This window comes from Agathobacter rectalis ATCC 33656 (assembly GCF_000020605.1).
Lineage (GTDB): Bacteria > Bacillota > Clostridia > Lachnospirales > Lachnospiraceae > Roseburia > Roseburia rectalis.
This window is the reverse complement of sequence record NC_012781.1, coordinates 2,059,829-2,117,499: the sequence shown is the minus strand read 5'-3', so window position 1 is coordinate 2,117,499 and position 57,671 is coordinate 2,059,829. Positions and strand designations below refer to the sequence as shown.

Below are 57,671 nucleotides of genomic sequence, written 5' to 3'. Positions count from 1 at the left end.
TGTATGGGTAATGAGGAGAAAAAAGTAGATTACAGGCAAAAAAGCGTATAGGAAATAGGAGAAATAATGAATGAATAAGCAAAAACGCACTTTTGTGATACTTGCGATAGTTCTGGCAGCCTGCCTGGCGGGCTACCTGGGGCTTCTAAATTACAATAAATATAAAAGTGATGATGATTCAGAGAGCGAAAGCGACAGTGTTGAGGCACTTTCGCTTGACTCATCGGATGTCAAATCGCTCTCATTTCTGATTGACGGTCAGGAGTATAGCTTCAGCCGTATAAAGTCAGAGGATACCTCCGATGAGACTGAGTCAACGGAGTCTGAGAAAACAGATACCAATTCCGAAAGCAGTACAGACGATGATGACCAGTGGGTCTGCGATAATGACACCTCTCTTAAAATCAATACAAGCAAGGTTACATCACTGCTTGGAAACGCTACAAGCATCACAGCTTCAAAGAAATTTGATTCAGATGCGGATACATCTGATTTTGGACTGGATGAGCCACAGAATGTCGTAAAGCTAAGCACTGCCGACAAGACATATACCATAACAATCGGTGAGAAAAACGCTATGCTTGGTGAGTACTATATCAAGGTAAATGATGATGTATATCTTTCAAGCACCACAATCCTTGGAACAATTCCGGATTCTATAGATGATATGATTGCAACGGAAGACAGTGAGAGTACTGAGACTGAAAGTGAGTAGCAACGGATTGATAAGTTACAATTTGAAAAGAAATTAAGAAATAGTTCATCCTTTTTTAATGAAATAGGTATTGAAATCATGCTTATGTTGTACCATTATTATTGTGTAGAATAATAATGGACAAACGGTGAATAGCATGAATCAGATGAACAAAGACAGCTACAGCATAAATATCACAGGCCTTACCGATGAAGAGGTAAGGCAGAGAGTGGAGGAAGGACTTACCAACAGAGCTGATATATCTACAGACAAGACAACAAAGGAAATTGTGATTTCAAACGTTTTCACATATTTTAACCTTATATTTCTTGTCATAACGATACTTCTCATAATGGTAGGTTCTTTCAGAAATCTGACATTTCTGCCTATAATTATTGGAAATACGGTAATCGGAATCGTTCAGGAAATCCGCGCAAAAAAGACTCTTGAAAAAATGAGTTTACTGAATGCTCCGCGTGCGGATGTCATCAGAAACGGCAGCGTAAAGCAGATTAGTACGGAGGAACTTGTAAAGGACGATGTGATTTTACTTACCGCAGGAAAGCAGATTTGTGCGGATGCGGTTGTGATATCCGGAAATATACAGGTAAATGAATCACTGCTAACAGGTGAAGCTGATGAGGTAGAAAAGACAGAGGGCAGCACTCTCATGTCGGGAAGCTTTGTTGTATCGGGAGAGTGCTATGCACGGCTTGAAAAGGTCGGTAATGAATCATATATCTCAAAGCTGAGCCTTGAGGCAAAATCAATGGGCGGCAAGGAGCAGTCAGAGATGATACGCTCCATCAATTTGATTGTCAAATGGGTTGGCATAGTTATTATTCCGATTGGGCTTATATTGTTCTGGCAGAGCCATTTTGTGAATGGTGAGTCTATCACAAAGAGTGTTACATCGACAGTTGCAGCGATTATAGGAATGATACCGGAGGGCTTGTATCTGCTGACCACAGTGGCGCTTGCATTAAGCACTATGAAGCTTGCAAGGAAAAAGGTTTTGCTTCATGATATGAAAAGTATTGAGACGCTTGCGCGTGTGGATGTGCTTTGTGTGGATAAAACGGGCACAATTACTGAGCCTGATATGAAGCTTAAGGAAATTTTTCTCTGTAAAAACAGTGGAGCAGATGGTACACAGACAGCTTTGACATTAGATGAGCTTAAAAGTCTTATTTTAGATTATGCAAATGCTTCGGTTGACAACAATGCGACTATGCTCGCACTAAAAGCATATGCGGCGGATGCTTTGACAAATAATACATCTGCACTGCATCGTACAGCGGTTTCACAGCAGGCATTCTCGTCGAGTCTCAAATATGGCAGCGTTACCTTTTCTGATGGAACATATCTGCTCGGAGCGCCGGAGTTTATCATGCACGAAGACTTTGCGCGCATTGAGGAAGAAATAATACCATACGCTGACAAAGGCGACAGAGTACTTTTATTTGCAAGGTATGATGGGGAAAACGTGGAGAATGGCATAAATGGCAGCGTTACTCCGCTTGGATTTGTGGCACTTGCCAATCCTATCAGAGAGAATGCGGTAAAGACCTTTGAGTATTTCAAGAGTCAGGGTGTTGCGATAAAGGTTATTTCAGGTGACAATCCGCGTACTGTTTCAAGGATTGCCATACAGGCAGGAATAGAAAGTGCAGAAAGCTTTGTTGATGCGGCAACACTTGATACTGAGGATAAAATAGCCGATGCAGTGAATAAATATACTGTATTCGGACGAGTGACACCAAAGCAGAAGAAACAGCTTGTAAAGGCTTTACAGGCTAAAGGTCATACAGTTGCGATGACAGGAGACGGAGTCAACGATATACTTGCCATGAAGGATGCCGACTGCAGTGTGGCTATGGCATCGGGAAGTGAGGCGGCAGCCCAGGCAGCCCAGGTTGTCCTTTTGGACTCTGACTTTGCACATATGCCGGATGTGGTGTATGAGGGCCGCAGGGTGGTAAACAATATCCAGCGCTCAGCAAGCCTGTTTCTTGTGAAAAATATATTCTCACTGTTACTTTCACTGTTTTCGGTTATTCTTATGGTTACGTATCCGCTTGAGCCGGCACAGGTATCGCTCATCAGTATGTTTACCATAGGAGTACCGGGATTCTTATTGGCACTGGAGCAGAATAAGGACAGGATAAAGGGACACTTTATCACCAATGTCATGCTAAAGGCACTGCCGGGTGGACTTACGGATGTAATAGCTGTCGGAGCGCTTGTCGTATGCGGAGAAGTATTTTGTATATCAGATGCAAGCATAGGAACGATAGCGACGCTTGTACTTTCAGTAGTGGGCTTTATGATTCTCTTTAAAATCAGTGAGCCGCTAAATGGAATGAAATATGCTGTTATTATCGGAAATATAGCAGGTCTGGTATTTTCGGGTTTCTTCTTAAAGAAACTGTTTGCACTGACAGATTTGTCAAATATATGTATTCTTCTCATGATAGTGTTTGGCTTTGCGGCTGAGTCACTGTTTAGGAATCTGACACTTCTGGTTGAGAAACTGAGAGGCTCATATGAGAAAAAGAAGGGCTTCAATGTCTGATATTGAAAATCTGCATGGCACCATAGGTGTGTGGCAGCTTAGGACCAGGAGCCTTTCTTGATGGGCACGACAGATTTTTACAGTTCGCGCAGGTATTGCAGAGCTCTTTGATATTTTTCCGCTTTTGTGAGTCAAGCTTTATTATGAGGGCGGCTGTCTTAAGTGGCTTGAGCATATTTGAACCGGTGAGATGTATGCCATCAGGGCTTACGTGCTCAAAAATCTCAGGCAGCAGCTCAAGCGGATATTCATCGCCTAAAAATGACAGCTCAATGGCATAAAGAGAGCTTTCTTCTTCGACAGCCTTTGCAAACTGCTCATATGCGTTTGACAAAAGCATGAGGCTTAAACAGTCTGCTATGTATGCTTCCTCAAGCTGCTCATGGTTTAAATACAGCTCTGACAGCTCGTCTACACCGTTTCCGAGTGTCACGAGGCCGTAGGCATAGTGTGCCAGGGATACCCCGGGCAAATCCTGTTTTATGGAATAATATGCAAAGGCATCCACCAATGGAAGCATTGCGGTGTATATTGCCCGGATAAGCGGCAGTTTATCGTTATCAAAATGAAAACGGCTGCAGAATTCCTTCCAGTCTTTAGATGATAATTCAGGTGTGATTTTGCGTTTCATGGTTTTTTGGTTACATCATCAGATTCTTTATCAGAACCCTTTAAAAGTCTGTATACAAATGAATACGCCCAGATAAGCACCGGGATAATGATAGTTGCGGCAACGGCAGCCTTCCAGTAGCGCATGTCACTTGTGTGATCGAGCACAGTGGCAACAAATGCCACAACATATAAAAGTAATAAAAGGATGGCGCCAATCAGTGCCAGAATACGTTTTGTCTTTTTCATGAATTGTTCTCCGTGGTTTTTGAATAGTTATTTAATAATTATAATATAAAAAAACAAAATTGACGTCAAGCTGTTATTTTGGTATAATACATCCATATGTGAAGTTGAGGCTGTTTGGCCTCATATCAGTTTATAAAAGATAAAGGTGGTAGTAAAAATGGCTTTATTAGAAGAGTGGCACAAGATTGCCTACAATGACAAAGCAGATCAGGGAGAGTTACAGCGTTTTTGGCAGCATTATTTCCTCTTGGAGAAGGGTGTATATGAGAAGCTCCTTGCAAATCCGGATGAGGCAGTAGAGGGAACAGTCAAAGAGCTTGCTGAGAAATATGAGTTATCAATCATGGAGATGACAGGCTTCTTAGACGGAATCAATGACAGCCTTGTCACCCCAAACCCAATCGAGGAGATGGATGAGGACACAAAGGTAAGCCTTGCTTTCGATAAAGAAAAGCTCTATAAGAACATGGTAGATGCAAAGGCAGACTGGCTTTACAATCTCCCGGCATGGGATGAAATCTTTGACGCAGAGACAAAGCATGCGCTTTACCTCGAGCAGAAGAAGTCAGGAACAGTGGTAGTAGGTAAGAAAATCGGCCGAAATGACCCATGTCCATGCGGTTCGGGCAAGAAATATAAAAAATGTTGCGGAAAAAATGCATAAAGTACTTTACAGATTAGAAAAATAAGTATATTATCATTTTTTGAAAGGAACATTAGCATAATAACAATACGTTGAAGAGCACAGTAAGTATATTAAAAGCAGCAGAGAGGGAAGCCTTGGAAGACGAGAATCAAAGTCCAAAGAGTGGTGAAAGCTCCCCGGTGGATGATATACCGAACACCAGCTTGGAGTGGCTCCAATAAAGCCCGGTGACACCGTTATAGTCAAATGAGTTTCTGTCGGATACAGACAAGCAGTATGTTTTCAGGCGGAAAGAATGTGGGTGGAACCACGGTAACAAAGCTTATCGTCCCCGATGTCGCAGCAATGCGGTGTCGGGGATTTTTATATTAAAAATAAAGGAGAGATAACCATGAAGATAACATTGAAGGATGGCTCATCAAAAGAGTACAGCGAAGCAAAAAGCGTATATGAAATCGCAAAAGATATAAGCGAGGGACTTGCAAGAGCAGCCTGCGCAGGAGAGGTTGACGGAGAAATTGTTGACTTAAGAACAGTTCTTGACAAGGACTGCACACTCAATATAATCACAGCAAGTGATGAGGAAGGACTTCGTGTTATCAGACATACAGCATCACACGTGCTGGCACAGGCAGTTAAGAATCTGTTCCCGGATGCAAAAATCACAATCGGACCGGCAATTGACGATGGTTTCTACTATGATTTCGATTCACAGCCATTCTCAAGAGAGGATCTCGATGCACTTGAGGCAGAGATGAAGAAAATCATCAAACAGGGTCATGAGATAACAAGATTTACACTCCCTAGAGAGGAAGCAATCAAATTCATGAAGGAAAAGGATGAGCCATACAAGGTAGAGCTTATCGAGGAGCTTCCTGAGGGTGAGGAGATTTCATTCTATGACCAGGGTGGATTTGTAGATTTATGTGCAGGACCACATCTTATGAGCACAAAGGGAGTAAAGGCTTTCAAGCTCACAGCATCATCAATGGCATACTGGAGAGGTGATTCAAACAAGGCAAGACTCCATCGTATCTACGGAACAGCCTACAATAAGAAAGAGGATTTAAAGGCACATCTTGAGAGAATGGAGGAGGCTAAGAAGCGTGATCACAATAAGCTTGGCCGTGAGATGGAGCTTTTCACAACAGTAGATGTAATCGGACAGGGACTCCCGCTTATGATGCCAAAGGGCACAAAGATGATTATGAAGCTGCAGAGATGGATTGAGGACCTCGAGGATAAGGAGTGGGGCTATGTGCGTACAAAGACACCACTCATGGCAAAATCAGACCTGTACAAGATTTCAGGACACTGGGATCATTATCTTGACGGCATGTTTGTTCTCGGAGATCCTGAGAAGGACGGCGAGGAAGAGGTTATGGCACTTCGCCCGATGACATGTCCGTTCCAGTATTATGTATACAAGGCAAAGCAGCACTCATACAGAGATCTGCCTTACAGAATGGGTGAGACATCCACACTGTTTAGAAACGAGGATTCGGGAGAGATGCACGGACTGACACGTGTCAGACAGTTTACTATCTCAGAGGGTCACAATGTTATCCGTCCTGACCAGTGTGAGGAGGAGCTCAAGGCATGCTTCAATCTTAACAGATATGTCCTTAAGGTGCTGGGACTCGAGAATGATGTGACATACCGTCTTTCAAAATGGGATCCAAAGAACACAGAAAAGTATTTAGGAGATGATGAGTACTGGAACTCAACACAGGAGGTTCTTCGTAACATCCTTATTGAGGAAAATGTTCCTTTTGTTGAGGCCGATGGCGAGGCTGCATTCTACGGACCAAAGATTGATATCCAGGCCAAGAACGTATACGGTAAAGAGGATACCATGGTAACAATACAGCTCGACTGTGCTATTGCTGAGAATTTTGATCTGTACTATATTGATCAAAACGGCGATAAAATCCGTCCATACATCATCCACCGTACATCACTCGGCTGCTATGAGCGTACACTTGCATGGCTTATCGAGCACTACGCAGGCAAGTTCCCTACATGGCTCTGCCCTGAGCAGGTAAGAGTACTTCCTATCTCAGAGAAGTATGCTGATTATGCTAAAAAGGTAGCAGATGAGCTTAAGCGCAATGATGTCGATGTGACAGTTGACAACAGAGCTGAGAAGATCGGATACAAGATCAGAGAGGCTCGTATGGATAAGCTTCCATATATGCTTGTTGTCGGAGCTGACGAGGAGGCAGACGGCACAGTATCGGTAAGAAGCCGTTTTGAAGGAAATGAGGGTGTTAAGCCACTTTCAGATTTCATCGACCAGATTTGCAAGGAAATCCGTACAAAGGAAATCAGAGTGGAGCTTCCGGAAGAGGAAAAACACAGATAATTAATTAAAAAGCATAAAAAAAATCAATCAGGACATACTAGCCTATGCATAAGCAAAGGAGGCAAAAGTATGACAAGACTTGATTGTAATGTTGAAAAATGTGCGTATAATGCAGATAACTGCTGTAAGCTCAGAGAAATCGATGTGAAAGGAACTAAGGCAAAGAAAGCCTGCGATACACAGTGTGGCAGCTTTTCAAACAAGGCCTGTGACTGTGAGGTATCTGCAGAGTTAGCTATTCACAAGGAGACAGATGTGCACTGTGATGCGGCAAAGTGTAAGTACAATGATCACAATAGCTGCATGGCCAATCAGATTGGCATCAAGAAAAACTGTACACCAAACAAGTGCAGTACAGAGTGTGCAAGCTTTGAGTGTCAGGCGTAGACTAAGAGACGCATAATGACAGTTGCCCGGAGTATCAGGTTTATGGTGCTCCGGGTACATATATTTTCGTAATTTGTGATTGCTGCTGTATATATTATGGTGTGACAGACAGCAATTACAGTCAGGAAAGGAAAAATATGGATTATAATATAAATTTCCCACATCTTCATATATATCTGCAGCATGTGATAAAGAGCATATCAATAGGAAGCTTTGGTATTGCGATGTATGGCATAATAATAGCATGTGGTATGCTTGCGGGGCTGGGCGTGGCCTGCTATGTGGCTAAAAAATCAGGACAAAATCCTGATACATACTTTGATCTGGCACTTGTGGCAATCATATGCTCGGTGATAGGCGCAAGAATATACTATGTGGTATTCAGGTGGGATTTGTACAAGGATGACCTGCTTAGCATATTCAATATCAGGCAGGGAGGACTGGCAATTTACGGAGGAGTGATAGCAGCAATTATCACCACATTCGTTTTTGCAAAGGTCAGAAAGCTGTCGTTTCCACTGTTGTGTGATACGGCGGGGCTTGGACTGATACTGGGACAGGCGATTGGCCGATGGGGAAACTTTTGCAACAGGGAGGCATTTGGCGATTATTATGACGGACTTTTTGCCATGCAGCTTCCGGTATCAGCTGTCAGGACATCGGATTTGACTGAAAAGCTTATGTCACATACAACTGTGATAGACGGAGTGGAGTATATCTCGGTGCATCCTACATTTTTGTATGAATCCTTTTGGAACCTGTGCTTATTTATTTTGTTGATGCTTTATTTTAAGCACAGAAAGTTTGACGGAGAGGTGTTTCTTCTATATTTACTAGGCTATGGTATAGGAAGATTCTGGATAGAAAGCCTGCGTACAGACCAGCTTCTCATCCCGCATATCAATTATCCGGTGTCTATGGCACTTGCCGCCACTTTGGTGGCAGTATCAGCCATATGGATAGGTATTGTCAGATATAAGCAGATGAAAATGGGTAAAATGGTGGACACTCCACCACAATCCTCCACTAAAGAGTAAATTTCATATGTATTTTATAAAAAAGACGCAAAGTCCACGAAAAGACTGAGCGTCTTTTTTGTTGCTTTTTTATGGGAATTTAGCTTAAAGCCTTGATTTTGTGGGCTGTTAGGTGTAATATTGTAATCAAGTGGTGGAAAGTGGAGCGAAATACCATATAAGTGGAGTGAAGTGGTGGAAAGCTTCAAAATGAGGAAAAGGAGGATGGATGCCATGTTCATGGGCGAATATAATCATTCAATAGACGCCAAGGGCCGTATGATTGTCCCGGCGAAGTTCCGTGAACAGCTTGGTAATGAGTTCGTAGTTACCAAGGGCTTAGATGGCTGTCTGTTCGTCTATTCCAACGATGAATGGCATCGCATTGAGGAAAATCTTCGCGACAAACCACTCACATCAAGAGAAGCAAGAAAATTTATGAGATTCTTTTTTGCAGGAGCAGCCACCTGTGAGGTGGACAAGCAGGGCAGAATCCTCTTACCGGCGAACTTAAGAGAATACGCAGGTATAGATAAGGAAGTTGTATCTGTCGGAGTATACAGCAGAGTAGAAATCTGGAGCAAGGACAGATACCTTGAAAACTCTGATTTTGACGATATGGATGAGATAGCAGATCATATGGCAGAGCTTGGCATAGGAATTTGATTTTAAATGGAGAGATTACATGGAATTTAAGCATTATTCAGTCTTAAGGGACGAGACAATTGAAAATTTAAACATCCGTCCTGACGGGATATATGTGGATGGTACTCTCGGAGGAGCCGGGCACTCATATGAGATAGCAAAGAGACTTTCGGACAAGGGCAGGCTGATAGGCATAGATCAGGATGCAGATGCCATAAAGGCGGCAGGAGAGAGACTTGCGGAGTTTGGAGACAGGGTAACGATAGTCAGAAGCAATTATTCTGATATGAAGAATGTGCTTCATTCACTCGGAATTGAAAAGGTGGATGGTATTATGCTGGATCTGGGAGTGTCATCCTTCCAGCTTGATACACCAAAGAGGGGCTTTACCTACAGGAGTGAGGATGCACCGCTTGATATGCGTATGGATGACAGGAATGCCCTTACTGCAAGGGATATAGTAAATACCTACAGCGAAAATGATCTGTACCGTATCATCAGGGATTACGGTGAGGACAAGTTTGCAAAGAATATTGCAAAGCACATTGTAGCAGCAAGACAAAAGCAAGAGATAACGACAACAGGAGAGCTCAACGAGATAATAAAGGCAGCGATACCCCAAAAGGTCAGAGCTACCGGTGGGCACCCGTCAAAGAGAACATATCAGGCTATAAGAATTGAACTGAATCATGAGCTTGATGTGCTAAGGGACAACCTGGATGACATGATAGATTTACTTAATCCGGGCGGCAGGATATGTATAATCACATTCCACTCGCTTGAGGACAGAATAGTAAAATCCAATTTCAAAAAAAACGAAAATCCATGTACATGTCCACCGAGTTTTCCGGTATGTGTATGCGGTAATAAATCGAAGGGAACGGTTATCACAAGAAAACCTATCCTTCCGTCAGAAAAGGAACTTGAAGAGAATTCACGCTCGAAGAGTGCAAAGCTTCGTGTGTTTGAAAAGAATGATTTGTAGAATGACAGCAAAAGGAGCAGCTAAATGAATAAAACTACTTATTATATAAATGGGAATGCCGTAAGAGAGCTTGACGAGGCAGCACCGGTCAGAAGACCACAGAAATCGACAAGAGAGCTTGAGGAAATAAGAAGAAAGAAAAACAGAAGAACATCTGCAAGAAGAAATCAGGAGAGAGCACTCTCAATGAACAGGGCATTTGTAGCCTTTCTCACAGCGTGTGTGGCAGCTTCAGCCTTTGTATCTGTTTCACTTATTCAGATAAGGTCAAATGTGACACAGCAGATGAAGGAGGTTGCAGCACTTGAGAGCCAAATAAATGATATGAAGGCTGATAATGATGCCAGATACAAGCAGATTACTACATCTGTCGATTTAAATGCAATCAAGGATGCAGCTATCAACAGACTTGGTATGAAATATGCTTCACAGGATCAGATAGTTTATTACTCAGTTGATAAGAACAACTATATGGATCAGTACAGTGATATCCCTGAATAAATTGGAGGAATCATATTGGCAGCCAGGACAAGAAAAAGACCGGTAAGAAAAATCGGACGCAAAATGAAAACAAAGCTGTTTGCGTTGTTTATGTTAATAGTTGTAGCCATGCTTGGACTCATTGGCAGGCTGATGTTTATTGAATATACAAGCGGAGACGCATATACTAAAAAGGTACTATCATTACAGTCATATGACAGCAAAACAATACCGTTTCAGAGAGGAAATATTGTAGATTCAAACGGCACAGTGCTTGCTACGAGTGTGGCTGTTTATAATGTTGTACTTGATTGCTCGGTTATGACCAGTAAGAAAGAGTATATAACTCCGACGATAGATGCACTGACACAGTGCTTTCCGGATTTAGACAGGGCAACACTTGAGGATTATGCAAATAACAGCAAGGATAACAAATATATTGTACTGTTAAAAAAGCTGTCATATGATGCAATTCAGCCATTTGTACAGCTGCAGGATGCAACTGACGAAAAGGGCAATCTGAAGAACCCAAACATCAAGGGTGTGTGGTTTGAGACAGAGTATCAGAGAAATTATCCGTTTAAAACACTGGCAAGCTCAGTTATCGGTTTTACCTCCGCCGGAAATGTAGGTACAACCGGGCTCGAAAACTATTACAATGACACTTTAAATGGTGTAAATGGCAGGGAGTACGGCTATCTGAATGCAGACAATGATTTCCAGAAGACAGTAATTGCTGCACAAAACGGAAATACACTGTACACAACTATAGACGCAAATATCCAGTCGATTGTTGAGAACAAGATAAAGCTGTTCTCCGATACTTATGCAAATAATGCAAGAGAAGGACTTGGCGCAGAAAATATTGCAGTCGTTATAGAAAATCCTAAAAATGGTGAGATACTGGCCATGGCGAATTATCCGAATTTTGATTTGAACAATCCAAGGGATATGAGTGCATATTACAGCGAGGAACAGCTTGCGGCATTTAAAAAGGACAGTACTCAGGAGATGGATGCACTAAATAAGCTGTGGCAGAACTTCTGTGTTACACATACATATGAGCCGGGGTCTGTACAGAAGCCTTTTACTGTGGCATGTGGATTGGATACAGGCACGCTCACTACTGATATGACATTTTTATGTGATGGATACGAGATGTTTGGCGGTGAAAAGGTATCATGCGTCAACCGTAGCGGACATGGCATAGAGACACTTGAAAAGGCACTCATGGATTCATGTAATGATGCACTCATGCAGATGTCATATAAGATTGGTGCAGAAAATTTTCTGTATTATCAGAGTGTATTTGGCTTTGGTCAAAAGACAGGTGTTGATCTGCCGGGTGAGGCAAATACATCAACGCTCATGTATACACTCGACAATATAAAGCCTGTCGATTTAGCGACAAACGTATTCGGACAGAACTATAACTGTACCATGATAGAGATGGTCAGTGCATTTTCTTCACTGGTGAATGGCGGCAATTATTATCAGCCGCACGTAGTAAAGAAAATCGCAGATGACAACGGCAATACAGTAAAGACAATTGAGCCTACACTGCTAAAAAAGACAGTGTCAGAGAATACAAGTGCGACACTTAAAAACTACCTGCAGAACGTAGTTGCAAACGGAACCGGTAAGGTGGCAAAGGTTGACGGATACTCGATGGGAGGCAAGACAGGAACAGCGCAGATGTATGATGAGACAACGCACCTTAGAAAGAGGGGCTGCTATCTTGTATCATTTATAGGCTGTGTGCCTGCGCAGGATCCGCAGCTTGTTATTTACACTGTAATCGACCAGCCGAATGTACAGGATCAGCCTCACAGTAATTATGCACAGAACCTGACCAGAGAGATATTAAAGGAAGTACTTCCGTATATGAATATATACCCTGATGAGGAACAGACCGGTGTAAATGCTGACCTTACGATAACAGGCGCAAATCCTCCGACAGGAGAAAAGGTCACACAGGAGGGTGAGCAGGGCGAATAGAGAATAGCCTCAATATTTTTTGCATATATTAGTGTAAAAATATTGAGGCATTTTTGTTTATGATACTTAACAATACGCGCTACAGAAGAAAAATATGTGTATTTTGCAGTATACTGACAGCTGTTCTTATCGCCTTGTGTTTCAGACTGTTTTATCTCATGATAGTAAAAGGCGATTATTACAGTAAAAAGGCAAGTGCGCTTCAGGAAAGAGAGCGTGATATTGCAGGAATACGCGGAGATATAGTGGATAGAAATGAAAGGATAATAGCGACAAATGAAACTGCATATAACATAAGCGTTATACACAATCAGATAACCGACAAGGAAGCAGTCATCTCTGTTTTAAGCAGTGAGCTTTCGATTGACGAAAAGACTATTCGCAGTAAGGTGGATAAGGTTACATCCATTGAAAAAATAAAGAATAATGTCTCTAAAAAAACAGGCGATAAAATACTATCATATGGCTTGGCAGGGATAAAGGTTGACGAGTCAAGTGTCAGGTACTATCCGCTTAATGAGTTGTTTTCAAAGGTTATAGGCTTTGCAGGAGCAGATGGTCAGGGTGTTGTTGGGCTTGAGACCACATATGATGAAATTCTGCGTGGCACACCCGGGCGGATATACACTGTATGTGATGGCAGAGGTGTGGAGGTGAAGGGCTACAAGGAGAGAAGAGAAGCTCCACAAAAAGGAGACACACTTGTCACTACACTCGACATAAATATACAAAGAGTATGTGAGAAAAATGCAATGATGGCATATGCACAAAATCTGGCAGACAGTGTGAGTATAATTGCCTTAAACCCTAAAAATGGAGAAATATATGCCATGACCGACTACCCGGAATATAATTTGAATGATCCTTTTTCATGTGAAAACCATGATGAAGCCTGGAGAAACGGATGTGTAAGTGATACATATGAGCCCGGTTCAGTATTCAAGATAATTACGGCAGGAATCGCACTGGAGGAGGATGTGGTGAGCCTTGATGACCGCTTTTACTGCCCGGGATATATTACTGTGGAGGACAGACGCATACACTGCCATAAGAGAACAGGACATGGAAGTGAGACCTTTGTGCAGGGAATACAGAATTCATGCAATCCGGTCTTTATTGATTTAGGCCTTAGAATAGGCAGTGAGAGGTATTATGCTGATTTCATGAGGTTTGGTCTGCTTGATAAGACAGGTATTGATTTGCCGGGAGAGGCCGCCACCATAATGCATCAGCCGGATAAGATAGGCCAGGTGGAGCTTGCAACAATTTCATTTGGACAGTCATTCCAGCTCACACCCATCGAGCTTATGACAACAGTATCATCGCTTATAAATGGTGGTAACAGAATTACTCCTCATATAGGTAAGGAGATTCATGGCACCGAAGGCACGGTAAAAGAGGTGCTGTCCTTTGAACAGACGTCAGGTATATGCAGTGAAGAGACCTCTGATACACTGCGAAAGCTTTTGGAGGGCGTGGTAGCAGAGGGCTCAGGAAAAAATGCAAAGGTTGAGGGTTATGCGATAGGAGGAAAGACTGCTACATCGCAGACACTTCCGAGAAGTGACAATGTATATATAGCCTCGTTCCTTGGGTTTTATCCGGTGGATGATCCGGCACTTATGGTGCTTGTGAAAATAAATAATCCAAAGGGCGGTGCATACTATGGCGGAACAATCGCTGCACCGGTTGCAGCTGAAATATTTAGGGAAATCATACCGTATGCACAGGAGATAGGAGTGTGTAACTGATTTACGGGCTCTTGCGAAATAGAACTAAATAACGTATACTATAATTTAATGATTAAGGCAGTCGTTTAGAGAATTTGATTTGTTAAACATATCCATACGGATGGCTGCAATAAAAGATGGAGGAATAAAAATGAGCTTACAAGGAAAAAAGGTACTTGTTGTCGGAACAGGAAAGAGTGGCATTGCAGCGACAGAGCTTTTGTGCGCAAATGGCATCGATACAGTATTGTTTGATGGAAATAAAGAACTGGATTCAAAAACACTTTATGAGAAAGCACCAAAGCTTAAGGAGGTGCCGCTTATTTTAGGCGACCTGACAGATGAACAGATTGATGAGTTTGATGTGGCTGTGCTAAGTCCGGGAGTACCAACAGACATTCCTATGGTCAATTCCTTACGTGACAGGGGCGTTAAAATATGGGGTGAGATAGAGCTTGCATACACATTTGGGGCAGGTGAGATCATCGCTATCACAGGAACCAACGGAAAGACGACCACTACAGCCCTGACAGGTGAGATAATGAAGAATTACTTTAAGGATGTGAGAGTGGTAGGAAATATCGGAATCCCTTATACATCAATGGTCACAGGAAGCACAGGTGAGACAGTAACGGTTGCAGAGATATCAAGCTTCCAGCTCGAGACAATAGATACCTTTAAGCCACATGTAAGCGCAATTTTAAATATCACACCCGATCACCTGAATCGACACCATACTATGGAAAATTACATCAGGGCAAAGGAGGATATCACAAAAAATCAGACAGCAGATGATTACTGCGTGTTAAATTACGAGGACGAGGTGCTTAGAGATTTTGCAGCAAAGTGCCCTGCTAAGGTTATATTTTTCAGCAGTAAGTCTGAGCTTTCAGAGGGCTTTTATCTGGACGGAGATATCATCATATACGCACACGACGGTGTACGCGATGAGGTAATTGATGTAAACGAGCTGAATCTCCTTGGAAAGCATAATTTTGAGAATGTAATGGCAGCGTGTGCCATGTCTATAAGCTTTGGGGTACCGATGGATAAGATTGTCGAGGTGCTTAAGGTATTTAAGGCAGTTGAGCACAGGATAGAGTACGTGACAGAAAAGCGTGGAGTCAGATTCTACAACGATTCAAAGGGCACCAATCCTGATGCAGCCATTCAGGGTATACGTGCCATGAACAGACCGACACTTCTCATTGGCGGTGGATATGATAAGCAGTCGGAGTATGATGAGTGGATAGAGGCCTTTGACGGCAAAGTAAAGGAGCTTGTGCTTATCGGTCAGACTGCAGATAAAATCGAAGAGTGTGCACACAGACACGGATTCATGAATACTGTAAAGAAGGATACGTTTGAGGATGCAGTAAATTATTGCTATGAGCATGCTGTTTCAGGTGATGCAGTGCTCTTATCACCTGCATGTGCAAGCTGGGGCATGTTTCCTAACTATGAGGAGCGCGGACGTATCTTTAAGGAAATAGTAAAAGGATTTAAGGAGTAAATATTTTGGCAGGAAAGCGTAGAAGAAGTAGCAAGAATAAAGAAAAAAAAGAAAAAGGAATACCTTATTTCGACTACAACCTGTTGTTTATAGTTATATTTCTGCTCTGCTTTGGTCTTGTTATGCTATATAGCTCGAGTGCATACACATCGGCCATCAAAAATCATGACAGCATGCACTATCTTAAGCTTCAGATACGAAATATTGTACTGGGACTTATACCTATGGTATTTCTGGCAAAGGTCGACTACAGATATTGGAAAAAGCTTGGCTTTTTTGCGTATATAGCATCGCTTATACTGTGTGTGCTTGTGTTTGTGCCGAAAATAGGCTCAAGCTCACATGGTTCATCGAGATGGATTGGCATAGGACCAATACAGTTCCAGCCTTCAGAAGTGGCTAAAATTGCGGTCATACTGTTTATGGCTATGATTATAGACAAGATACCCAAGCAGTTTGATAAATTTTTAAGTCTGGTAAAGGTGCTTGCTATGCTTATTCCGCTCATAATAGTTGTTGCAATCAGCAATCTGAGTACGGCAGTTATCATCATAGGCATTTCGGTCTGTATGTTGTTTGTCGCAAGCCCAAAGTATCTGCAGTTTATTATTGTGGCAGTGGCGGTAGTTGTGTTTGCAGTGGCGTTTGTCATGCTGGCAGGCTATAGAAGTACACGTATTGAGGCATGGCTGCATCCGGAGACTGCGGGAACAGACGCAGTATTCCAGACTATGATGGGACTTTATGCGATAGGCTCGGGCGGATTGTTTGGAAAAGGACTTGGAGAGAGTTTACAGAAGCTTGGCAATGTGCCGGAGTCACAAAATGATATGATATTTACAATTATTTGTGAAGAGCTTGGACTGTTTGGCGCTATCTGCCTTATTTTACTTTTTATACTGCTTATATGGCGTATGATGGTCATTGCAAACAATGCAAGGGATTTGTATGGCTCACTTTTAGTGATTGGTGTGATGAGTCATATTGCAATCCAGGTGATACTGAATATTGCGGTAGTTACCAATTCACTTCCAAATACCGGTGTTATTCTGCCGTTTATCAGCTATGGAGGTACGTCAATCATATTCCTGATGGCGGAAATAGGGCTTGTTTTGTCTGTGTCAAGAGGCATCAGGCTTGAAAATGTGTAGATTAAGGCGTGAAATATAATGATTAAGAAAAAAAGAAAACATAAAAAGAGATTAAAGCATTTTTTTATGGGACTGCTAATTACGATAGCAGTGCTTGCGATATTGTTTCTCATTGCACTTAAGCTGTTTACGGTAAAAAAGGTAGTTGTCGAGGGCAATGAGCTTTACGACCAAAAGACTATAGAGGATGCGGTACTTAATGATAAGTACTCATGGAACTCACTGTATGTCTATCTGAAATATAAGATAAAGGATACTAAAAAAATACCGTTTATTGATACAATGAGCATAAGCCTGGATAGTCCGCATACTCTTCATATATCAGTTTATGAAAAAGGAATGCTTGGATACATATATATTCCGGGAATTAATGAGAATGCATATTTTGATAAGGATGGCTTTGTGGTGGAGACATCCTCAGACACGGTGCCGGGTGTGCCATGTATAGACGGCATAAGCTGTGACAAGGTAGTGCTTTATGAGAAGCTGCCTATTAAGCAGGCTATGCTAAAAGATATCCTTGAGCTTACCCAGGGATTAAAAAGGCAGGACCTTGTGCCGGATTCTGTGGATTATGGTGCGCAAAATGCACCGGTAGTCAAGTATGGTAATGTGAGTGTGATAATTGGTGACACTACAAAGCTTACACGTAAAATAGAGAGGCTTAAGGCTATCATGCCATCGCTTGAGGGACAGTCCGGTACACTACATTTAGAGAGCTGGACGGAAGAAACAACAAATATTGTGTTTGACAAGTCAGAATAATGTAAAACTAAATAAAAAAAATCATATTTTATAGTTGATTATTTTGGAGAAAAATTATATTATAGAATAAATGAGTTTAAGAATATTCGATATTTTTATATAGAAAATTAAATTTTGGGAAAGAAAGAGGAGGAATCACCTTGCTTGAGATAAGAACTAACGAGGCTGATAACAGCGCAAAGATTATTGTCATTGGAGTCGGAGGAGCCGGTAACAATGCAGTTAACAGAATGATTGATGAGAATATTGGTGGAGTAGAGTTTATCGGTATCAATACAGATAAGCAGGCTTTACAGCTTTGTAAGGCTCCTACACTTATACAGATAGGAGAGAAGCTTACAAAGGGACTCGGCGCAGGTGCGCAGCCTGAGATCGGTCAGAAGGCCGCTGAGGAGAGCGCAGAGGAGCTTCAGGCAGCAGTAAAGGGCGCTGATATGGTATTCGTCACATGTGGTATGGGAGGCGGAACCGGTACAGGTGCAGCTCCTGTTGTTGCAAAGATAGCAAAGGATCAGGGCATACTTACAGTTGGTGTTGTTACAAAGCCATTCAAATTTGAGGCAAAGCAGCGAATGATTAATGCTGTTTCAGGAATAGAGAGACTTAAGGAGAGCGTTGATACACTTATTGTCATTCCAAATGATAAGCTTCTCGAGATAGTAGACCGTCGTACAACAATGCCGGATGCACTCAAGAAGGCAGATGAGGTATTGCAGCAGGCAGTTCAGGGAATCACTGATCTTATTAATCTTCCTGCACTTATCAACCTTGACTTCGCAGATGTACAGACTGTCATGAAGGACAAGGGTATGGCACATATCGGTATCGGTAGTGCACAGGGGGATGATAAGGCTATCGAAGCTGTTAAGCTTGCGGTTGCTTCACCTCTTCTTGAGACAAAGATAAATGGTGCAACACATGTCATTATCAATATCTCAGGAGATATCTCTCTTATGGATGCAAACGATGCAGCAAGCTACGTACAGGATCTGGCAGGAGAGAATGCCAATATTATCTTTGGTGCCAAGTTTGATGAGAGCATGACTGATCAGGCTTCTATCACTGTTATTGCTACAGGACTGGAGGATGTTTCAGAGAAGATAGATATGCCGGGCAAGCAGGCAGCGCATGGTGCAGGAATGGCAGGCGGTATGCAAAACCGTATGGTATATCCGAATCAGACAGCTGCAAGACCTGTTTCAGGCATGGGAACACAATCCACAGCCACAGCAGGACTTCACACAACAGCAACAAGCGGACTTCATACAGCTGCCCAGCCACAGCAGACAGCACCTGCACATGCATATACAGGTATCCAGAAGCCACGCCAGCCTGAGAGCACGGTTAAGCCTGTAGAGATTAATATTCCGGATTTCCTTAAGAATTCAAGACGATAGTTTATAGGACATGCAGCTTTTGGGCTGCATGTCTTTTTTGCTTATTGTCGACATATTACGGCACTTAAAAACCTGCTTTTACGCTATTCTTGTCTGTGAAAGTGAGGTGAAAAATTATCTATGCATTTTATCTCGATATTTTTCTTCTTCGTACATTTATCACCAACTGTCTCATACTTATATTTGTCATATATATGCTAAAAATCCCATTGACCGGGAAGGTGGTACGTCTGATTGCTTCTGCGGTGGGTGCATCGGTATGTGAATGTGTACTGCTTCTTTTGGCAGGCAGCTATGCGTTTTATAAATGGACCTCTGTTCTGGTGGTCGTACCGCTTGCGGCAAGGCTTGCAATCGGCAGACAGGCTGGCAGAAAAATCCCGTTTCTAAGACTTTTTGCACTATGTATGTTTGTAACAGTGCTGACCGGAGGCATAGTGACAGCTTTGGACAGCTTTTTTAGCTCTGATGCGACAGTTATGATATGCTTTGGTTTTGTCATATCATACATAGTGTTAAAGTGCTTCTGCGAGCGAAGTAATGAAAGCAGAAGACTATATAGGGTCACACTTTTAAAGGATGGTAAAAGAGCTTGTGCCACAGCCTTGTATGATACGGGAAATCTGCTAAAAAAACAGCCACAGCAGATTCCGGTGCACATAGGCGGGAGTGCATTGTTTGATATTGTAGGAGAAGATGCCGGCTTTTTTGATGTGCCGTACAAGAGCTTGGGAAATGATGGTGGGAGCATTAAAGTGTGTGAATTTGATGAGATGACAGTCATGAAGGGAAATGGTAAGCTGATTTTACATAATGTGCTGGTGGGAAGAGCATCGGATAGTTTATTTGAGAACAATGCATATGATATGATTTTGAATGAAGCTGTTTTTAGTAATAAAACGGGTATGGAAAATACTCTGGGGAAATAAGCCGCACACAAATGAGGTGTTTTACATAGGAGGGACGGAGGTGCTGCCGCCTCCGCTTGAGACAGACGAGGAGAAGTGCTGTCTGATTGCACTGGTGGATAAAAATGTGGCAATGTCAAAGGAACAGGCAAAAAAGCAGCTTATAGAGCACAATCTAAGGCTTGTGGTGTATCTGGCTAAAAAATTTGAAAACACGGGAGTATGCGTGGAGGACCTTATATCAATTGGCACAATCGGTCTCATAAAGGGGATAAACACATTCAATCCTGAGAAGAAAATAAAGCTTGCCACATACGCATCCAGATGCATAGAAAATGAGATTCTTATGTATCTGCGCCGCAACAACAGAGTGAAGCTTGAGGTATCCTTTGACGAGCCGCTAAACACGGATTGGGACGGAAATGAGCTGCTTTTATCAGATATACTGGGGACGGATGAGGATGTCATATATAAGGATCTCGAGACTGAGGTTGAGATATCACTGCTAAAAAAAGCCATGCTGTCATTGAACGAGCGTGAAAGACAGATAATAGAGCTTCGATTTGGAGTAAACCGTGTGGAGAATAAGGAGCTGACGCAGAAGGAGGTGGCAGATATTCTGGGAATTTCACAGTCATACATATCAAGGCTCGAAAAAAAAATAATGGAAAGATTGAAGAAAGAAATACAGAAAATGGCATAAGTGTGATATAATATTTTTATTATAAAACAGAATAGGAGATGGTAGTATGGTATTGGAATTTATCGGTGCTGACAGAGAGGTTACTGGAAGCTGTCACTATCTGACATTTGGGGACACACATATACTTATTGACTGTGGAATGGAGCAGGGAGCTGATTTGTACGTGAATCAGGAGATACCGGTCAATCCTTCACTCATAGACTATGTGTTTGTCACACACGCACACATTGACCACTCAGGTCTTTTGCCACTCATATACAATCATGGTTTCAGGGGCACCATTTTTGCGACAAAGGCGACAACAGATTTATGTAACATCATGCTAAAGGATTCTGCACATATTCAGGAATTTGAGGCGGAGTGGAAGAACAGAAAGGCAAGACGAGCCGGAAGACCGGAAGTGACTCCTATGTACAATGTGGAGGATGCACAGAATGTCATGCAGCACTTTACACCGTGTGATTACAACAGTGTGTATGAGATATGCCCGGGGCTTAAGGTGAGATTTGTGGATGCAGGTCATCTACTTGGTTCATCATCTATTGAGATGTGGGTGACTGAGGAGAATGTGACCAAAAAGATTGTCTTTTCAGGTGATATTGGAAATCACAACAGGCCACTCATCAAGGATCCGCAGTATGTGGACAGTGCTGATTATGTGGTTATGGAATCTACATATGGCAATCGTCTGCACGATACGCCGCCTGACTACGCGGTGGAGCTTTCAAAGGTCATCAATGCGACATTTACAAGAGGCGGAAATCTGGTAATCCCGGCATTTTCAGTGGGCAGGACACAGGAGATGCTCTACTTTATCAGGCGTATAAAGACTGAGAATCTGCTGCCGGAACATCCGAATTTTGAAGTTTACATCGATAGCCCCCTTGCTGTTGAGGCGACAAATGTATTTCATGAGAATATATCGGACTGCTTTGATGAGGAGGCTATGGAGCTTATTTCGGCAGGAATCAATCCAATCAAGTTCCCCGGACTTCGTGTGGCAGTATCATCGGATGAGTCAAAGATGATTAATTTCGATAAGAAGCCAAAGGTTATCATCTCAGCATCGGGTATGTGTGAGGCCGGACGTATCAGACACCACTTAAAGCATAATCTTTGGAGAAGTGATTCAACAGTTTTGTTTGTAGGATATCAGGTTCCGGGAACGCTTGGCTATGCACTTTTAAACGGTGCTAAAAAGGTGAAACTTTTTGGTGAGGAAATAGAAGTAAGGGCAAGCATAGTAAATCTGCCGGGTATCAGTGGACATGCAGACAAAAATCAGCTTACAGAGTGGCTTGGCGCAATAAAAAACAAGCCGGAGCATGTATTTATAGTCCATGGAGAAGAGTCCACAGCAGAGTCCTTTGCAAACCACGTGCATGAGACCTTCGGCTATGATGCAGTGGCACCGTACAGTGGTGATGCCTATGACCTTATCACGAATCAGAAGGTGGCAGATGGTTCCCGCAAGCTTGTGGAGAAAAAGGCTGCATATGGCATAGCAAGCAGAGAGAAGACTATATTTGACCGTCTGGTGGCAGCAGGCCAGAGGCTTGTATCTGTTATCCAGAAGTGCCAGGGTATGGCTAATAAGGACTTGAGCAAGTTTGCAGACCAGATAAATGCGCTGTGTGATAAGTGGGATAGATAGAATGTAATCACAGCATATTAAAGTAATAAAGTAAAAAGCTCTGTGCATACATATAAGTGTATGACACAGAGCTTTTTATTTTATGATGCGCAGCTTATTAAAAGTGCTATGTATGTAACTACGCCTCGTCCTGCTTGAAAATGACATTTCTGTATTTTGAAAGTATTCCCTTTAACAGGCTTCCAAGTACACATATTGATATGATCTCACCGATTCCGACTGTAACTGCATTGAAAACAAGAGAGATATCAACACCCTTGTATATAGTTGTAAGACCATATCCGTATCTGAGCACGAGTGGCACGATAATTATGTTGGCGATGACCGGTGGCAGGGTGTATACAAACTTCTTCTTTCGAAGGAAGTAAGTGCCGAGTGCGCCGAGCAGTGTAGCGATACTTCCGAAGATGATATCCCAGATGATGCCGCCTGTGATAAGATTGGAAATCAGACATCCGATAAAAAGCCCAGGAATGGCTGCCGGTGTGAAAACCGGAAGGATGCAAAGCGCTTCAGAAAAGCGTACCTGAATGGTGCCTGATGCGAGACCAAGCAGATTGGTGATATACGTGAGCACAACATAGAGTGCTGCAATCATAGCTGCCTGTACTGCAAATAATACTTTTTTGTTTCTCATATTTAGTTCTCCTTTAGTTTTGTTTTACGTCAGGAAGGTTTCGAACTGACGCATTTATTTTCGCCTTGCTATGTTAACAAAAAATGCGTTGAATGTCAAGAAGTACATAAAGTCAGTGCCCATTTAGAGAAATTGTGGTATAATGAGTGCAAGTGAGAAGATAAATGACAAGAGGGAAACAGTATTATGAGAGAAATAAAGGTTAATGAACTAAAAGAGGGAATGACTACGGCAGTAGATGTGTTTTCGCCAAAGGGACAGCTTATCCTTAAAAGACATCAGACTGTATCGGCATTTGATATAGCAAAGTTTGGATTCTACAATATAGCTTCGGTTTATGTTGAGGGAAGCTCAGCACAGGAAAAAGAAGAATGGAATAAAAAATATGCCATCATTAAGGAAAAATACCGTGATTCCATCGATAACCTGCATGAATATATGAATGACATACTATACAGGAATATCATACCGGATAAGAATACGCTCATCAGGGACTCGGTAGAGATTTTTGACAGGTTTGAGACTTCATATGAGCTATTTGACGCACTTCAGGTATTAAAGCAGACAGATGTATCTACGATGGCACATTCCATGAATGTATCAATTATTGCACGTCTCATTGGTGTATGGGCAGGGCATGATACAGAAAAGCTGGATGAGATTTCAATGGCAGGTCTGTTGCACGACATAGGCAAGTTTAAGATACCGGATGAGATATTATTGAAGCCGGGAAAGCTCACAAAGGAAGAGTTTGAGGTGATAAAGAAGCACACGGTATATGGCTATGAGATACTTAATAATTTCAAGATTCTTGAAAGCACGAAGCGTGCGGCACTTTTACATCATGAGAAGTTTGACGGCTCAGGATATCCGTTTGGATATACATCAGATAAAATCGATGATATATCAGCTATTATTACGATAGCCGATGTCTACGATGCAATGACGTCAAAGCGCTGTTACCGTGATGGGATGTGTCCGTTTGATGTGATAGCAGATTTTGAGTATGATGGCATATCAAAGTATCATCCGAAGTATATAGGGATGTTTTTGGAGAAGATTGCAAGCTCATATATAGGAAGCAATGTGCTTTTGACAAACGGCAAAAAGGCCAAAATAATTTTTGTGACGGAGAAGTATTCAAGGCCCACAGTTACATTGCTTGAAGACAACAGTGTGCTTGTGCTTAAGGATGAAAAGGATATAAAAATAGCGGCAGTGCTGTAGAATTATATACGCGGATTAATTGAATAAAATTACTGTAAATGGGAATGCTTTAGATAAAGAAATTTATCCGGAGGATTCCCATGTCTGTATATAAGGTTGATATATGTGGAGTGACCACATCAAAACTGCCGGTACTTAAGGATGATGAAAAAGAAGAACTGTTTGAGAAAATAAAAAAGGGAGATAAGGCTGCAAGAGAAAAGTATATTCGTGGAAATTTAAGGCTGGTGCTTTCGGTAATCAGAAGGTTTTCAAACCATAATGAAAATATGGATGATTTATTTCAGATAGGCTGCATCGGACTTATGAAATCAATTGATAATTTTGATCCGACTATAGGTGTTAAGTTTTCCACCTATGCCGTTCCGATGATTATCGGTGAGGTGAGACGGTATCTGCGTGACAACAGTGCATACCGTATTCCGCGCTCCCTCAGGGATACAGCCTATCAGGCTATTAAATCAAAGGAAAAGCTATCGAGAAAGCTGGTGCACGAACCGTCTCTGGCAGAAATATCAAAGGATTGCGGTATCCCTGAAAACGATATACTATACGCACTTGATGCAATCCAGACACCGCTTTCCCTCTTTGATCCTGTATATACTGACGGTGGTGATACACTTTATGTGATGGATCAGATATCGGACAAGAAAAACAAAGAGGAAGCATGGGTAAAAAATCTGGTTCTCGACGATGCCTTAAAGCTGCTTGATGACAGAGCGAGACAGATTATTAAGCTGCGTTTTTTCGAGGGCAAGACACAGATAGAGGTGGCAGAGGAGATAAATATCTCTCAGGCACAGGTATCAAGGCTTGAGAAAAATGCGCTTAAAAATATGCACGGATATCTGGAAGCATAAGCAGATAATTGAATATTTAGTCTGCCTGTGCTAAAGAAGTTTTTTTAAGCACAGCCGCAATTATGACTGCATATACACCTCCGATAACAGCGGTGATAAGCTGTGTCACTGAAAACTGAAGCTGTAAAACCGGCAGCATCTTGTGCATTGGAGCAGGCAAAAATGCAGGTAGAATGATAAGAGCAATGGCTATTCCCATGAAAACGGCCTTTAGTATGGCACCTATTGCAATTGATACAGGAAAACCGGCAGCTTTGCCGCATTTTTTGTGAAGCAGTCCCACACATACCACGAGAATGATATTTCCTATCATGATACATGGAAACATCGCAGGGATAGCTGCCATAACAGGACTTCCTGTGATAAAAAATGATGTGACAGGTGTGATAATGCTTAGGATAATGCCACATGCCATTCCGGCATAGAGTACGGTAAGTATTAAAGCAGCATTGATGACCGGCCCTGTGATGTATACGCTTAAGTTCTTAAAGAACTGGCTGACAAGACAGATTGCAAGCATAATTGCAGTAACGGTTATTTGTTTGGTTTTTATCTTCATTGATAAGACCTCCTTTAAATTTTCATATGAAATCATACTCCTTTGGGGGTGCAAATGCAAGGTTACGTTGCCGGTTAATATATACTCAGAAAGCAAAAATGACGGTTGATATTGAAAGCAATTCATTTGTGTGCTAATATAAGTATATTCGCTGTTTGACGCAAAACAGCTATATATCAGGAGGAATACAATGAAAAAACTGATTAATTTGATATCAGAGGAAGTGACAAAGGCATTCGTCAGTGCGGGATATGACGAGAAGTACGGAAAGGTTACACTTTCAAACAGACCGGACCTTTGTGAGTTCCAGTGCAACGGAGCAATGGCAGCAGCAAAAGAGTATAAGTGTGCACCATTTATGATCTCGGACAAGGTAGCGGCGCTCCTTGAGTCAGATGAGATGTTTGAGTCAGTAGAATCAGTAAAGCCGGGATTTCTTAATATCAAAATGGATACCGCTTTTCTGGCAAAATATATGAACGATATGAAGGATGACGAGGGCAGATACGGCTTGGAGAAGGCCAAAAAGCCACTCACTATAGTAGTGGATTACGGCGGACCAAACGTGGCAAAGCCTCTTCATGTAGGTCATCTTCGCTCAGCAGTAATCGGAGAGAGCGTTAAGCGTATCGCAAAGTTCATGGGACACAATGTGATTGGTGATGTGCATCTCGGTGACTGGGGACTTCAGATGGGACTTATCATCACAGAGCTTCGCGAGAGAAAGCCTGACCTCGTTTATTTTGATGAGAGCTATACAGGAGAGTACCCGAAGGAGGCACCGTTTACCATATCTGAGCTTGAGGATATATATCCGACAGCCAGCGGCAAGTCAAAATCAGATGAGAGCTTCAAGGAAGCAGCACTTCTTGCCACAAAAGAGCTTCAGGGAGGCAGGAGAGGCTATCAGGCACTGCTTTCACACATCATGAATGTCTCTGTAACAGATCTTAAGAGAAATTATGAGAATCTGAATGTTCATTTTGAGCTGTGGAAGGGCGAGTCGGATGCACAGCCATATGTACCTGGGATGGTTGAAATGATGAAGGAAAAGGGCTTTGCACATATGAGTGAGGGCGCTTTGGTTGTGGATGTGAAGGAGGATACAGATACAAAGGAGATTCCGCCATGTATCATCCTAAAGTCTGACGGAGCCTCACTTTACAGCACTACAGACCTTGCAACACTTGTTATGCGTATGAAGGAGAACAACCCTGACCGTGTGATTTATCTGGCAGACGCACGTCAGTCAATGCACTTTATCCAGGTGTTCCGCTGTGCAAGAAAGACAGGCATAGTACCTGATACTACAGAGCTTGTACATATCGGCTTTGGAACCATGAACGGTAAGGACGGCAAGCCTTTCAAGACAAGAGACGGTGGAGTAATGCGTCTTGAGTACCTCCTCAAGGAAATTGACGATGAGATGCTCAATAAGATTAAGGAAAACCAGAAGGAAAAAGAGAATTTAAATATAGACGAGGCGGAGGCTGAGCAGACAGCCAAAACTGTAGCGCTTGCAGCAGTCAAGTATGGTGATTTGTCTAATCAGGCGAGCAAGGATTACATCTTTGATATCGACAGATTCACATCCTTTGAGGGTAACACAGGTCCATATATCCTTTATACAATCGTGCGTATCAAGTCAATCCTCTCAAAGTATGAGGCAAAGGGTGGCGACATCAGCGCACTGAAGGATGCAATCATGCCGGCAGTCAATGCAGGACAAAAGAATCTCATGCTCTCTCTGGCAAAGTTCAATGCTACAATTGAGAGTGCATACGAGGAGTCTGCACCACACAAGATATGTGCATACATCTACGAGCTTGCCAACGCATTCAACGGCTTCTACCATGACACAAAGATTCTTTCTGAGGAGAATGAAGAGCTTAAGAAGTCATATATTTCACTGCTTGTGCTCACAAAGGAGATACTTGAGGCGTGTATCGATATGCTTGGATTCTCAGCTCCTGACAGGATGTAATATTAATAGTAGTAATTTCATGTTCTAAAATAATTGGACATGTAATATAAATAGGACATAGATGATTTATCAGAATCGTCTGTGTCCTTTTTTTAATTTGAATAACTGTCGGTGGCAGGTCGGGATGGGGCTCACGCGTGTGGCTGCAGTGTCGCAGAAGCTACGCTGTGCTATTAAGACTCTGTATAAATTATGCAGTAAGTACTTCTATGCCTGACAAAACCGTCGATACTCGCCGTCCGGGCTCGATATCTCCTTGCCTCGGCGTCCATGCCTCGGCATTTCTGTACTTCAAAGCATAATTTAACAGACTCTAAATAGCTCCGCTATACGCTTCTGCGACACTGCAGCCACACGCATAAGCCCTATCCCGACCTGTCACCGAAGTGGCGATAAGGAGTGAAAAATATGGATATAATTGATTATCTGCCACAAAAGATGAAGGCTGAGGCAGAAGCGTACATGCCGTGTGGTCTGGAGGAAATTAGGGTGCGCGCCGGAAAGCAGGTGCAGTATATGTTTGCGGGAGGATGTAGAGCCGGAGTGTATATCTCACATAGCGATATTGAGGAGATGATAAATTATCTGAGCGGATATTCATTCCACGCGATAGCACCGCAGCTTGCAGCAGGCTATTTTACAGTGGAGGGAGGTCATCGTGTGGGAATTGCAGGGCAGATGGGCTGCGATGGAGGAAAGGTTACAGCAGTCAGTGAGATAGCGTCCTTAAATATCAGAATTGCACATCAGATAAGGGACGTTGCAATGCCGCTGATGCCTTATATCCGGGATGAAAACAGCATTTACAATACATTGGTTATATCACGGCCGGGAGAAGGAAAAACAACATTTTTAAGAGACTGCATAAGGATACTTTCAGATGGCTGTGACGGAAAAAACGCTCTTAAGGTGTCGGTGGTCGATGAGCGTTCGGAGATAGCAGCGTGCTACTTGGGAGTGGCTCAAAACGATATAGGCAATTCCAGTGATGTGCTGGATAACTGTCCAAAGTCACTTGGCATGAGGATGCTTTTGCGCTCTATGTCACCGGATGTGATTGCAGTGGATGAGCTGGGAGGAGAAGGTGATATTGAGGCACTAAACCAGCTTGTGAGTTGTGGAATAAGGATACTTGGCAGTGTACATGGCACCAATGCAGATGATCTGCGAAGAAAAATTCTGCCACATGCCATAGAACGGTTTGTGTTTATAGACCATGATGAAAAAGGGGTGAGGCGCTATAGCATTTATGATGAAGCTTACAGGCTTTTGTATAGTACTGTTTGCGGTATTGGGGCTGATAAACGATTACAGCAAAAGAAAAAAGGCAGATATAGCGATGCTGTATGATTTTATGCTTTTGCTTGAAAAGGGGGCATTTTATCTGGCAGGAGAAAGAATGAAGGCACCACAGTTTTTTAACAGCATAAGAGGAAAGAGCGAGGTGTTTAATGAGGGATGCAGGAGAATGGGAGAAGTGCTTTCAAACAGGAGTTGTAAAAGCGGAGAGGAGGGCTGGAAGGCTGTGTGGGAGAAGGTGCTTTGGGGCAGGGTATCTGATGAAAAAATAAATAAAATGATAGTTGAAATGGGAGGTGCGTTCTTTGAAAAAAATGCAGCTGCGATGGAGCAGCGGCTTAAGGAATGTGCTTTGGACATACATAAACAGATAGATTTTTACAGGAAAGATTATGTTGAAAAAATGAAGGTGATTTGTCCGGTGGGGATTTTGGGAGGGATTATGATATCAATAATGCTTATATAAAAATGTTTGTATAAAAATGTGGTAATCCGATTAAACATATTGTTGTATGCGATGAAAGGACTTGATGATGGAGATTTCGATTATTTTTAAGATAGCAGCACTTGGAATAGTGATTACGGTGCTCGGACAGGTCTTAAAACACAGTGGAAGGGAGGAAATGACTTTCCTGCTTAGTCTGGCCGGGCTTGTTATTGTATTGTTCTGGATTGTGCCATATATAAGTGAGCTGTTTAAGGCAATGCAGGATATGTTTTCTTTGTAATATGTTGAAGATTGGGATAATAGGAATTGCGGCAGTATTTTTTGCAGTGCTTTTAAAGCGTGACAGACCTGAGCTTTCAATGCTTCTTTCAGTGGCCTGCGGCACTATAATTTTTGCTTTTGCATTGGAGCGGCTCGGCACAACAATTGAGTTTTTTAAAGGACTTATTTCAAAGCTTCCTGTGGAACCGGCATTTTTTGTCACTATGGTAAAGATGCTTGGGATTGCATATATTGCGGAGTTTTCATCCTCAATCTGTAAGGACTGTGGTCATAGCGCAATTGCATCGCAGATAGAGCTTTTTGCGAAGGGAGCAATTGTTGTGATGTCAATTCCTGTGATGTCTTGTCTGATAGAGCTGATTGGAGAGCTGTTTTGATTTGTAAAAAATATATTTTGATAATAATCATATTGGCTGTAGTGTTTTTGCCGCAGTGTTTTGTGTATGCGTCGGACACCGAAATCACAGATAAAATTGAGCAGCAGATGCTTGAAAAAATAGATATGTCAGAGATTGAAAAATATTCAAAGGATTATCTGCCGGACAGACTATCGTTTTCGGATATAGTGGATGCCATTCTGGCAGGAGATCAAAAGGCCGGTGAAAAAATCTGTGAGTATATTTATGAGCTGTTTTTTTATGAGATAGCGGCGGTGAAGCCTGTTATTATAAATGTGCTGTGCTATACGATACTTTTTATGGTGTTTTCAAGGCTTATTTTCTGGCGGCAGGATTATGTATACAATGTAAGCTTTCTGTTTATGTATGCATCGGTTATATCAATGCTTATGGCATCTTTTTTTGTATTGTCTGATGTGGCAAAGGGCTGTATTGATGTGCTTTTGACTTATCTTACAGCGCTTGTGCCGGCATATGCGACAGTACTTCTTGCGTCCGGAAAAGGATTTTCGGCATCAGGCTTTTACATGCTGGCATTTGTGCTCATTTATGTAGTGGAGTGGCTTATAAAGCTGGTGCTCATACCGGGAATTCATCTGTTTCTGGTGCTTGAGGTGCTCAATCACGTATCAAGTGAAAAGAAGCTTGAAAAGCTTGCCGAGTTTATTGAATCAGCAGTTACAAAAATAATGAAGGCATCCATAAAGATAGTGGCAGGCATAGGCATAGTCCAGGCCATGATTGCTCCCGCAAAGGACAAAATATCGGAAAGCCTTATCTTAAAAAGTTTTCAGGCGATACCGGGTGTGGGGAGGCTTGGGCAGGGGGCAGGTGAAATCATGCTTGGCTGTGCGATGCTCATAAAAAACAGTGTTGGTATGGCGGCGATTATCGTGCTTTTTTTCATTGTGCTGACCCCGCTTGTAAAAACACTAATCTTTTCGCTGATGTACAGATTGCTTTCCGCTGCGCTGCAGCCGGTTTCAGACAACAGGATTGTGGAGGGCATAGAAGCCGTTGCCAGGGCAGGAAATCTGTATTATATCGTGATAAGAGATGCATCTATATTGTTTTTTATAGTGATTGCGATAGTATGTGCATCTACAAGCTTTATGGGAGGTTGATAGGGCATGAAGAGTTATTTGTATCTGGCATTTTTTTTCATGGTAATGACATATTTAACGCCAAAGGAGCAGTACAGGAGGTACTTTAGGTTTATGCTTGGGGTGTTTTTGGCGGTCATTATTCTAAAACCTCTTGCGGCAGGGTATGAATATGACATGAGATTTGCTGAGCTTACAAAGAAAATAGAGGGGATTTCGTATGAATATGACGCGGATACGACAGATTTGTTTACGGCTTTCGAAGCTGAAGAAAACTGACTACATAGTGATTTTACTTGTTGGAGTACTGCTTCTTATTGTGGTGCTTCCGGTAAAAGAGGATAAAAAGACCTGTAGTAATTCACAAAAGAAAGCTAAAGTTAAGTCAGTAAGTGAAAGCACCTGCGATGATGAAGAATATGAGAAGCTGCTTGAAAAAAAGCTTGAGGGTATTCTTGAAAGGATGGACGGTGTGGGTGAGGTATCTGTGATGATTACGCTGTCAGACGATGGCACAAGGATAGTGGATAAGGATACTAAGGAGACCTCGGAGAGTATTGAAAAGACTACGGTCATATACGATGACGAGGATGCAAGCGTACCTTATGTCACAAGCACGGACAAACCGACTGTTTCAGGAGTGCTTGTGGTAGCGCAGGGCGGAGGAAGCCCACAGGTAAACAACGATATTTCTAATGCGGTTTCTGCATTATTTGATGTGCCCATGCATAAAATAAAAATAGCAAAAATGATATCCAGGGAGGAATAAAAGTGAAGAAAGGCAGCCATAAAAATCAGATAATTATTACGACACTTGCACTTCTTTTGGCAGTGGTCGGTTACATAAGCTACGATAACAGGGATACCTTTATGAATGCAAAGGATGTGCTTTCCACTGAAATCGAAGCTGTAAATGGAAAGGCAGATACAAAGGAGTCTAAGGAATGTGAGGATACACAGGCATCAGATGAGGTTGCGCTTGAGACAGACTCGACAGAGGAAATATTAAATGCCGGCGAAACGGTACTGACAAGTGCATCCACAGAGAGCGAGGAGTGTGTGGCACAGGTGAAGCTGGGACGCGAGCAGGTGCGCTCAAAGAACAAGGAGGCTCTGCAGAAGATTATCGATGATGCAGGAGTGTCAGAGGCCGAGAAGAAGAGCGCGGTCGATGCCATGGTGAAGCTGACAGAAAATGCACAGATGGAGGAGGATGCCCAGATGATGCTGGAGGCAAAGGGCTTTAAGAATGCTGTGGTAAGTCTCAGTGATGAATGCTGTGATGTGATTGTGGGAAAGGACGATGTGACTGATGAGAAGAGAGCTCAGATAGAGGACATTATCAAGCGCAAGACAAATATCGGGGCATCAAATATTGTCATATCGACGATGGACTGATACATAAATTTTTAGTGTCTTGAAATGGGAACCGTTTTAAGCTATACTATACTCTGATTTTGTTTGGAGGAAATATCAGTGGATAACTTAAGACAGGAAATAGAAAAAAGAAGAACATTTGCAATAATTTCCCATCCGGATGCAGGAAAGACTACTCTGACAGAGAAGTTTCTTTTGTACGGAGGGGCAATAAACCAGGCCGGTTCGGTAAAGGGAAAGGCTACGGCAAAGCATGCTGTTTCGGACTGGATGGAGATAGAAAAGCAGAGAGGTATTTCGGTTACTTCATCTGTATTACAGTTTAATTATGACGGATATTGCATCAATATCCTTGATACACCGGGACACCAGGATTTCTCAGAGGACACATACCGTACACTCATGGCAGCCGATTCGGCCGTCATGGTAATTGATGCGAGCAAGGGTGTTGAGGCACAGACCAGAAAGCTCTTTAAGGTCTGTGTCATGAGACATATCCCGATTTTTACATTCATAAACAAGATGGACCGTGATGCCAACGATACGTTTGAGCTTCTCGATGACATCGAAAAAGAGCTGGGCATCGCGACATGTCCTATCAACTGGCCGATAGGCTCAGGAAAGCAGTTTAAGGGCGTGTATGACAGAAACAGCAAGGAGGTCATGACCTTTGCAGATACCTTAAAGGGTACAAAGGAGGGCTCTGAGAAGATCATCCATATAGATGATCCGGCTCTTTCCGATGAGATAGGAGAGGAATTTAAAAGTCAGCTCATGGATGAGATTGAGCTGCTGGATGGCGCCAGTGCCGATTTTGATATGGATCTTGTCACAAAGGGAGAACTTTCACCTGTATTTTTCGGCTCTGCTCTTACAAACTTTGGTGTTGAGACATTTTTACAGCATTTCCTTAAGATGACATATGCACCGACAGCAAGACAATCTGACATCGGAATGATTGATCCTTTTTCAGAGGATTTTTCTGCATTTGTATTCAAAATTCAGGCCAACATGAATAAAAATCACAGGGACAGAATAGCATTTATGCGAATCTGCTCCGGACAGTTTACAGCCGGCATGGAGGTATACCATGTGCAGGGAGGCAAGAGCCTAAAGCTTTCACAGCCGCAGCAGATGATGGCAGATGAGAGAAAAATAGTGGACAAGGCATATGCGGGCGACATCATAGGTGTGTTTGACCCGGGCGTATACTCTATAGGAGATACACTCACGACAGCAAAGGATAAATTTGAGTTTGAGGGCATCCCGACATTTGCACCTGAGCATTTTGCGAGGGTATCACTTGTTGATTCCATGAAGAGAAAGCAGTTTGTAAAGGGCGTCACACAGATAGCGCAGGAGGGTGCTATCCAGATGTTCCAGGAGTACAAGGGCGGCATGGAAGAGATCATAGTCGGCGTGGTCGGTGTGCTTCAGTTTGACGTGCTTAAATTCAGACTTGAAAATGAGTACAATGTGCAGATCAGACTAGAGAATCTGCCATATGAGCATATCAGATGGATTGAGAACAAGGATGAGGTCAATGTAGATACAATTAACGGAACAAGCGACATGAAGAAGGTTGTCGACATGAAGGGAAATCCGCTTCTTCTGTTCATCAATGAGTGGAGCATCGGCATGACACTCGATAGAAATGACGGACTTGTGCTTACTGAGTTTGGAAGAAACTAGGTAAGGATTCCAAGGTTGAATTTGGACTTGACGTTAGTGAGAGATTATGTGTATAATGAAGACAGTTGTGAAAGCAACTGTCTTTTTAATTATGTTTTATTTGTATATTTTTGAGTATTTTAGCTATAGCTGTTTTAGAGTATAGCGTGAGGCGCAAACAGCAGCACGGGCAGCTATATGATTCTGTAATTATTCCAATTTATTTGTTGACAATTGAATAGAAGTGTATTATTATAATAGCAGAACGAACGTTTGTTCGCGAGAGGATAGGAGATTATTATGGCAAAGGAAGATAAATTAAAAGCATTAGACGCTGCCATTGCGCAGATTGAGAAACAATACGGAAAGGGCTCTGTCATGAAGCTTGGTGACAATTCAGCCAATATGAATGTAGAGACAGTACCTACAGGCTCATTAAGCCTTGATATTGCATTAGGACTCGGAGGACTTCCAAAGGGCAGGATTATTGAGGTGTACGGACCGGAGTCATCAGGTAAGACAACGGTTGCACTCCACTGTGTTGCAGAGGTACAGAAGCGAGGCGGCATCGCAGGCTTTATAGATGCAGAGCATGCGCTTGACCCTGTATATGCCAGAAATATAGGTGTTGATATTGACAATCTCTATATTTCACAGCCGGACTGCGGTGAGCAGGCACTTGAGATAACAGAGACCATGGTACGTTCCGGCGCTGTGGATATCGTGGTTGTCGATTCAGTAGCGGCACTCGTACCAAAGGCCGAGATTGACGGAGATATGGGTGATTCCCATGTGGGTCTTCAGGCGAGACTTATGAGCCAGGCGCTCCGTAAGCTCACGGCAGTTATCAGTAAGTCAAATTGTATCGTTATATTCATCAATCAGCTTCGTGAGAAGGTAGGTGTGATGTTTGGAAATCCTGAGACTACCACAGGTGGAAGGGCATTAAAGTTCTATTCATCAGTGCGTCTTGATGTCAGAAGAACTGAGTCACTCAAGCAGGGCGGTGAGATAGTCGGCAACCATGTCCGCGTAAAGGTTGTTAAGAATAAAATAGCTCCTCCTTTCAGGGAGGCAGAGTTTGATATCATGTTTGGACAGGGTATCTCAAGAGAAGGAGATGTGCTTGATCTTGCAGTAAATGCAGGCATTGTCAACAAATCCGGTGCATGGTACGCGTACGAGGGAGACAAGATAGGACAGGGTCGTGAGAATGCAAAGACTTATATTCATGAGAATCCGGCATTTTTTGATATGCTTGAGGCAAAGGTAAGGGATTTTTACTTTACACAGCCTGAGGACGAAGATGCTGCAGTACAGGAAGACTCTGAAAAGCCTGAAGCAGAAGAATAATAAGTGAGCAGGGTTATATATGATAGAGATTACCGGATATGAGAATATTGGTAAAGGCAAATACCGCACGACCTTTGATAATGGTACGACATGTGTGTTGTATCGTACAGAGGCCGTGCGGTACTCTATTATGGAGGGAGCCTTTATCAGTGAAGCGGATTACGAAAAGCTGATAACTGAGGTGGTAGGAAAGAGAGCCAAAAAGAGAGCGCTGCATCTGCTAGAACAGATGGACAGGAGTGAAAGAAAGCTCAGGGAAAAGCTCACACAGGGCGGATATCCGGATTGCTGTGTGGATGCAGCGATAGATTATGTCAAGAGCTTTCATTATCTTGATGATTACAGATTTGCTTCCACATATGTCAGGTATCATCAGGACAGCTTAAGCCGCAGGCAGCTGGAGCAGAAGCTTATGACAAAGGGCATAGGCAGATATGATATAAATTGTGCCATAGACAGCGAATACACTGCTGATGAAGAGAAACATATAGCAAAGCTGCTTGAAAAGAAACACTATGATCCTGATAACTGTGATGAAAAGGAGTTTCGCAGGATATACCAGTTTCTTATGCGCAGGGGCTTTAAGAGCAGCCAGATTCTTTCTGCAATGAGGTCACAATTACCTTGACAATTTGCACCAAAAAGTATAGAATTTAATTGTTGTAATTTGTGAAATACAATGAAAATTTAATAAAGGAGGTGCTCCTGTAATGCTACCGTATATCATTACTGCTGTAGTTTCTATTATTATTACTGCATTGATTGTATGGTTTGCAGCCGCTTCATACGAGAAGAAATCTGCTAACTCCAAGATAGGAAATGCTGAGGAGAAGGCAAGAGGAATCATTGATGAGGCTGTAAAGACTGCGGAGGAAAAGAAGCGCGAGTCTATGCTTGAGATCAAGGAAGAGTCTATAAAGGCTAAGAATGATCTGGATAAGGAAATCAAAGAGCGTAGAAACGAGATTTCCCGTAATGAGCGTCGTATCGTTCAGAAGGAAGAAAATGTCGACAAGAAGCTCGAAGCTATCGAGAAGCGTGAAGCCGGATTTGCAGTTAAGGAAGAGGAACTCAAGAAGCAGAAGATTGAAATATCAAAGCTTAACGAGCAGCGTTTACAGGAACTTGAAAGAATCTCTGGATTAACCTCCGAGCAAGCTAAAGAATATCTCTTAAAGACCATTGAAGAAGATGTAAAACTTGATACTGCAAAAATGATTAAGGAAATGGAAAACAAAGCAAAGGAAGAGGCAAACCGTAAGGCTAAGGATTACGTGGTTACAGCTATTCAGAAATGTGCAGCAGACCATGTGTCTGAGACTACTATTTCAGTAGTATCGCTTCCGAATGATGAGATGAAGGGACGTATCATAGGAAGAGAGGGACGTAATATCCGTACTCTCGAGACTATGACAGGTGTAGATCTGATTATAGATGACACACCTGAGGCAGTTATCTTGTCAAGCTTTGATCCAATTAGAAGAGAGGTTGCAAGAATAGCTCTTGAGAAGCTTATTGTTGACGGAAGAATCCATCCGGCCCGTATAGAGGAGATGGTTGAGAAGGCTCAGAAAGAAGTCGATAATATGATTCGTGAAGAGGGTGAGGCTGCCACACTTGAGGTGGGCATACATGGTATTCACCCGGAGCTTGTGCGTCTTCTTGGAAAGATGAAGTTTAGAACAAGCTACGGTCAGAATGCGTTAAAGCATTCTATCGAGGTTGCACAGCTGACTGGCTTACTGGCTGCTGAAATTGGTGAGGATGTCAGAATGGCAAAGCGTGCAGGCTTATTACATGATATAGGTAAGGCAGTAGATCACGAGATGGAGGGTTCACATATCCAGCTCGGTGCCGAATTATGTAAGAAATACAAAGAGTCACCACTTGTGATTAATGCAGTAGAATCACATCACGGTGATGTTGAACCGGAGTCACTTATTGCATGTCTCGTGCAGGCAGCTGATACGATCAGTGCGGCACGTCCGGGTGCAAGAAGAGAGACTTTGGAGACATATTCAAATCGTCTTCAGCAGTTAGAGGACATTACAAATGGTTATAAAGGGGTAGAGAAATCTTTTGCTATTCAGGCAGGTAGAGAGATTCGTATTATGGTAGTTCCTGAGCAGGTCAGCGACGCCGACATGGTTATCATGGCTAGAGACATATCTAAGCAGATTGAGTCTGAGTTAGAGTATCCGGGTCAGATAAAGGTTAATGTAATACGTGAGTCACGTATAGTGGATTACGCAAAGTAGAGCATTAGCGTATTGTCGGTTTGACATAATAACATGTACATTTGGAAAGGCTTCTTAATGAAGCCTTTTCTTTTTTGTAAAAAATAAAAACGTAAATGCAGCCGATTTTTACAATGTAGTGCTTATGGTATGAAATAAATTATCGGTAACTGTTCATTACTACTGAAGATAATTGTATATATTGCATAAAAATATATGTATAAGATATCCTGTATTCACAAAAATAGATAATGGTACGTGACAAAATTAGTAAAATGTTATAAAATGGTAAGTGTAATATTTAGCAACTATTAAGTATTTGATGGCTGCAATATTTATAAATATTACAAGGGAGAAACTATATAAAAAATATCATATGGAGGGTTTTACAATGCAGAGATTTACATTACCAAGAGATTTATATCACGGAAAAGGTGCGCTTGAGGCATTAAAGAGCTTTGAGGGAAAGAAGGCTATTATCTGTGTGGGCGGAGGCTCAATGAAGAGATTTGGCTTTTTAGACAAAGCCGAGGCTTATTTGAAGGAAGCAGGCATGGAGGTAAAGCTTTTTGAGGGAATTGAGCCGGATCCGTCAGTTGAGACAGTCATGAAAGGTGCGGCTGCCATGGCTGAGTTTGAACCGGACTGGATTGTAGCAATTGGTGGTGGATCACCTATAGATGCAGCTAAGGCTATGTGGATTAAGTACGAGTATCCGGATATCACATTCGAGGATATGTGCAAGGTATTTGGTATTCCAAAGCTTAGAAAGAAGGCACATTTCTGTGCTATTTCATCCACATCAGGTACAGCAACTGAGGTTACTGCGTTCTCAATCATCACAGATTATGAGAAGGGTATCAAGTATCCAATCGCAGACTTTGAGATTACACCTGATGTTGCAATCGTAGACCCTGAGCTTGCAGAGACAATGCCACAGAAGCTTGTTGCACACACAGGAATGGATGCCATGACACATGCCATCGAGGCATATGTATCAACAGCCAACAGTGACTTTACAGATCCGCTTGCACTCCATGCAATAGAGATGATACAGCATGACCTGATTGATTCATACAATGGTGATATGGCAAAGAGAGATGCGATGCACAATGCGCAGTGTCTGGCAGGAATGGCATTCTCCAACGCACTACTTGGAATAGTTCATTCCATGGCACACAAGACAGGCGCAGCTTTTGCTGATTATGGTGCACATATCATCCACGGAGCAGCCAATGCCATGTATCTGCCAAAGGTTATTGCTTTTAATGCAAAGGATGAGGCAGCGAAGGAACGCTATGGCGTAATAGCAGATTTCATGAAACTGGGGGGAGAGACACTTGATGAGAAGGTTGAGCTTCTTATCAAATACTTACGTGGCATGAATGATGATCTGAATATCCCACACTGCATCAAGAATTACGGAGCAGACAGCTATCCAACAGAGCAGGGCTTTGTACCGGAGGAGGTATTCCTTGAGAGACTTCCTGAGATTGCTGCAAATGCTATCCTTGATGCTTGTACAGGCTCAAATCCTCGCCAGCCAAGCCAGGAGGAGATGGAGAAGCTTCTCAAATGCTGCTATTATGACACAGAGGTGGATTTCTAATCAAAACGGTAACTCTGAATTTATATTATTTAGAAGGTAAACAGGAAAAATGATTGATGAAATGAAACGGCAAAAAAGAGAGCTTGTATATAAGGGCTCAATACTCGATATATACAAGGATACAATGCAGTTTGCAAACGGTAAGACTGAGGAATGGGATTTTGTTTCACACAGAAAGGGCGCTGCGGCAGTGCTTCCGGTGCTTGATGACGGCAGGATAATCATGGTGCGTCAGTATAGAAATGCTCTCGAGAGGGAGACAATAGAGATTCCGGCCGGCTGCAGAGACTTTGTGGGAGAAGATACCAGACTGTGTGCAGAAAGGGAGCTTAAGGAGGAGACGGGCTACAGCTCTGATGATATCTCGTTTTTACTTTCACTTCGCACAACAGTTGCCTTTTGCGACGAAGAAGTAGATGTCTATCTTGCTAAAAACCTGAAAAAGGGCGAGCAGCATCTGGATGATGCCGAGTCAATCGATGTAGAAATATACACTCTAAAGGAGCTGTGCGACATGATTTATGCCGGAAAAATCCAGGATTCCAAAACAGTCAGTGCAGTTCTTGCTTATAGTAATATGATTAAATAATAAACCGACAAAATAATGCAAGCCACAGGATATATACTCCTGTGGCTTGTGTTTTGTAAAAAAATGTATGTATAATTTGTGGTTTAAGAATTCATTTCTGCAATGTCGTAGATAAGCTTCTTTGAATCCTCCCATCCTAGACATGGATCGGTGATGGATTTTCCGTAGACATGCTCACCAATCTTCTGGCTGCCCTCCTCGATATAGCTCTCAATCATAAGACCCTTGACAAGTGATTTGATATCAGAGGAAAGCTGTCTGTTGTGCATAACTTCCTTGGCGATACGAATCTGCTCCTTGAACTTCTTTCCGGAGTTGGAATGGTTAGTATCGATGATAGCCGCCTGGTTGACAACGTCCATCTTGTCGTACATTTCGTGCAGACGGATTAAGTCCTCGTAATGGTAGTTTGTTGTAGTGTTGCCATGCTTGCTGACAGCACCTCTTAAAACAACGTGAGTCAGAGGATTTCCTGATGTCTCAACCTCATAGCCTCTGTAAACAAAATGATGTGGGTGCTGTGCTGCGTAAACAGAATTGAGCATGACGGAAAAATCACCGCTTGTAGGGTTTTTCATGCCGCTGGCCACATCGAAGCCGCTGACGGTGAGACGATGCTGTTGATCCTCAACAGAACGAGCACCGATTGCCACATATGAGAGAAGATCCTCAACATAGCCCCAGTTCTCAGGGTAAAGCATCTCATCTGCACAGGTGAGTCCACTCTCTGCGATGGCACGGATGTGCATTTTTCTCATGGCGATAAGACCCTCAACCATGTCAGGAGCCTTCTCAGGGTCAGGCTGTGAGGCAATTCCCTTGTAGCCCTCGCCGGTTGTTCTTGGCTTGTTTGTATATACACGAGGGATGATGATTACGCGGTCCTTTACATCCTCCTGAATCTTTGTCAGACGGCTGACATAGTCACAGACTGAATCCTCGTTGTCGGCTGAACAAGGTCCGATAATGACGAGAAATCTATCATCTTTTCCGCAGATAACATCTGAAATCATTGCATCGCGCTTCGCTTTAAGCTCGGTAAGCTCCTTTGACAGAGGATATTCCTCCTTAATCTGTGCAGGAGTTGGAAGCTGGTTTAAAAATGTGAAACTCATAATACTGCTCCTTATATAAATAGTAATTGTATTAATTAAAATGGTATATTTTTATGGCATATCGGAAAAAATTTCCAATATATAATGCCCAAACAGTTAAATAATAAGATAAATGAAATATATTGTCAAATTTTTATCAATTATAATAGTATGCATAAAAAGTTATAATAAAACACTAAAAGAATATAATAAGAAAAAAGTAACATTGAAAAAAAGTAAAAGATGTGATATAAATAGTTGGTAACTTTTTTTGTGACCGTAGTTTAATGGATAAAATTCCGGACTCCGACTCCGGCGAGTGCGCGTTCGATTCGCGTCGGTCACATACTTTGATTTTGATATGTTGGGTTAATGGAGGAACCATATGAAGGACTTTTTTAACAAGGAAACATTGGATAATATAAAGCAATTTTGTGCAGAAAATAAAAAATACGTTGGAGTGGCAGGTGTACTTGTAGGACTCATACTTATACTTATAGTAGTTGTCGCAGGAGGCAATAATGACAGACAATCCAATACTGAAGCCGGATCACAGACAGAGATTTCGGTGAAGGATTTTGAGTTTGAAAAGGATTACACAAATGACGCCAAGGACGATATCAGCACATTACTTGCTGATTATTACAAGGCATACGTGGGTGATGACCTTGATACCCTTGGCAAGCTTGCGACACCTATGAGCGACAACGAGAAGAGCTATATTGGTGTTGTCAGCCAGTACTATGAGTCAGTCAATGACATCACACCTTACACCAAGAATGGCTTGAAAAAGGGAACATACTTTGTGTCTGTTAAAAACAGCATAAAGTTTACGGGAGTTGATACACAGGCACCTACACTTGACTTCTTTTATATAGAGACAGGTAAGGACGGAAAGCTCTTTATAAACAATGTATACAGTAATTTCAACAGAACATACTGCGAGAATGAACTCGATGACGATATTATGGAGCTTATTTCTAAGTATACTGCTTCATCTGAGTTTGCAGACCTGCATGAGGAGGTACAAAAGGCATATGAGCAGGCGGTCGGTTCTGATGCCAATTTAAAGACTATGCTTGAGACAACACTCACAGGTGCTATAAAGCAGTGGTACACATCGTCAGGCATTGCCAATTTAAAGAAGTCTGATGCAGACACACAGACTACAGAGGCAGATACACAGCAGGCAGATGATGCATCACAAAGTGGTGACCAGCAGACCACGGATGCAAATGCGGGCCAGACTGCAGACCAGCAGACTACAGATGCAAATGCCGGACAGACCACAGACCAGCAGACCACGGATGCTAACGCAGGACAGACCACAGACCAACAGACCACGGATACAAATGCAGCCAATCAGCAGACAGCTGAGCAGCCACAGGCACCGGCTGAGTATCAGGTAGTGACAAAGGATGTTGTAAAGGTGCGTGACGGTGCAAGCACAGATGCAAAGGAGCTTGGTCTCTTAAAGGAACAGGTAACACTTACAGCATATGGCACAGAGGGCGACTGGACTATAGTATCCTACAGCGCCGGAACAAATGGCAGAGCTTATATCAAGACAGAGAATCTCCAGACAGTAGGACAGTAAAAGCAATACAAAGTAACAGATGTGCATACAATCATAGGAAGCAACACGGAGGCTTAAAGGTCTCCGTGTTTTAATCTACATGGCAAATGGCTGCTGTAAAGAGTAGAAAAGGCTGCTGTTTGGTTTATGTATATCGGATAAAGCAATCTAAAAAGAGGATATGGTATGGAAGAAAATGGTGTAAGAATAAATAAATTCCTCAGTGAAGCGGGCGTGTGCTCAAGGCGTGAGGCAGACAGGCAGATAGAAGCCGGCAAAGTAGGAATAGACGGCGTGACAGCAAAGACAGGTGACAGAGTTCTAAAGGGACAGACTGTCACATATAATGGACAGGTAGTATCAAAGGAAGAAGAGATGATACTGATTGCCCTCAATAAGCCGGCCGGCATAGTCTGCACAGCAGAAAAAAGGGAAAAAAACAACGTGATAGATTATCTTAATTACCCAAAGCGCATTTATCCAATTGGCAGGCTGGATAAGGATTCAGAGGGACTTTTACTTCTGACCAACAATGGCGAGATAGTAAATAAGATGATGCGCTCCGGCAACAGACACGAAAAAGAGTATATTGTCACAGTAAACAAAACAATATCTGACAGCTTCATAAGAGGGCTCGCAGGAGGTGTACCGCTTGTAGAGCTTGGTGTGACAACCAGAAAGTGCCATGTGAAAAAGCTGTCCTCAAAGCAGTTTAAGATTATTCTGACACAGGGCTACAACAGACAGATAAGACGGATGTGTGAATACTTTGGCTACCGTGTGGTTAAGCTTGAGAGAGTGAGAATCATGAATATTGAGCTTGGTGACCTGCCAAGAGGAAAGTACAGGGCGGTGACACCACTTGAATACAAGGGGCTCAAAAGACTGATTGCGGATTCCTCGAATCAGCCGGTTATACCTGATACGAATAAGGATCATTCTGATAAGAAATATACGGATAAGAAACATACGGATAAGAAATATCAGGATAGAAGAGCAAAGTAAAGCAGACAGGGGATTATTACAGCATGGAGAATAACAAAATAAAAGATAAGATAGATGAGCTTGTTGAAAGTCTTAACCGCGCGTCAAAAGCTTACTACAACGGCGCAGATGAAATAATGCCAAACTACGAGTGGGATGCAATGTTTGATGAGCTTACACAGCTTGAAAAAGAGACAGGATATATCCGCCATGACAGTCCGACACAGAATGCAGGCTATGAGGCAGAGGCTGGAAATCGTGAGCCGCATGAGTATCCGGCACTTTCACTTGCCAAGACAAAGAGCATTGAGGAGCTTAAGAAATGGGCAGGTGATATGCCAATCTGGCTTTCATGGAAGCTTGACGGACTGACACTCGTGCTCACATATGACGGTGGCAGGCTTGTGAAAATACTGACGAGAGGAAATGGAACTGTAGGAAGTAACATCACCTTTTTGCAGGATGCCATAAGCGGCTTCCCAAAGGAGATACCATACAAGGGACATATGGTTGTAAGAGGGGAAGCGACAATTTCCTACACGGATTTTAAGCTGTTAAATGATACAATCGAGGACGATGATGAGAAATATGCCAATCCAAGGAACCTTGCATCCGGTACATTAAATCTCGATGATGTGGAAGAAGTGAAGCGCAGACATGTAGTGTTTTATGCGTTTACACTCGTGCATATAGATGATGATATCATATCATGGGGAGATAGAATGAGCTATCTTAGTGATATGAAATTCAATGTTGTCAAAAGGGAGGCAACAGATGCGGCAGGCCTTGATGAGGCTGTAAAACGCTGGACAAGGGATGTCGAGAGTGGCAGGATGGATGTGCCTGTGGACGGACTTGTCATATGCTATGATGACACTGCCTACGCTGCAGGCGGAAGCGTCACAGGGCATCATGCTACGAGAGCCGGCTTTGCTTTCAAGTGGCAGGATGAGGCAGTAGATACGAGACTTCGCTATATTGAATGGTCGTGTGCGGTTTCGACAATATCGCCGGTGGCTGTTTTTGAGCCGGTGCAGATAGAGGGTACGACGGTTTCGAGAGCTTCGCTTTGCAATCTGACTGAAATAGAAAGGCTTGGAGTGGGAAAAGAGTGTACACTTTCCGTGATAAAAGCCAACAAGATTATTCCGAAATGCATAGCTGTAAAGGATGCGGTGGGAGAAGTTGAGATACCGAAGGAATGTCCGGTGTGTCATCATCCGACACGCATATTTGTGAGTAAAAACAGCGGTGTGAAGACGCTGCATTGTACAAATCCTGACTGTACAGCCAAGAATGTTAAAAAGTTTTCAAGATTTGTCAGCAAAAGCGGAATGGATATAGATGGACTTTCGGTACAGACAATGCTAAAATTTATAAATGAGGGATTCATAAAACAGTTCCCTGACATATACCATCTGCCCGAGCATTTTGATAAGATAAGCAGCATGGAAGGCTTTGGAGAAAAATCATGCATGAATATGCAGACTGCCATCGAAAAAAGCAGACATGTTCACCCGGTCAATCTGATATTTGCACTCTGTATACCTCTTATAGGTACCGATGCAGGCAAGAAGATTGTCAACGCAATAGGCTTTGATGGCTTCGCGGACAGAATGAGAAATGCCACAGATTTTGTGGATATAGACGGTATAGGCCAGGAAAAGTCAGGCTCCATACTTGAATGGTATGCAAATCCCCAAAACAGTACGATGTTTGAAGCACTGATTAAGGAGCTTGACATAGAAAAGGTCGATATAAAGGATATGTCTGAGGGAAGCTTAAACGGCAAGACCTTTGTTATCACAGGCGATGTACATGATTTTGCCAACAGAAGCGAGTTTAAGGCCTATGTGGAGTCACAGGGCGGCAAGGTGACAGGAAGCGTGTCAAAAAAGACAGACTATCTGGTAAACAACGACACTGAATCTACTTCATCAAAAAATAAAAAAGCAAAAGAATTAGGAATACCTATCATCTCGGAGGATACATTTATAGAGATGTTTGGGCGTTAGAAAAGAGGTTATAAAATGCCTATAAAGACACAAAATGATTTACCTGTAAAGGAAATACTTGAGAGAGAAAATATATTTGTGATGGACGAAAACAGGGCATCACATCAGAACATCAGACAGCTGGAGATTGCGATTGTAAATCTCATGCCATTAAAGGAGGACACAGAGCTTCAGATACTGCGCTCGCTGTCAAATACCCCTATACAGGTCAATGTAACGTTTGTGACCACATCTACTCACGAGGCCACTCACACATCACTCAGTCATCTGAACAAATTTTACGAGACCTTTGATGATATAAAGGACAGATACTTTGATGGCATGATAATCACAGGGGCACCGGTTGAACTTATGGAATACGAGGAGGTAGACTACTGGGATGAGATATGCAGTATAATGGAGTGGAGCAAGACACATGCTTTCTCCACACTTCATCTGTGCTGGGGTGCACAGGCAGGATTATATTATCACTACGGCATACCAAAGCGTGTGCTTCCAAAGAAGAAATTTGGTGTGTATGCGCACCGTGTAAAGAACAGAAAAATCCCACTTGTCAGAGGCTTCGATGACGTGTTTTACGCACCACACTCAAGGCATACCGAGGTCTTAAAGGAGGATATATTAAAGCATCCTGAGCTTACCATACTTGCGGAGTCGGATGATGCCGGAGTATTCCTTCTGATGGATCAGGACGGTAAAAAGATTTTTGTGATGGGACATCCTGAGTATGACAGATATACTCTTCACAATGAGTACGAGAGGGATAAGAAAAAGGGGCTTGATATAGATATGCCGGTGAATTACTATCCGGATAATGATGATACACAAAAGCCGCTTTTACAGTGGCGGTCGCACGGCAATATACTTTATTCCAACTGGCTTAATTATTATGTGTACCAGGAAGTGCCGTACGAGTTCATAAACAACCGCGAGATAATTGGAAAATAATGACAAAAATTATAGTATTTTTTAGTTAATTTTGAATTGCATAAATGCCAAAGTGTGGTAAAATATAACTATAAACCATTATAAAAAACCAAAATAATTGCAAAAGCTAACAAAAATTTAATAAAATTAAATAAGGGGATTTTAATATGGCAAAAGAGCTAGTTGCGATGCTTCTTGCCGGTGGTCAGGGCTCCAGACTTTATGCACTGACGCAGAAACTTGCAAAGCCGGCAGTTCCGTTTGGAGGCAAATACAGAATTATTGATTTTCCGCTTTCTAATTGTGTTAATTCAGGTATAGATACAGTTGGTATATTGACACAGTACCAGCCGTTTGTGCTGAATGAGTACATAGGAAATGGACAGCCATGGGATCTTGATAGATTATATGGAGGAGTGCATGTACTGCCACCGTATCAGAAGGCTTCAGGCTCAGACTGGTACAAGGGAACAGCCAATGCGATTTATCAGAATATTGCATTTATCGAGAGATATGATCCTGAGTATGTTATCATACTTTCAGGAGATCAGATTTGTAAGCAGGATTACAGCGATTTCCTTAAGTTCCATAAGGAGAAAAATGCTGAGTTTTCTGTAGCGGTTATGGAGGTTCCATGGGAGGATGCATCACGTTTCGGTCTCATGGTAGCAGATGATGACGACAAGATCACAGAGTTTCAGGAGAAGCCAAAGAATCCTAAGTCTAATCTTGCATCCATGGGTATTTATATCTTCAATTGGGATATACTTAAGAAGTATCTTATCGAGGATGAAAATGATCCGGATTCAGAGAATGATTTCGGTAACAATATCATTCCAAATCTTTTGAGGGATGGCCGTAGGATGTATGCATACCACTTTAATGGATACTGGAAGGATGTAGGAACAATACCTGCACTCTGGGAGGCAAACATGGAGGTGCTTGATCCTGAGCACAGCGGTATCAACTTATTCGATGAGAACTGGAAGATATACAGCCGTAACAGCGGTCATACAGGACATTTCATCAGCAACAGCGCAGAGGTTACAGACTCTATGATTACCGATGGCTGTGTAGTGAAGGGCACAGTAAAGCATTCAATTCTTTTTGGCGGTGTCGTCGTAGAAGAGGGCGCTGTGGTAGAGGATGCAGTTGTCATGGGTGATACTGTGATAAAAAGAGGCGCTAAGGTTACACACTGTATAGTTGCAGAGGGTGTTACAGTAGGCTGTGATGCAGTTATTGGAGAAAAGCCGGCGGAGGACGTGACAGGTGATGTTGCTACAATTGCACCGGGAGTTACAATTGGCGACAGAGCGGTTATAGGACCAAAGGCGATGGTATATAATGATGTTGAGGAGGGCCAGGAACAATGCTAAACATGAACAACGAAGAGGCTTTGGCCGTTATTTTTGCAAACAGCTACGATGCCCTCATTCCTGAGATGGTATCCGAGAGACTTATGGCTTCCATTCCGTTTGCAGGTCGTTACAGACTCTGTGATTTCCTGATTTCAAGCATGGTACATAGCGGAATCGACAATATATCTCTCATAGTTAAGAAGAACTATCACTCTCTGATGGATCACCTGGGCTCAGGTCAGGAGTTTGATCTTGCAAGAAAAAATGGTGGTATCAATATAGTTCCGCCTTATGCACAGAAGCAGATTAAGGTGTATGAGGGCCGTGTTGAGGCAATCGAAAGCCTTAAGGGCTATCTGAGAAAGTGCACTCAGAAGTATGTTATCATGGCTGATGCCAACTATGTATTCAATTTTGATTTCAGGGAGCTGATTGAGGCACATAAGAACACAGGGGCTGATATCACTGCAATGTACCGCAAGCAGGAGGTACCGAAGGTATTCTTAAGACCAAACGGCAACAATGATGAGATGTACTATACATTTGATATAGATGATGGACGTATCAAAAAGATATATATCAATGACAGGGATATGGGCAAGGTAAACTTTGGCATGAATATCTATATCATGGAGAAGGAGAAGCTCATTAGAATAGTGGATGACGCTTTTGTACATGGTTATTCTTATTTTACAAGGGATCTGATGGCTACAAACACTGATTCACTCAATATCCAGGCATATGAGTACACAGGCTATGCTTCACAGATTACAGATATGAAGAGCTATTTCGAGGAGAATATGAAGCTCCTTGATGAGGATAACAGGAAAGCATTGTTTAAGAGTGGCAATTCTATCTATACAAAGATCAGGGATGATAATCCTACAAGATACATAAATGGCTCAAAAGCCAAGAATGTCATGGTTGCTGATGGCTGTGTCATCGAGGGTACCGTGGAGAACAGCATCCTATCAAGAGGCGTCAAGATAGGAAAGAATGCAAAGGTCAAGAACTGCATCCTGCTACAGGATACGGTGATTGAGGATGGCGCCAATCTGGAGTACGTGATCACAGACAAGAATGTTCGCGTATCAAGAAATAGATCACTTACGGGAAATGACTCATTCCAGGTTTACGTGGCAAAGGGACAGACCGTATAGCCGGTTAAGGAGGAACATGGACATGGCAGAGAATAGAAACACAATAAATATCAAATCAGATGAGTCTGGCGAGATCAAGGTAGCAGATGAGGTTGTAGCTATCATAGCAGGTCTTGCTGCTACTGAGGTTGAGGGAGTAAGCTCCATGGCAGGCAATATCACAAACGAGATTGTCAGCAGGCTCGGTATGAAGAATCTCTCAAAGGGAATTCAGATTGAGATAGCAGACAATGAGGTAGTGGTTGATGTAGCACTCAATATTGCTTATGGATACAGCATCCCTGAGGTTTCTACAAAGGTACAGGAGAAGGTTAAGTCTGCAATTGAGACAATGACAGGGCTTTCTGTGGCTACTATCAATGTTCGTATAGCAAGTGTTGATATGGGAGAGAATTAAATAGTTCTTTTTAAATGATCACAAATGTAGTATAATTAAGGATGTCGTACAGACATCCTTAATTTATATAAAATACTATTCACGAGAGGAATTTAAATGACAAGAAGCAAGATAAGAGAAAACGTTTTTAAGATGCTTTTCAGGGTTGAGTTTCATGACAAGTCTGAGCTTGCAGAGCAGATGGAGCTTTTAAATGATGAGCTTACAAATCCTACAGACGAGGAAAGACAGTATATTGATGAAAAATGCAGTGCGATTATTGAGCATATGGCAGAGCTTGATGCACTCATCGATGAGAAGTCTACAGGCTGGAAGACCAATCGTATGGCAAAGGTTGATCTGGCAATTATCAGATTGGCAGTTTATGAGATAAAGTTTGAGGACGATATTCCTACAAAGGTTTCAATAAATGAGGCTGTTGAGCTTGCAAAGAAGTATGGTGCAGATGAGTCAGGTGCATTTGTAAACGGAGTGCTTGCAAAGTTTGCATAGCTTAAGAGGAACAGCGATATAGAGCATTAAACATGGCAAATAGAAATATATATTCGGTAGCGCAAGTAAATAGCTATATTAAAAATATGTTCGCTCAGGATTTTATGCTCAGACAGGTGAGCATAAAGGGAGAGGTGAGCAACTGCAAGTATCACACGAGCGGTCATATTTATTTCACAATAAAGGACGCGGGAGCAGCCATGAACGCTATCATGTTTGCGGGCAGCAGGGCGGCAGGACTTTCTTTCCACATGAAGGAGGGGGACCAGGTTATTGTGACAGGTTCCGTTGAGGTGTATGAGAAGACCGGCGCATATCAGCTTTATGCCAAAAAGATAGAGCTTGACGGAGAGGGCAATCTGTATCTCAAATTCGAGCAGCTAAAGCATGAGCTTGAGGAGATGGGCATGTTTGCGGCAGAGTACAAGCAGCCCATTCCGCAGTATGCCGGACGTATTGGTGTGGTTACAGCACCGACAGGCGCGGCCGTGCAGGATATAAGGAATGTATCATCGCGCAGAAATCCATATGTACAGGTCATACTTTATCCGGCACTTGTGCAGGGAGAGGGTGCGGCTAATAGCATAGTGAAGGGCATACAGACATTGGATGCGATGAATCTTGATGTGATAATAGTCGGCAGAGGCGGAGGCTCCATAGAGGATTTATGGGCCTTTAATGAGGAGATTGTGGCGAGAGCCATATTTGACTGCCGCACGCCAATCATCTCGGCAGTAGGTCATGAGACCGACTGGACGATAGCGGATTTTGTGTCAGACAGGAGAGCACCCACACCTTCAGCGGCTGCAGAGCTTGCAGTCAGTGACTACAGACAGACGTTAGAGCGCCTTGACAATCTGTGCCGCAGGATGGACAGAAATCTGACAGGACGGATTGATTTTTTCAGGGAAAAGCTGTCACATATTAAAACAAGACTTAATTTCCTTAGTCCACAGAATAAACTAAATGAGAATAAAAGGCGTCTGGCAGATATCGAGGATGCACTTGAAAGGATTATGAAGCAGAGGCTTTCGGATTGCAGACAGCGTCTGGCACTGCTTTCAGGTACACTGGATGCATATTCACCGGCCAAAAAGCTGGCACAGGGCTATGCGTATGTCGAGGTGGAAAAGAAGGGGGCACTGCACAGTGTATCCGATATCAATGCAGGCGATGACATAAATATATATCTGATAGACGGTCATGCAAGGGCCGTAGTTTCGGAGGTTATTAACGATGAGCAAAGAAAATGAAAAAACACTGACACTCGAGGAACGCTTTGCACACTTAGAGCAGATAGTGGCGAGGATGGAGGATGCGGATGTATCCCTGGATGAGGCCTTTGAGCTCTACAAGAAGGGGCTTGATGAGGTAAAGAGTGCCAATGATATGGTACAGGGCATGGAAAAGGCCATGCTTGTGCTAAACAGCGACGGACAACTGGAGGAATTCTGATGAGCTTAAATGGGAATTTAAATAAGTCACAATTCATGGAAGAGCTGCAGCAAAAGGTAGAGCATATAAATAACGTGCTTGAGAAGTTTCTTCCCGTTGAGGAGGGACAGCAGAGGATTATTTTTGAGGCCATGAACTATAGTGTGAGAGCCGGTGGAAAGAGGCTTCGCCCTATCCTCATGGAAGAGACTTACCATATGTTTGGCGGAAGCAGTGCAGTGATTGAGCCATTTATGGCGGCAATCGAGATGATACACACCTACTCGCTGGTGCATGATGACCTGCCTGCCATGGACAATGATGAGTACAGGCGTGGAAAGAAGACCACACATGCTGTGTACGGTGAGGCTATGGGCATTCTTGCAGGTGATGCACTTTTAAACCTGGCATATGAGACCGCAGCAAAGGCTTTTGACATGGAAGTGGCTGATACGCGTGTGGCAAGGGCATTTGCGGTGCTTGCAAAAAAAGCAGGCGTGTATGGCATGGTCGGAGGACAGGTGGTTGATGTGGAAAGCGAGAAATCCGATGACTGTTCTATCACAAGGGAAAAGCTTGACTTTATCTACAGGCTTAAGACAGGCGCACTTATAGAGAGCTCGATGATGATAGGTGCAATCCTTGCAGGGGCGTCGTCTGATGAGGTATCACGCGTTGAGCAGATAGCGGCAAAGCTGGGGCTTGCGTTTCAGATACAGGATGATGTGCTTGATGTCACAAGTACACTTGAGGTGCTTGGAAAGCCGGTAGGCAGTGACGAGAAAAATAATAAAGCGACATATGTCACATTTGAGGGATTGGATAAAGTGGTTTCTGATGTGGAGCGCATCTCCAAGGAGGCAGAGGAGCAGCTTGATGATTTGGGATACGACGATGCATTTCTTAAGGAGCTATTTGAATATTTGATCCATCGGGAGAAATAAGATGGTTTTAGAAAAGATACAAAAGGAAAATGATATAAAAAAACTGACACCTGAGGAGCTTGAGCTGTTAAAGGAGGAAATCAGGCAGTTTCTTATAGAGAGCATATCGGTGACAGGAGGTCATCTGGCATCAAACCTCGGAGTTGTGGAGCTTACCATGGCGCTGCATCTGTGCTTTAATCTGCCGAAGGATAAGATAGTGTGGGATGTAGGGCATCAGTCGTACACACACAAGATACTCACCGGCAGAAAGGATGGATTTTCATCGCTCAGACAGTATGGAGGCATGAGTGGCTTCCCAAAGGCGGATGAGAGCGACTGTGACTGCTTTAATACAGGACACAGCTCCACATCCATCTCAGCGGGACTTGGGCTTGCGACAGCCAGACAGGTAACAGGAGAAGACTACCACGTGGTTTCTGTAATAGGAGACGGTGCGCTGACCGGAGGCATGGCATATGAGGCGCTCAACAACGCTTCAAGCGTTAAAGGCAATTTTATTATAGTGTTAAACGACAACAATATGTCGATTTCAGAGAACGTCGGGGGCATCAGCCAGTATCTTTCAGGCTTTCGCACAGCGGATGCATACAGGGATTTAAAGAATAATGTTATGAATTCCCTAAACCATATACCAATCTACGGAGAGCGTATGGTAAAGCATATCAGGAATACAAAGAGCAGCATAAAGCAGCTTTTTATTCCGGGTATGTTCTTTGAGGAGATGGGCATCATCTATTTGGGACCTGTGGATGGCAGTGATATAAAGGAAATGTGCCGTGTGTTTGATGAGGCAAAGCGTGTGGATGGTCCGGTGCTTGTGCATGTGCTCACGAAAAAAGGAGCAGGCTATGGCCCGGCTGAGCGTTATCCTTCCAGATTTCACGGTGCAGAGCCGTTTGTTATAGAGACAGGGCTTCCAAAGAATAAGCGCACGAAGGCCAATTACACAGATGTTTTCTCAACAGTCATGAAGAAGCTGGGCGAGAGAAACCCAAAGGTAGTTGCGATAACGGCTGCCATGGCGGATGGAACAGGGCTTCGCAGATTCCACCGCAATTTCCCGGATAGATTTTTTGATGTGGGAATAGCCGAGGCACATGCCACGACCTTTGCGGCAGGGCTTGCAAAGGCAGGACTTATCCCGGTATTTGCGGTGTACTCGTCATTTTTACAAAGGGCGTTTGACCAGATACTTCACGATGTGTGCATACAGAATCTGCATGTCATCTTTGCAATCGACAGGGCAGGGCTTGTAGGCAGTGACGGAGAGACACATCAGGGAATATTTGACATATCATATCTGTCGGTCATCCCGAATATGACAATCATGGCTCCGAAGAATAAGTGGGAGCTGTCTGATATGATGAAGTTTGCAGTGACATATGACGGTCCGATTGCACTCAGATATCCAAGAGGGGCAGCCTATGACGGCCTTAAGGAAATCAGACAGCCGATAGAGCTTGCAAAGAGTGAGCTAATCAGAAAAGGAAGCACGGTGGCTATCATGGCACTCGGCAGTATGGTAAAGACTGCCGTTGATGTAGTAAAGCTGCTTGAGGCAGAGGGAATCTCTGCTACACTTATCAATGCGCGTTTTGCAATGCCTTTTGATAAGAAAGCAATTAAGGAACTGCCGTCTGAACACAGCCTGCTTGTGACTATGGAGGAAAACGTGCAAAGCGGCGGTTTTGGTGAGCATGTGACGGAGTATGTCAAGACTAACGGCATAGCTCTTGAGGTGTTGACAGTTGCACTTCCTGACTGCTATGTGGAGCATGGCAATGTCGAGGTGCTCAAAAATGAGCTGCATGTGGATGCCGAATCGGTGGCTAAGCGTATAATAGCAGCATTATAGATAGAGGTAACATACAGTATGAAAGAAAGATTAGACGTATTACTTGTAAACAGAGGCCTTGCACCATCACGGGAAAAAGCAAAGACCATGATTATGGAGGGCAATGTTTTTGTAAATAACAACCGTGAGGATAAGGCAGGAAGCACATTTCCTGATGACTGCAATATTGAGATTCATGGAAAGACACTGCAGTATGTGAGCCGTGGAGGTCTAAAGCTTGAAAAGGCTATGAAGCACTTTGATATCACGATGGATGGCAAGGTGTGCATGGATATAGGTGCTTCAACAGGCGGTTTTACAGACTGTATGCTTCAAAATGGTGCTAAAAAGGTGTATGCCGTGGATGTCGGATATGGCCAGTTTGCATGGAAGCTGCGTCAGGATGAGCGCGTGGTGTGCATGGAAAAGACCAATATCAGGTATGTGACGCCCAATGACATAGATGATGAGCTGGATTTTGCATCGGTTGATGTGTCATTCATATCACTTACCAAGGTGTTAGGTCCTGCAAGAGCACTGTTAAAGGACGGTGGAGAGATGGTTTGTCTTATCAAGCCACAGTTTGAGGCAGGCAGGGAAAAGGTAGGTAAAAAGGGCGTGGTCCGTGACAAGAGCGTGCATGAGGAGGTAGTGAACAATATCATATCCTTTGCACTTTCAAATGGATTTAGCGTGTTAGACCTTGAGTATTCGCCAATCAAGGGGCCGGAGGGCAATATAGAGTACCTCGTACATATCAAAAAGACAGATGATCCTATAAAGGAGGAATCAGTGGATATTCATAGTGTGGTCGAGGCCGCGCATGGAGAGCTGGACAGGAAATAGACTATGAAACATTTTGTTGTGATAGCAAATGCCTATAAGGACAGGGATTTTGCACTTACAAATAAAATAGTGGCATACATAGAGCAAAAGGGCGGCACGGCAAAGGGGCTTATGAGCAATGTCGAGGCTATATCCGATAACGAGTTTGAGCTTGAGGATATACCACAGGATACGCAGTGTATTCTTGTGCTCGGCGGAGATGGTACACTGATTCGTGCAGCCACAAGGGTGGAGACACTTGAGATTCCGCTTATGGGAGTAAATCTTGGCACACTCGGCTATCTGTGTGAGGTGGAGGAAGCTACGGTATTTGACGCTATTGATTCGCTCATGGCTGATAAATACATGACAGAGGACCGTATTATGCTCATAGGACATAAAAGAGGCAGTGAGACCTCGAGAGTTGCATTAAATGATATAGTCATCCATAGAAAGGGCAATTTGCAGATATTAAGCCTCAATGTGTATGTAAACGGTGAGTTTTTAAACAATTACCATGCCGACGGCATCATTGTTGCGACTCCAACAGGCTCTACAGGCTACAGTATGTCGGCGGGAGGTCCGATTGTGGATCCGAAGGGCGATATGATACTGCTCACACCGAACAATGCTCACAATCTTACGTCAAAGAGCATTGTGCTTTCAGGCGATGATGAGATAGAGATAGAGATTCTAAGCCGCAGGGAGCAAAACGATGAGCTGGCGTGTGTCAGCTATGATGGCGACACCACGGCAGAGCTGGCTGTGGGAGACCGTTTTGTTATTTCAAGGGCAGCCAATCATACAAAGATTTGCAAGCTTCACCAGAGAAGCTTTTTGGAGATACTCCGCAAAAAGATGGGAAATTATTCATAACATAGATAAGGATTGTTATAATGAATAGTTACAAATAATATTTATGAGGTGGCAGGACATGAAAACAAACAGACAATCCAAGATAATTGAGATAATCCAAAAGAATGAGGTAGAGACGCAGGATGAGCTGTCTGCGCTTCTTGAAAAAGATGGTTTTTGCGTGACTCAGGCCACAGTATCCAGGGATATCAGGGAGCTTAAGCTCACAAAGATTCCTACCGCAGGCGGCAGACAGAAGTACGCCGTGATAACGGATGCACCTGAGAATCTCTCAAAGAAATACGAAAGAGTACTCAGAGAGGGCTTTTTGTCAATGGATATGGCACAGAATATCCTCGTTATAAAGACTGTATCGGGAATGGCAAGCGCTGTCTGTGCTGCAATAGATGCCATGAAGATGAGAGAAATCGTCGGTTCGATTGCAGGAGATGACACAATCATGTGTGCAATCCGGACTGTTGATGATACATATGCGGTGATGAAAAAAATCCGCAGAATTGTGGAATAATGTTACATGAATATCAGATTATAGCTGAATTGTAACAGAAAATAACATATATCGTCATGCCTGGGAGAGGAAGGAGAAAATATGTTACAAAATCTACATGTAAAGAATCTGGCACTCATAGATGAGTGTGAGGTTGAGTTTTCCGACGGACTAAATATACTGTCGGGAGAGACCGGAGCCGGAAAATCAATCATCATAGGCTCTATCAATCTGGCGCTTGGTGAAAAAGTGCAAAAGGAGATGCTAAGAGACAATGAAAAGCCTGCTTTTGTGGAGCTTATTTTTTCAGTTGAGGACCCAAAGATTATAGAGGCTTTAAGGGAGCTTGATGTGGAGGTTGAGGACGGATGCGTGATTTTAAGCCGTAAAATCACACAGTCGCGCGCAGTTGGCAGGGTAAACGGTGAGGCCGTGTCTGTTTCACGAATGAAGGAAATAGCCTCATATCTCATAGATATCCACGGTCAGCATGAGCACCAGTCACTTTTATCAAAGAAAAAACACCTTGATATACTTGATGAGTACGCAAAGCAGCCGCTTGGAGATAAAAAGCAGCAGCTTTCAGTCACATACAAAGCATATAGGGCACTTAAGGATGAGTATGAAAAGTCAAATATCGACAATGAAGAAAGAAGCCGTGAGCTGTCATTCCTTGAGTACGAGGTGAAGGAGATAGAAGATGCTTCCCTTGTGCCGGGTGAGGATGAGGAGCTTGAGGCGCAGTTTAGGAAGTTTTCAAACGGAAAGAAAATCATGGAGGGTGTAAATGCTGCATATTCTGCCACAGGAGGCGAGATGGAGAGTGCCTCAGAGCTTATTGGCAGGGCGGTAAGAGAGCTGTCACAGGTATCAGGCTATGATGAGGATGTGGAAGCTCTGGAGAGTCAGCTGTCAGAGATAGACAGTCTGCTTTCTGATTTTAATCACGAGATATCAGGATATATATCACAGGCTGAGTTTGACGAGGAGACCTTCTATGAGACACAAAAGCGTCTGGATGAGATAAATCATCTAAAGAGCAAATACGGCAACTCAATTGATGATATACTGATAGCACTCAATGAAAAGAGGGAGCGTATCAGTGTCCTGAACGATTATGATTCTTATTTACAGAAATTAGAGCAGCAGCTTGCGAAAA

General features: G+C 42.9%; 57 protein-coding genes and 1 tRNA gene (2 of these 58 running past the window's edge). 53 read left to right on the top strand and 5 right to left on the bottom strand.

Annotation, left to right across the window (positions count from 1 at the left end; all coding sequences use genetic code 11):
• The 3 genes from EUBREC_RS10225 to EUBREC_RS10215 all read left to right on the top strand — a co-directional run.
• Window positions 1–28, top strand: the end of a protein-coding gene (locus tag EUBREC_RS10225) for an ABC transporter permease (RefSeq protein WP_012743100.1). The gene continues 2,099 nt to the left of window position 1, outside the view; the window shows 28 of its 2,127 coding nt (coding positions 2,100–2,127); its start codon lies off the left edge, out of view; its stop codon occupies window positions 26–28.
• 42 nt (window positions 29–70) lie between these two features.
• Window positions 71–715 carry a DUF4340 domain-containing protein gene (locus tag EUBREC_RS10220; RefSeq protein ID WP_012743099.1) on the top strand — a complete coding sequence of 215 codons (645 nt, stop codon included), beginning with the start codon at window positions 71–73 and terminating at the stop codon, window positions 713–715.
• A 136-nt stretch (window positions 716–851) separates the two neighbouring features.
• Complete coding sequence (locus tag EUBREC_RS10215) at window positions 852–3,269, top strand: cation-translocating P-type ATPase (protein WP_012743098.1); 2,418 nt, start codon at window positions 852–854, stop codon at window positions 3,267–3,269.
• Here EUBREC_RS10215 and EUBREC_RS10210 read toward each other — a convergent pair.
• Both EUBREC_RS10210 and EUBREC_RS10205 read right to left on the bottom strand, forming a co-directional pair.
• Window positions 3,259–3,900 (bottom strand): hypothetical protein, encoded by a 642-nt coding sequence (locus EUBREC_RS10210; RefSeq protein ID WP_012743097.1) that lies wholly within the window; start codon window positions 3,898–3,900, stop codon window positions 3,259–3,261. The genes EUBREC_RS10215 and EUBREC_RS10210 overlap by 11 nt on opposite strands.
• Window positions 3,897–4,127: a hypothetical protein gene (locus EUBREC_RS10205; protein WP_012743096.1), complete on the bottom strand. Its 231-nt coding sequence runs from the start codon at window positions 4,125–4,127 to the stop codon at window positions 3,897–3,899. The genes EUBREC_RS10210 and EUBREC_RS10205 overlap by 4 nt, the downstream gene beginning before the upstream one ends.
• Window positions 4,128–4,284: 157 nt before the next feature.
• On the opposite strand from EUBREC_RS10205, the gene EUBREC_RS10200 reads away from it, so the two are divergent.
• From EUBREC_RS10200 to EUBREC_RS10125, 16 genes are all read left to right on the top strand, one after another.
• Window positions 4,285–4,791 carry an SEC-C metal-binding domain-containing protein gene (locus EUBREC_RS10200; protein WP_012743095.1) on the top strand — a complete coding sequence of 169 codons (507 nt, stop codon included), beginning with the start codon at window positions 4,285–4,287 and terminating at the stop codon, window positions 4,789–4,791.
• A gap of 373 nt (window positions 4,792–5,164) precedes the next feature.
• Entirely contained in the window at window positions 5,165–7,138 is a 1,974-nt protein-coding gene (gene thrS / locus EUBREC_RS10195; RefSeq protein ID WP_015516718.1) for a threonine--tRNA ligase, read from the top strand.
• A gap of 69 nt (window positions 7,139–7,207) precedes the next feature.
• On the top strand, window positions 7,208–7,525 hold the full coding sequence (locus tag EUBREC_RS10190) for a DUF1540 domain-containing protein (RefSeq protein WP_012743092.1): 318 nt from the start codon (window positions 7,208–7,210) through the stop codon (window positions 7,523–7,525).
• Window positions 7,526–7,662: 137 nt separating this feature from the next.
• Window positions 7,663–8,562 carry a prolipoprotein diacylglyceryl transferase gene (lgt, locus tag EUBREC_RS10185; protein ID WP_012743091.1) on the top strand — a complete coding sequence of 300 codons (900 nt, stop codon included), beginning with the start codon at window positions 7,663–7,665 and terminating at the stop codon, window positions 8,560–8,562.
• Window positions 8,563–8,775: 213 nt separating this feature from the next.
• On the top strand, window positions 8,776–9,207 hold the full coding sequence (gene mraZ, locus EUBREC_RS10180) for a division/cell wall cluster transcriptional repressor MraZ (protein ID WP_041254125.1): 432 nt from the start codon (window positions 8,776–8,778) through the stop codon (window positions 9,205–9,207).
• A gap of 19 nt (window positions 9,208–9,226) precedes the next feature.
• A complete protein-coding gene (gene rsmH / locus EUBREC_RS10175) occupies window positions 9,227–10,171 on the top strand; it encodes a 16S rRNA (cytosine(1402)-N(4))-methyltransferase RsmH (protein ID WP_012743088.1) in 945 nt (314 codons plus the stop codon).
• A 24-nt stretch (window positions 10,172–10,195) separates the two neighbouring features.
• The gene (locus EUBREC_RS10170) at window positions 10,196–10,672 is read left to right on the top strand and encodes a hypothetical protein (RefSeq protein ID WP_012743087.1); all 477 of its coding nucleotides are present in this window, start codon (window positions 10,196–10,198) and stop codon (window positions 10,670–10,672) included.
• 15 nt (window positions 10,673–10,687) lie between these two features.
• Window positions 10,688–12,649 carry a peptidoglycan D,D-transpeptidase FtsI family protein gene (locus EUBREC_RS10165; protein ID WP_080515341.1) on the top strand — a complete coding sequence of 654 codons (1,962 nt, stop codon included), beginning with the start codon at window positions 10,688–10,690 and terminating at the stop codon, window positions 12,647–12,649.
• Window positions 12,650–12,708: 59 nt separating this feature from the next.
• On the top strand, window positions 12,709–14,400 hold the full coding sequence (locus tag EUBREC_RS10160; protein WP_041254124.1) for a peptidoglycan D,D-transpeptidase FtsI family protein: 1,692 nt from the start codon (window positions 12,709–12,711) through the stop codon (window positions 14,398–14,400).
• 130 nt (window positions 14,401–14,530) lie between these two features.
• On the top strand, window positions 14,531–15,892 hold the full coding sequence (gene murD / locus EUBREC_RS10155; protein ID WP_041254122.1) for a UDP-N-acetylmuramoyl-L-alanine--D-glutamate ligase: 1,362 nt from the start codon (window positions 14,531–14,533) through the stop codon (window positions 15,890–15,892).
• Window positions 15,893–15,897: 5 nt separating this feature from the next.
• Window positions 15,898–17,043, top strand: a complete 1,146-nt coding sequence (ftsW, locus tag EUBREC_RS10150) for a putative lipid II flippase FtsW (protein ID WP_012743083.1) — start codon at window positions 15,898–15,900, stop codon at window positions 17,041–17,043.
• 18 nt (window positions 17,044–17,061) lie between these two features.
• Window positions 17,062–17,808: a cell division protein FtsQ/DivIB gene (locus EUBREC_RS10145; RefSeq protein WP_012743082.1), complete on the top strand. Its 747-nt coding sequence runs from the start codon at window positions 17,062–17,064 to the stop codon at window positions 17,806–17,808.
• A 140-nt stretch (window positions 17,809–17,948) separates the two neighbouring features.
• A complete protein-coding gene (ftsZ, locus tag EUBREC_RS10140) occupies window positions 17,949–19,205 on the top strand; it encodes a cell division protein FtsZ (protein WP_012743081.1) in 1,257 nt (418 codons plus the stop codon).
• Window positions 19,206–19,318: 113 nt separating this feature from the next.
• On the top strand, window positions 19,319–20,134 hold the full coding sequence (locus EUBREC_RS10135) for a sigma-E processing peptidase SpoIIGA (protein ID WP_080515340.1): 816 nt from the start codon (window positions 19,319–19,321) through the stop codon (window positions 20,132–20,134).
• Window positions 20,082–20,816 carry an RNA polymerase sporulation sigma factor SigE gene (gene sigE / locus EUBREC_RS10130; protein WP_012743079.1) on the top strand — a complete coding sequence of 245 codons (735 nt, stop codon included), beginning with the start codon at window positions 20,082–20,084 and terminating at the stop codon, window positions 20,814–20,816. The genes EUBREC_RS10135 and sigE overlap by 53 nt, the downstream gene beginning before the upstream one ends.
• Window positions 20,817–20,862: 46 nt before the next feature.
• On the top strand, window positions 20,863–22,470 hold the full coding sequence (locus EUBREC_RS10125) for an MBL fold metallo-hydrolase RNA specificity domain-containing protein (RefSeq protein WP_012743078.1): 1,608 nt from the start codon (window positions 20,863–20,865) through the stop codon (window positions 22,468–22,470).
• A gap of 118 nt (window positions 22,471–22,588) precedes the next feature.
• On the opposite strand, the gene EUBREC_RS10120 is transcribed toward EUBREC_RS10125, so the two are convergent.
• Window positions 22,589–23,107, bottom strand: a complete 519-nt coding sequence (locus tag EUBREC_RS10120; RefSeq protein ID WP_012743077.1) for a QueT transporter family protein — start codon at window positions 23,105–23,107, stop codon at window positions 22,589–22,591.
• Between the two features lie 186 nt (window positions 23,108–23,293).
• Between EUBREC_RS10120 and EUBREC_RS10115 the strand changes: the two genes are divergently transcribed.
• Both EUBREC_RS10115 and sigG read left to right on the top strand, forming a co-directional pair.
• Window positions 23,294–24,334 (top strand): HD-GYP domain-containing protein, encoded by a 1,041-nt coding sequence (locus tag EUBREC_RS10115; RefSeq protein WP_012743076.1) that lies wholly within the window; start codon window positions 23,294–23,296, stop codon window positions 24,332–24,334.
• Window positions 24,335–24,414: 80 nt separating this feature from the next.
• Window positions 24,415–25,194, top strand: a complete 780-nt coding sequence (gene sigG / locus EUBREC_RS10110; protein ID WP_012743075.1) for an RNA polymerase sporulation sigma factor SigG — start codon at window positions 24,415–24,417, stop codon at window positions 25,192–25,194.
• Between the two features lie 16 nt (window positions 25,195–25,210).
• Here sigG and EUBREC_RS10105 read toward each other — a convergent pair whose 3' ends face one another.
• Window positions 25,211–25,753, bottom strand: coding sequence for an ECF transporter S component (locus EUBREC_RS10105; RefSeq protein WP_041254119.1), 543 nt, complete (start codon window positions 25,751–25,753; stop codon window positions 25,211–25,213).
• 190 nt (window positions 25,754–25,943) lie between these two features.
• On the opposite strand from EUBREC_RS10105, the gene argS reads away from it, so the two are divergent.
• The 15 genes from argS to EUBREC_RS10030 all read left to right on the top strand — a co-directional run bounded on the left by argS (window position 25,944) and on the right by EUBREC_RS10030 (window position 40,103).
• Window positions 25,944–27,737: an arginine--tRNA ligase gene (argS, locus tag EUBREC_RS10100; protein ID WP_012743073.1), complete on the top strand. Its 1,794-nt coding sequence runs from the start codon at window positions 25,944–25,946 to the stop codon at window positions 27,735–27,737.
• A 408-nt stretch (window positions 27,738–28,145) separates the two neighbouring features.
• Window positions 28,146–29,087, top strand: coding sequence for a stage III sporulation protein AA (locus EUBREC_RS10095; protein WP_012743071.1), 942 nt, complete (start codon window positions 28,146–28,148; stop codon window positions 29,085–29,087).
• Window positions 29,077–29,502: a hypothetical protein gene (locus tag EUBREC_RS10090; protein ID WP_012743070.1), complete on the top strand. Its 426-nt coding sequence runs from the start codon at window positions 29,077–29,079 to the stop codon at window positions 29,500–29,502. Before EUBREC_RS10095 ends, EUBREC_RS10090 begins: the two co-directional genes overlap by 11 nt.
• Window positions 29,503–29,569: 67 nt before the next feature.
• Window positions 29,570–29,764 (top strand): stage III sporulation protein AC, encoded by a 195-nt coding sequence (gene spoIIIAC / locus EUBREC_RS10085; protein WP_015516699.1) that lies wholly within the window; start codon window positions 29,570–29,572, stop codon window positions 29,762–29,764.
• A gap of 1 nt (window position 29,765) precedes the next feature.
• On the top strand, window positions 29,766–30,143 hold the full coding sequence (locus EUBREC_RS10080) for a SpoIIIAC/SpoIIIAD family protein (RefSeq protein WP_012743068.1): 378 nt from the start codon (window positions 29,766–29,768) through the stop codon (window positions 30,141–30,143).
• Window positions 30,140–31,288, top strand: a complete 1,149-nt coding sequence (locus EUBREC_RS10075) for a stage III sporulation protein AE (protein WP_012743067.1) — start codon at window positions 30,140–30,142, stop codon at window positions 31,286–31,288. Before EUBREC_RS10080 ends, EUBREC_RS10075 begins: the two co-directional genes overlap by 4 nt.
• Before the next feature lie 6 nt (window positions 31,289–31,294).
• Window positions 31,295–31,546: a stage III sporulation protein AF gene (locus EUBREC_RS10070; protein ID WP_012743066.1), complete on the top strand. Its 252-nt coding sequence runs from the start codon at window positions 31,295–31,297 to the stop codon at window positions 31,544–31,546.
• Window positions 31,488–32,036 carry a stage III sporulation protein AG gene (locus EUBREC_RS10065; RefSeq protein WP_155505198.1) on the top strand — a complete coding sequence of 183 codons (549 nt, stop codon included), beginning with the start codon at window positions 31,488–31,490 and terminating at the stop codon, window positions 32,034–32,036. Before EUBREC_RS10070 ends, EUBREC_RS10065 begins: the two co-directional genes overlap by 59 nt.
• Window positions 32,037–32,038: 2 nt before the next feature.
• Entirely contained in the window at window positions 32,039–32,665 is a 627-nt protein-coding gene (locus EUBREC_RS10060) for a SpoIIIAH-like family protein (RefSeq protein WP_012743064.1), read from the top strand.
• A 78-nt stretch (window positions 32,666–32,743) separates the two neighbouring features.
• The gene (locus EUBREC_RS10055; RefSeq protein WP_012743063.1) at window positions 32,744–34,336 is read left to right on the top strand and encodes a peptide chain release factor 3; all 1,593 of its coding nucleotides are present in this window, start codon (window positions 32,744–32,746) and stop codon (window positions 34,334–34,336) included.
• Between the two features lie 279 nt (window positions 34,337–34,615).
• Window positions 34,616–35,668: a recombinase RecA gene (gene recA, locus EUBREC_RS10050; RefSeq protein WP_012743062.1), complete on the top strand. Its 1,053-nt coding sequence runs from the start codon at window positions 34,616–34,618 to the stop codon at window positions 35,666–35,668.
• Window positions 35,669–35,687: 19 nt separating this feature from the next.
• Entirely contained in the window at window positions 35,688–36,296 is a 609-nt protein-coding gene (locus tag EUBREC_RS10045) for a regulatory protein RecX (RefSeq protein ID WP_012743061.1), read from the top strand.
• Window positions 36,297–36,378: 82 nt separating this feature from the next.
• Window positions 36,379–37,926 carry a ribonuclease Y gene (gene rny / locus EUBREC_RS10040; protein ID WP_012743060.1) on the top strand — a complete coding sequence of 516 codons (1,548 nt, stop codon included), beginning with the start codon at window positions 36,379–36,381 and terminating at the stop codon, window positions 37,924–37,926.
• Between the two features lie 370 nt (window positions 37,927–38,296).
• Window positions 38,297–39,514, top strand: coding sequence for an iron-containing alcohol dehydrogenase (locus tag EUBREC_RS10035; protein ID WP_041254116.1), 1,218 nt, complete (start codon window positions 38,297–38,299; stop codon window positions 39,512–39,514).
• A 49-nt stretch (window positions 39,515–39,563) separates the two neighbouring features.
• Window positions 39,564–40,103 carry an NUDIX domain-containing protein gene (locus tag EUBREC_RS10030; RefSeq protein WP_012743058.1) on the top strand — a complete coding sequence of 180 codons (540 nt, stop codon included), beginning with the start codon at window positions 39,564–39,566 and terminating at the stop codon, window positions 40,101–40,103.
• Between the two features lie 83 nt (window positions 40,104–40,186).
• On the opposite strand, the gene EUBREC_RS10025 is transcribed toward EUBREC_RS10030, so the two are convergent.
• Window positions 40,187–41,218, bottom strand: coding sequence for a 3-deoxy-7-phosphoheptulonate synthase (locus EUBREC_RS10025; protein WP_012743057.1), 1,032 nt, complete (start codon window positions 41,216–41,218; stop codon window positions 40,187–40,189).
• A gap of 252 nt (window positions 41,219–41,470) precedes the next feature.
• Between EUBREC_RS10025 and EUBREC_RS10020 the strand changes: the two genes are divergently transcribed.
• The 17 genes from EUBREC_RS10020 to recN form a co-directional block, all read left to right on the top strand.
• Window positions 41,471–41,543 (top strand) — tRNA-Arg (locus EUBREC_RS10020).
• 39 nt (window positions 41,544–41,582) lie between these two features.
• Window positions 41,583–42,794, top strand: a complete 1,212-nt coding sequence (locus tag EUBREC_RS10015) for an SH3 domain-containing protein (protein ID WP_012743055.1) — start codon at window positions 41,583–41,585, stop codon at window positions 42,792–42,794.
• 165 nt (window positions 42,795–42,959) lie between these two features.
• Entirely contained in the window at window positions 42,960–43,778 is an 819-nt protein-coding gene (rluF, locus tag EUBREC_RS10010) for a 23S rRNA pseudouridine(2604) synthase RluF (protein ID WP_012743054.1), read from the top strand.
• Between the two features lie 23 nt (window positions 43,779–43,801).
• On the top strand, window positions 43,802–45,772 hold the full coding sequence (gene ligA / locus EUBREC_RS10005) for an NAD-dependent DNA ligase LigA (protein ID WP_012743053.1): 1,971 nt from the start codon (window positions 43,802–43,804) through the stop codon (window positions 45,770–45,772).
• Window positions 45,773–45,787: 15 nt separating this feature from the next.
• Window positions 45,788–46,720: a homoserine O-acetyltransferase MetA gene (gene metA, locus EUBREC_RS10000; RefSeq protein ID WP_012743052.1), complete on the top strand. Its 933-nt coding sequence runs from the start codon at window positions 45,788–45,790 to the stop codon at window positions 46,718–46,720.
• 146 nt (window positions 46,721–46,866) lie between these two features.
• Window positions 46,867–48,078 carry a glucose-1-phosphate adenylyltransferase gene (locus tag EUBREC_RS09995; RefSeq protein ID WP_012743051.1) on the top strand — a complete coding sequence of 404 codons (1,212 nt, stop codon included), beginning with the start codon at window positions 46,867–46,869 and terminating at the stop codon, window positions 48,076–48,078.
• Window positions 48,072–49,220 (top strand): glucose-1-phosphate adenylyltransferase subunit GlgD, encoded by a 1,149-nt coding sequence (gene glgD, locus EUBREC_RS09990; RefSeq protein WP_012743050.1) that lies wholly within the window; start codon window positions 48,072–48,074, stop codon window positions 49,218–49,220. The genes EUBREC_RS09995 and glgD overlap by 7 nt, the downstream gene beginning before the upstream one ends.
• Before the next feature lie 22 nt (window positions 49,221–49,242).
• A complete protein-coding gene (locus EUBREC_RS09985) occupies window positions 49,243–49,617 on the top strand; it encodes an Asp23/Gls24 family envelope stress response protein (RefSeq protein WP_015516688.1) in 375 nt (124 codons plus the stop codon).
• 96 nt (window positions 49,618–49,713) lie between these two features.
• Window positions 49,714–50,109 (top strand): transcription antitermination factor NusB, encoded by a 396-nt coding sequence (gene nusB / locus EUBREC_RS09980; RefSeq protein ID WP_012743048.1) that lies wholly within the window; start codon window positions 49,714–49,716, stop codon window positions 50,107–50,109.
• A 32-nt stretch (window positions 50,110–50,141) separates the two neighbouring features.
• Complete coding sequence (gene xseA, locus EUBREC_RS09975; protein ID WP_012743047.1) at window positions 50,142–51,362, top strand: exodeoxyribonuclease VII large subunit; 1,221 nt, start codon at window positions 50,142–50,144, stop codon at window positions 51,360–51,362.
• The gene (gene xseB / locus EUBREC_RS09970) at window positions 51,346–51,564 is read left to right on the top strand and encodes an exodeoxyribonuclease VII small subunit (protein ID WP_012743046.1); all 219 of its coding nucleotides are present in this window, start codon (window positions 51,346–51,348) and stop codon (window positions 51,562–51,564) included. Before xseA ends, xseB begins: the two co-directional genes overlap by 17 nt.
• Window positions 51,564–52,487 carry a polyprenyl synthetase family protein gene (locus EUBREC_RS09965; RefSeq protein WP_012743045.1) on the top strand — a complete coding sequence of 308 codons (924 nt, stop codon included), beginning with the start codon at window positions 51,564–51,566 and terminating at the stop codon, window positions 52,485–52,487. Before xseB ends, EUBREC_RS09965 begins: the two co-directional genes overlap by 1 nt.
• Before the next feature lies 1 nt (window position 52,488).
• A complete protein-coding gene (dxs, locus tag EUBREC_RS09960; protein WP_012743044.1) occupies window positions 52,489–54,345 on the top strand; it encodes a 1-deoxy-D-xylulose-5-phosphate synthase in 1,857 nt (618 codons plus the stop codon).
• Window positions 54,346–54,363: 18 nt separating this feature from the next.
• The gene (locus tag EUBREC_RS09955; RefSeq protein ID WP_012743043.1) at window positions 54,364–55,170 is read left to right on the top strand and encodes a TlyA family RNA methyltransferase; all 807 of its coding nucleotides are present in this window, start codon (window positions 54,364–54,366) and stop codon (window positions 55,168–55,170) included.
• Between the two features lie 3 nt (window positions 55,171–55,173).
• Window positions 55,174–56,025 (top strand): NAD(+)/NADH kinase, encoded by an 852-nt coding sequence (locus EUBREC_RS09950; RefSeq protein ID WP_012743042.1) that lies wholly within the window; start codon window positions 55,174–55,176, stop codon window positions 56,023–56,025.
• 58 nt (window positions 56,026–56,083) lie between these two features.
• The gene (gene argR / locus EUBREC_RS09945) at window positions 56,084–56,533 is read left to right on the top strand and encodes an arginine repressor (RefSeq protein ID WP_041254113.1); all 450 of its coding nucleotides are present in this window, start codon (window positions 56,084–56,086) and stop codon (window positions 56,531–56,533) included.
• A gap of 81 nt (window positions 56,534–56,614) precedes the next feature.
• Window positions 56,615–57,671, top strand: partial view of a DNA repair protein RecN gene (gene recN / locus EUBREC_RS09940; protein ID WP_012743040.1) — the 5' portion only. 620 nt of this gene lie beyond the right edge of the window; 1,057 of the gene's 1,677 nt are visible here — the first part of the coding sequence; its start codon is at window positions 56,615–56,617; its stop codon lies off the right edge, out of view.

Excerpts from the sequence above, each read along its gene's own strand:
- EUBREC_RS10220 (WP_012743099.1), top strand. The coding sequence starts at position 71 with ATGAATAAGCAAAAACGCACTTTTGTGATACTTGCGATAGTTCTGGCA.
- EUBREC_RS10215 (WP_012743098.1), top strand. The coding sequence starts at position 852 with ATGAATCAGATGAACAAAGACAGCTACAGCATAAATATCACAGGCCTT.
- EUBREC_RS10210 (WP_012743097.1), bottom strand. The coding sequence starts at position 3,900 with ATGAAACGCAAAATCACACCTGAATTATCATCTAAAGACTGGAAGGAA.
- EUBREC_RS10205 (WP_012743096.1), bottom strand. The coding sequence starts at position 4,127 with ATGAAAAAGACAAAACGTATTCTGGCACTGATTGGCGCCATCCTTTTA.
- EUBREC_RS10200 (WP_012743095.1), top strand. The coding sequence starts at position 4,285 with ATGGCTTTATTAGAAGAGTGGCACAAGATTGCCTACAATGACAAAGCA.
- thrS (WP_015516718.1), top strand. The coding sequence starts at position 5,165 with ATGAAGATAACATTGAAGGATGGCTCATCAAAAGAGTACAGCGAAGCA.
- EUBREC_RS10190 (WP_012743092.1), top strand. The coding sequence starts at position 7,208 with ATGACAAGACTTGATTGTAATGTTGAAAAATGTGCGTATAATGCAGAT.
- lgt (WP_012743091.1), top strand. The coding sequence starts at position 7,663 with ATGGATTATAATATAAATTTCCCACATCTTCATATATATCTGCAGCAT.
- mraZ (WP_041254125.1), top strand. The coding sequence starts at position 8,776 with ATGTTCATGGGCGAATATAATCATTCAATAGACGCCAAGGGCCGTATG.
- rsmH (WP_012743088.1), top strand. The coding sequence starts at position 9,227 with ATGGAATTTAAGCATTATTCAGTCTTAAGGGACGAGACAATTGAAAAT.
- EUBREC_RS10170 (WP_012743087.1), top strand. The coding sequence starts at position 10,196 with ATGAATAAAACTACTTATTATATAAATGGGAATGCCGTAAGAGAGCTT.
- EUBREC_RS10160 (WP_041254124.1), top strand. The coding sequence starts at position 12,709 with ATGATACTTAACAATACGCGCTACAGAAGAAAAATATGTGTATTTTGC.
- murD (WP_041254122.1), top strand. The coding sequence starts at position 14,531 with ATGAGCTTACAAGGAAAAAAGGTACTTGTTGTCGGAACAGGAAAGAGT.
- EUBREC_RS10145 (WP_012743082.1), top strand. The coding sequence starts at position 17,062 with ATGATTAAGAAAAAAAGAAAACATAAAAAGAGATTAAAGCATTTTTTT.
- sigE (WP_012743079.1), top strand. The coding sequence starts at position 20,082 with ATGAAGCTGTTTTTAGTAATAAAACGGGTATGGAAAATACTCTGGGGA.
- EUBREC_RS10125 (WP_012743078.1), top strand. The coding sequence starts at position 20,863 with ATGGTATTGGAATTTATCGGTGCTGACAGAGAGGTTACTGGAAGCTGT.
- EUBREC_RS10120 (WP_012743077.1), bottom strand. The coding sequence starts at position 23,107 with ATGAGAAACAAAAAAGTATTATTTGCAGTACAGGCAGCTATGATTGCA.
- EUBREC_RS10115 (WP_012743076.1), top strand. The coding sequence starts at position 23,294 with ATGAGAGAAATAAAGGTTAATGAACTAAAAGAGGGAATGACTACGGCA.
- sigG (WP_012743075.1), top strand. The coding sequence starts at position 24,415 with ATGTCTGTATATAAGGTTGATATATGTGGAGTGACCACATCAAAACTG.
- EUBREC_RS10105 (WP_041254119.1), bottom strand. The coding sequence starts at position 25,753 with ATGAAGATAAAAACCAAACAAATAACCGTTACTGCAATTATGCTTGCA.
- argS (WP_012743073.1), top strand. The coding sequence starts at position 25,944 with ATGAAAAAACTGATTAATTTGATATCAGAGGAAGTGACAAAGGCATTC.
- EUBREC_RS10095 (WP_012743071.1), top strand. The coding sequence starts at position 28,146 with ATGGATATAATTGATTATCTGCCACAAAAGATGAAGGCTGAGGCAGAA.
- EUBREC_RS10090 (WP_012743070.1), top strand. The coding sequence starts at position 29,077 with ATGCTGTATGATTTTATGCTTTTGCTTGAAAAGGGGGCATTTTATCTG.
- spoIIIAC (WP_015516699.1), top strand. The coding sequence starts at position 29,570 with ATGGAGATTTCGATTATTTTTAAGATAGCAGCACTTGGAATAGTGATT.
- EUBREC_RS10080 (WP_012743068.1), top strand. The coding sequence starts at position 29,766 with ATGTTGAAGATTGGGATAATAGGAATTGCGGCAGTATTTTTTGCAGTG.
- EUBREC_RS10070 (WP_012743066.1), top strand. The coding sequence starts at position 31,295 with ATGAAGAGTTATTTGTATCTGGCATTTTTTTTCATGGTAATGACATAT.
- EUBREC_RS10065 (WP_155505198.1), top strand. The coding sequence starts at position 31,488 with ATGAATATGACGCGGATACGACAGATTTGTTTACGGCTTTCGAAGCTG.
- recA (WP_012743062.1), top strand. The coding sequence starts at position 34,616 with ATGGCAAAGGAAGATAAATTAAAAGCATTAGACGCTGCCATTGCGCAG.
- EUBREC_RS10045 (WP_012743061.1), top strand. The coding sequence starts at position 35,688 with ATGATAGAGATTACCGGATATGAGAATATTGGTAAAGGCAAATACCGC.
- rny (WP_012743060.1), top strand. The coding sequence starts at position 36,379 with ATGCTACCGTATATCATTACTGCTGTAGTTTCTATTATTATTACTGCA.
- EUBREC_RS10035 (WP_041254116.1), top strand. The coding sequence starts at position 38,297 with ATGCAGAGATTTACATTACCAAGAGATTTATATCACGGAAAAGGTGCG.
- EUBREC_RS10030 (WP_012743058.1), top strand. The coding sequence starts at position 39,564 with ATGATTGATGAAATGAAACGGCAAAAAAGAGAGCTTGTATATAAGGGC.
- EUBREC_RS10025 (WP_012743057.1), bottom strand. The coding sequence starts at position 41,218 with ATGAGTTTCACATTTTTAAACCAGCTTCCAACTCCTGCACAGATTAAG.
- EUBREC_RS10015 (WP_012743055.1), top strand. The coding sequence starts at position 41,583 with ATGAAGGACTTTTTTAACAAGGAAACATTGGATAATATAAAGCAATTT.
- rluF (WP_012743054.1), top strand. The coding sequence starts at position 42,960 with ATGGAAGAAAATGGTGTAAGAATAAATAAATTCCTCAGTGAAGCGGGC.
- ligA (WP_012743053.1), top strand. The coding sequence starts at position 43,802 with ATGGAGAATAACAAAATAAAAGATAAGATAGATGAGCTTGTTGAAAGT.
- metA (WP_012743052.1), top strand. The coding sequence starts at position 45,788 with ATGCCTATAAAGACACAAAATGATTTACCTGTAAAGGAAATACTTGAG.
- EUBREC_RS09995 (WP_012743051.1), top strand. The coding sequence starts at position 46,867 with ATGGCAAAAGAGCTAGTTGCGATGCTTCTTGCCGGTGGTCAGGGCTCC.
- glgD (WP_012743050.1), top strand. The coding sequence starts at position 48,072 with ATGCTAAACATGAACAACGAAGAGGCTTTGGCCGTTATTTTTGCAAAC.
- EUBREC_RS09985 (WP_015516688.1), top strand. The coding sequence starts at position 49,243 with ATGGCAGAGAATAGAAACACAATAAATATCAAATCAGATGAGTCTGGC.
- nusB (WP_012743048.1), top strand. The coding sequence starts at position 49,714 with ATGACAAGAAGCAAGATAAGAGAAAACGTTTTTAAGATGCTTTTCAGG.
- xseA (WP_012743047.1), top strand. The coding sequence starts at position 50,142 with ATGGCAAATAGAAATATATATTCGGTAGCGCAAGTAAATAGCTATATT.
- xseB (WP_012743046.1), top strand. The coding sequence starts at position 51,346 with ATGAGCAAAGAAAATGAAAAAACACTGACACTCGAGGAACGCTTTGCA.
- EUBREC_RS09965 (WP_012743045.1), top strand. The coding sequence starts at position 51,564 with ATGAGCTTAAATGGGAATTTAAATAAGTCACAATTCATGGAAGAGCTG.
- dxs (WP_012743044.1), top strand. The coding sequence starts at position 52,489 with ATGGTTTTAGAAAAGATACAAAAGGAAAATGATATAAAAAAACTGACA.
- EUBREC_RS09955 (WP_012743043.1), top strand. The coding sequence starts at position 54,364 with ATGAAAGAAAGATTAGACGTATTACTTGTAAACAGAGGCCTTGCACCA.
- EUBREC_RS09950 (WP_012743042.1), top strand. The coding sequence starts at position 55,174 with ATGAAACATTTTGTTGTGATAGCAAATGCCTATAAGGACAGGGATTTT.
- argR (WP_041254113.1), top strand. The coding sequence starts at position 56,084 with ATGAAAACAAACAGACAATCCAAGATAATTGAGATAATCCAAAAGAAT.